50 protein-coding genes and 1 tRNA gene are annotated in these 52295 nt (G+C 65.0%); 14 read left to right on the top strand and 37 right to left on the bottom strand.

Annotated elements, in window-relative coordinates; genetic code table 11:
- The 3 genes from KIT53_RS18820 to KIT53_RS18810 form a co-directional block, all read right to left on the bottom strand.
- A partial coding sequence (locus KIT53_RS18820) for a helix-turn-helix domain-containing protein (protein ID WP_297755903.1) occupies nt 1-224 on the bottom strand: 224 nt, incomplete at its 3' end.
- An 83-nt stretch (nt 225-307) separates the two neighbouring features.
- On the bottom strand, nt 308-1081 hold the full coding sequence (locus tag KIT53_RS18815; RefSeq protein WP_297755901.1) for a DUF2285 domain-containing protein: 774 nt from the start codon (nt 1079-1081) through the stop codon (nt 308-310).
- 310 nt (nt 1082-1391) lie between these two features.
- Nucleotides 1392-1739: a DUF2958 domain-containing protein gene (locus KIT53_RS18810; RefSeq protein WP_297755900.1), complete on the bottom strand. Its 348-nt coding sequence runs from the start codon at nt 1737-1739 to the stop codon at nt 1392-1394.
- 215 nt (nt 1740-1954) lie between these two features.
- Between KIT53_RS18810 and KIT53_RS18805 the strand changes: the two genes are divergently transcribed.
- Nucleotides 1955-2248, top strand: coding sequence for a helix-turn-helix transcriptional regulator (locus KIT53_RS18805; protein WP_054161359.1), 294 nt, complete (start codon nt 1955-1957; stop codon nt 2246-2248).
- A gap of 239 nt (nt 2249-2487) precedes the next feature.
- Here KIT53_RS18805 and KIT53_RS18800 read toward each other — a convergent pair whose 3' ends face one another.
- The 5 genes from KIT53_RS18800 to KIT53_RS18780 form a co-directional block, all read right to left on the bottom strand.
- Nucleotides 2488-3885, bottom strand: coding sequence for a UvrD-helicase domain-containing protein (locus KIT53_RS18800; RefSeq protein ID WP_150359716.1), 1398 nt, complete (start codon nt 3883-3885; stop codon nt 2488-2490).
- Complete coding sequence (locus tag KIT53_RS18795) at nt 3878-5605, bottom strand: AAA family ATPase (protein WP_150359715.1); 1728 nt, start codon at nt 5603-5605, stop codon at nt 3878-3880. The genes KIT53_RS18800 and KIT53_RS18795 overlap by 8 nt, the downstream gene beginning before the upstream one ends.
- Before the next feature lie 264 nt (nt 5606-5869).
- Entirely contained in the window at nt 5870-6079 is a 210-nt protein-coding gene (locus KIT53_RS18790) for a hypothetical protein (protein WP_150359714.1), read from the bottom strand.
- A 62-nt stretch (nt 6080-6141) separates the two neighbouring features.
- On the bottom strand, nt 6142-8211 hold the full coding sequence (locus KIT53_RS18785) for a ParB/RepB/Spo0J family partition protein (RefSeq protein WP_150359713.1): 2070 nt from the start codon (nt 8209-8211) through the stop codon (nt 6142-6144).
- 80 nt (nt 8212-8291) lie between these two features.
- Nucleotides 8292-9119, bottom strand: coding sequence for a DUF932 domain-containing protein (locus KIT53_RS18780; RefSeq protein ID WP_150360004.1), 828 nt, complete (start codon nt 9117-9119; stop codon nt 8292-8294).
- Nucleotides 9120-9640: 521 nt separating this feature from the next.
- Here KIT53_RS18780 and KIT53_RS18775 point away from each other — a divergent pair.
- Complete coding sequence (locus tag KIT53_RS18775; RefSeq protein WP_150359712.1) at nt 9641-10306, top strand: hypothetical protein; 666 nt, start codon at nt 9641-9643, stop codon at nt 10304-10306.
- Nucleotides 10307-10334: 28 nt separating this feature from the next.
- On the opposite strand, the gene KIT53_RS18770 is transcribed toward KIT53_RS18775, so the two are convergent.
- The gene (locus KIT53_RS18770; RefSeq protein WP_150359711.1) at nt 10335-10685 is read right to left on the bottom strand and encodes a DUF2958 domain-containing protein; all 351 of its coding nucleotides are present in this window, start codon (nt 10683-10685) and stop codon (nt 10335-10337) included.
- Nucleotides 10686-10961: 276 nt separating this feature from the next.
- Entirely contained in the window at nt 10962-11471 is a 510-nt protein-coding gene (radC, locus tag KIT53_RS18765; protein ID WP_047289094.1) for a DNA repair protein RadC, read from the bottom strand.
- Nucleotides 11472-11886: 415 nt separating this feature from the next.
- On the opposite strand from radC, the gene KIT53_RS18760 reads away from it, so the two are divergent.
- Nucleotides 11887-12264 carry an AlpA family phage regulatory protein gene (locus KIT53_RS18760; protein ID WP_150359710.1) on the top strand — a complete coding sequence of 126 codons (378 nt, stop codon included), beginning with the start codon at nt 11887-11889 and terminating at the stop codon, nt 12262-12264.
- Nucleotides 12265-12280: 16 nt separating this feature from the next.
- On the opposite strand, the gene KIT53_RS18755 is transcribed toward KIT53_RS18760, so the two are convergent.
- The 5 genes from KIT53_RS18755 to guaB form a co-directional block, all read right to left on the bottom strand.
- Nucleotides 12281-12805 (bottom strand): DNA-binding protein, encoded by a 525-nt coding sequence (locus tag KIT53_RS18755; protein WP_150359709.1) that lies wholly within the window; start codon nt 12803-12805, stop codon nt 12281-12283.
- A gap of 4 nt (nt 12806-12809) precedes the next feature.
- Nucleotides 12810-13085: a hypothetical protein gene (locus tag KIT53_RS18750; protein WP_150359708.1), complete on the bottom strand. Its 276-nt coding sequence runs from the start codon at nt 13083-13085 to the stop codon at nt 12810-12812.
- A gap of 60 nt (nt 13086-13145) precedes the next feature.
- Entirely contained in the window at nt 13146-14402 is a 1257-nt protein-coding gene (locus KIT53_RS18745) for a tyrosine-type recombinase/integrase (protein ID WP_150359707.1), read from the bottom strand.
- Nucleotides 14403-14712: 310 nt separating this feature from the next.
- Nucleotides 14713-16332: a glutamine-hydrolyzing GMP synthase gene (gene guaA / locus KIT53_RS18740; RefSeq protein ID WP_297755890.1), complete on the bottom strand. Its 1620-nt coding sequence runs from the start codon at nt 16330-16332 to the stop codon at nt 14713-14715.
- A gap of 77 nt (nt 16333-16409) precedes the next feature.
- Nucleotides 16410-17879 (bottom strand): IMP dehydrogenase, encoded by a 1470-nt coding sequence (gene guaB, locus KIT53_RS18735; RefSeq protein ID WP_297755888.1) that lies wholly within the window; start codon nt 17877-17879, stop codon nt 16410-16412.
- 175 nt (nt 17880-18054) lie between these two features.
- On the opposite strand from guaB, the gene KIT53_RS18730 reads away from it, so the two are divergent.
- A complete protein-coding gene (locus KIT53_RS18730; protein ID WP_297755886.1) occupies nt 18055-18618 on the top strand; it encodes a DUF4124 domain-containing protein in 564 nt (187 codons plus the stop codon).
- Here KIT53_RS18730 and KIT53_RS18725 read toward each other — a convergent pair.
- Entirely contained in the window at nt 18612-18941 is a 330-nt protein-coding gene (locus KIT53_RS18725) for an RnfH family protein (protein ID WP_297755885.1), read from the bottom strand. The genes KIT53_RS18730 and KIT53_RS18725 overlap by 7 nt on opposite strands.
- 210 nt (nt 18942-19151) lie before the next feature.
- Nucleotides 19152-19592, bottom strand: coding sequence for a type II toxin-antitoxin system RatA family toxin (locus KIT53_RS18720; RefSeq protein ID WP_297755883.1), 441 nt, complete (start codon nt 19590-19592; stop codon nt 19152-19154).
- Nucleotides 19593-19640: 48 nt separating this feature from the next.
- Here KIT53_RS18720 and smpB point away from each other — a divergent pair, with 48 nt between their 5' ends.
- The 4 genes from smpB (at nt 19641) to KIT53_RS18700 (ending at nt 22037) form a co-directional block, all read left to right on the top strand.
- Entirely contained in the window at nt 19641-20138 is a 498-nt protein-coding gene (gene smpB / locus KIT53_RS18715) for an SsrA-binding protein SmpB (RefSeq protein WP_297755881.1), read from the top strand.
- A gap of 100 nt (nt 20139-20238) precedes the next feature.
- Complete coding sequence (locus tag KIT53_RS18710; protein ID WP_297755879.1) at nt 20239-20622, top strand: hypothetical protein; 384 nt, start codon at nt 20239-20241, stop codon at nt 20620-20622.
- Nucleotides 20623-20645: 23 nt separating this feature from the next.
- Nucleotides 20646-21173 (top strand): sigma-70 family RNA polymerase sigma factor, encoded by a 528-nt coding sequence (locus tag KIT53_RS18705; protein ID WP_297755877.1) that lies wholly within the window; start codon nt 20646-20648, stop codon nt 21171-21173.
- Nucleotides 21174-21188: 15 nt separating this feature from the next.
- Nucleotides 21189-22037: an anti-sigma factor gene (locus tag KIT53_RS18700; RefSeq protein WP_297755875.1), complete on the top strand. Its 849-nt coding sequence runs from the start codon at nt 21189-21191 to the stop codon at nt 22035-22037.
- 324 nt (nt 22038-22361) lie between these two features.
- On the opposite strand, the gene KIT53_RS18695 is transcribed toward KIT53_RS18700, so the two are convergent.
- The 19 genes from KIT53_RS18695 to KIT53_RS18605 form a co-directional block, all read right to left on the bottom strand.
- Entirely contained in the window at nt 22362-23372 is a 1011-nt protein-coding gene (locus KIT53_RS18695) for a calcium-binding protein (protein ID WP_297755874.1), read from the bottom strand.
- Nucleotides 23279-25432 (bottom strand): hypothetical protein, encoded by a 2154-nt coding sequence (locus tag KIT53_RS18690; RefSeq protein WP_297755872.1) that lies wholly within the window; start codon nt 25430-25432, stop codon nt 23279-23281. Before KIT53_RS18690 ends, KIT53_RS18695 begins: the two co-directional genes overlap by 94 nt.
- 299 nt (nt 25433-25731) lie before the next feature.
- A complete protein-coding gene (locus KIT53_RS18685; protein ID WP_297755871.1) occupies nt 25732-26667 on the bottom strand; it encodes a hypothetical protein in 936 nt (311 codons plus the stop codon).
- 107 nt (nt 26668-26774) lie between these two features.
- Nucleotides 26775-27035 carry a hypothetical protein gene (locus KIT53_RS18680; RefSeq protein WP_297755870.1) on the bottom strand — a complete coding sequence of 87 codons (261 nt, stop codon included), beginning with the start codon at nt 27033-27035 and terminating at the stop codon, nt 26775-26777.
- 23 nt (nt 27036-27058) lie between these two features.
- Entirely contained in the window at nt 27059-28105 is a 1047-nt protein-coding gene (locus KIT53_RS18675) for a hypothetical protein (protein WP_297755869.1), read from the bottom strand.
- Between the two features lie 252 nt (nt 28106-28357).
- Nucleotides 28358-29458 carry an enoyl-CoA hydratase/isomerase family protein gene (locus KIT53_RS18670; RefSeq protein WP_297755867.1) on the bottom strand — a complete coding sequence of 367 codons (1101 nt, stop codon included), beginning with the start codon at nt 29456-29458 and terminating at the stop codon, nt 28358-28360.
- Between the two features lie 31 nt (nt 29459-29489).
- Nucleotides 29490-30494 (bottom strand): DMT family transporter, encoded by a 1005-nt coding sequence (locus KIT53_RS18665; RefSeq protein ID WP_297755865.1) that lies wholly within the window; start codon nt 30492-30494, stop codon nt 29490-29492.
- An 84-nt stretch (nt 30495-30578) separates the two neighbouring features.
- Entirely contained in the window at nt 30579-32405 is a 1827-nt protein-coding gene (gene typA / locus KIT53_RS18660; protein ID WP_297755863.1) for a translational GTPase TypA, read from the bottom strand.
- Nucleotides 32402-33385 carry a tRNA pseudouridine(55) synthase TruB gene (gene truB / locus KIT53_RS18655; RefSeq protein ID WP_297755861.1) on the bottom strand — a complete coding sequence of 328 codons (984 nt, stop codon included), beginning with the start codon at nt 33383-33385 and terminating at the stop codon, nt 32402-32404. Before truB ends, typA begins: the two co-directional genes overlap by 4 nt.
- 2 nt (nt 33386-33387) lie before the next feature.
- Nucleotides 33388-33762: a 30S ribosome-binding factor RbfA gene (gene rbfA, locus KIT53_RS18650; RefSeq protein WP_297755859.1), complete on the bottom strand. Its 375-nt coding sequence runs from the start codon at nt 33760-33762 to the stop codon at nt 33388-33390.
- A 3-nt stretch (nt 33763-33765) separates the two neighbouring features.
- The gene (gene infB / locus KIT53_RS18645) at nt 33766-36651 is read right to left on the bottom strand and encodes a translation initiation factor IF-2 (RefSeq protein WP_297755857.1); all 2886 of its coding nucleotides are present in this window, start codon (nt 36649-36651) and stop codon (nt 33766-33768) included.
- Between the two features lie 33 nt (nt 36652-36684).
- Nucleotides 36685-38184: a transcription termination factor NusA gene (gene nusA / locus KIT53_RS18640; protein WP_297755855.1), complete on the bottom strand. Its 1500-nt coding sequence runs from the start codon at nt 38182-38184 to the stop codon at nt 36685-36687.
- Nucleotides 38185-38240: 56 nt separating this feature from the next.
- Nucleotides 38241-38837, bottom strand: a complete 597-nt coding sequence (rimP, locus tag KIT53_RS18635) for a ribosome maturation factor RimP (RefSeq protein ID WP_297755853.1) — start codon at nt 38835-38837, stop codon at nt 38241-38243.
- Between the two features lie 125 nt (nt 38838-38962).
- Entirely contained in the window at nt 38963-39184 is a 222-nt protein-coding gene (locus tag KIT53_RS18630; RefSeq protein ID WP_297755851.1) for a DUF2788 domain-containing protein, read from the bottom strand.
- Between the two features lie 3 nt (nt 39185-39187).
- Nucleotides 39188-39946, bottom strand: coding sequence for a DUF2189 domain-containing protein (locus KIT53_RS18625; RefSeq protein WP_297755849.1), 759 nt, complete (start codon nt 39944-39946; stop codon nt 39188-39190).
- Between the two features lie 45 nt (nt 39947-39991).
- Entirely contained in the window at nt 39992-41602 is a 1611-nt protein-coding gene (locus KIT53_RS18620) for a dipeptide ABC transporter ATP-binding protein (protein ID WP_297755847.1), read from the bottom strand.
- Entirely contained in the window at nt 41599-42639 is a 1041-nt protein-coding gene (locus KIT53_RS18615; RefSeq protein ID WP_297755845.1) for an ABC transporter permease, read from the bottom strand. The genes KIT53_RS18620 and KIT53_RS18615 overlap by 4 nt, the downstream gene beginning before the upstream one ends.
- Entirely contained in the window at nt 42639-43670 is a 1032-nt protein-coding gene (locus tag KIT53_RS18610) for an ABC transporter permease subunit (protein ID WP_297755843.1), read from the bottom strand. The genes KIT53_RS18615 and KIT53_RS18610 overlap by 1 nt, the downstream gene beginning before the upstream one ends.
- 5 nt (nt 43671-43675) lie before the next feature.
- Nucleotides 43676-45511, bottom strand: coding sequence for an extracellular solute-binding protein (locus KIT53_RS18605; protein WP_297755841.1), 1836 nt, complete (start codon nt 45509-45511; stop codon nt 43676-43678).
- Between the two features lie 39 nt (nt 45512-45550).
- On the opposite strand from KIT53_RS18605, the gene fabI reads away from it, so the two are divergent.
- Nucleotides 45551-46348: an enoyl-ACP reductase FabI gene (gene fabI / locus KIT53_RS18600; protein ID WP_297755907.1), complete on the top strand. Its 798-nt coding sequence runs from the start codon at nt 45551-45553 to the stop codon at nt 46346-46348.
- A 55-nt stretch (nt 46349-46403) separates the two neighbouring features.
- A complete protein-coding gene (locus tag KIT53_RS18595) occupies nt 46404-47237 on the top strand; it encodes a DNA ligase (protein ID WP_297755905.1) in 834 nt (277 codons plus the stop codon).
- A gap of 28 nt (nt 47238-47265) precedes the next feature.
- Here KIT53_RS18595 and KIT53_RS18590 read toward each other — a convergent pair whose 3' ends face one another.
- On the bottom strand, nt 47266-49539 hold the full coding sequence (locus KIT53_RS18590) for an arginine/lysine/ornithine decarboxylase (protein WP_297755839.1): 2274 nt from the start codon (nt 49537-49539) through the stop codon (nt 47266-47268).
- A 219-nt stretch (nt 49540-49758) separates the two neighbouring features.
- Between KIT53_RS18590 and KIT53_RS18585 the strand changes: the two genes are divergently transcribed.
- From KIT53_RS18585 to KIT53_RS18570, 4 genes are all read left to right on the top strand, one after another.
- Nucleotides 49759-50184, top strand: a complete 426-nt coding sequence (locus KIT53_RS18585) for an NfeD family protein (protein WP_297755837.1) — start codon at nt 49759-49761, stop codon at nt 50182-50184.
- A gap of 51 nt (nt 50185-50235) precedes the next feature.
- Nucleotides 50236-51153 (top strand): stomatin-like protein, encoded by a 918-nt coding sequence (locus KIT53_RS18580; protein ID WP_297755835.1) that lies wholly within the window; start codon nt 50236-50238, stop codon nt 51151-51153.
- A gap of 35 nt (nt 51154-51188) precedes the next feature.
- Nucleotides 51189-51278, top strand: a tRNA-Ser gene (locus tag KIT53_RS18575).
- Nucleotides 51279-51454: 176 nt separating this feature from the next.
- The coding region (locus tag KIT53_RS18570; protein WP_297755833.1) for an integrase arm-type DNA-binding domain-containing protein at nt 51455-52295 on the top strand (841 nt) is incomplete at its 3' end.

Genomic DNA, 52295 nt, shown 5'->3' with positions numbered 1-52295 from the left:
TCGAAGCTGCGGTCGGCCGCCCAGGCGTCGAGGTCGGCCACGGCGTACATGACGCGCCGGCCGAACTTGCGAAAGCGCGGGCCGCCGCCGATCACGCGCTGCTTTTCCAGCGTGCGCGGCGACAGGCGCAGGTACTCGGCGGCTTCGTCGTTGGTGAGATAACGCTGCGGCTGCGCGGCAGCGGTCGAGACAGTGGCGGCAGGCCGCAAGGGAGCGGGACGCATGGTGTGAACCTCCATCGGTTGAAAACGCCCGGCCACACAGCGCGACCGGATGGAGGCAGTCTCAAGAAAGGTCAGGTTTGCAATCAGGGCCGTCTTGCATCGGTTGCAGGACGGCCCTTCTCAAGCGGCGGCAGTTCTGCTAGGCGGCGGTAGCCGCCGCGCATCAGTTCGTCGCCGCGCCGTACCAGGCGGCGAGTCTTGGCGCGCAGCCCGCCGTCGCTGTACCAGTGCGCGGCGACGGCGTCGGCGCCGAACAGCCCTTCGGCCACCTCGCGCAAGGACGCGCCCGCCAGGGTCGCGTCGAGCGCCTGCAAGGTGTGCAGTTCCAGTAGTGCGGCGAGTGTCGGCCGGGGCTTGGCATCGGCCAGGTTGGAGCTGGGCTCACGCTCTCGTGCAGGCGCGGCAGCGCCGCCGCGGTGGGCATAGGCGACAGCCATGCCGTCCTCCAGGCCGGGCGCCAGCGTGAAGCGCGCGCATCGGCCGGGGCTGCGCGCGATCAGCGCCAGCCCTTTGCCGTCATGCAGCAGTTGCTTGTGCCCCGGGATGCGCCAGAAAGCAAAGGCCGTCCCATCGGGCGGTGGATCGGCGTCGGGATGGAGCTGCACCACGGCAGCGTGGCCGGGCAGCCAGGCCGGATGCGCGTCGCGCGCATCCAGCTCGGGGTCTTCCAGCAGGCGCAAGCCCCAGCAATGCGCCGCGTCCTGTGCCGCCTGCGGCCGGCGATGACGGCGCAGCCAGTCGAGCCGGTAGTCGGGGTGCCTGCGCAGGTACTCCCAGGCGAGCGCAAGGTCGTCCAGATGCAGCGCGTACAGGTACGCGGCAGTCGGATACCAAGGCTCGGCGCTGCGATCGACCATGACGCAACCTCCCTGCGAACAGGACGGGCCGCCACGGAAGAACTACGCGCTACATCGGTATCGTCAGAACGTCATGGGTTAAAAAGATGGATGGGGCTGTCAAGACCGATTGGCTCCGATGCGTTGTGGTAGTCGTCTCAATGGCGGGGCAGCAGCGCCCCGGCCGTGGGACGCCGTACAGTCCAGCCTGCCGCAGCCCGCGCGGGGCATCATGTCTATTTGGATCAGACTGGTGCGGCTATGCCGCAAGAATCCCGATTGAGACTTACCCGGTATGGCACCAGACTGAAAAAGTCACAGTGCGCGGGGTTCAGTCCGGGATGGCCCCATCCTGCTCGGCCAAGCGGGTGTATTCCGACAGCGTGCGCGTGGGCCGGAAATAGAGGTCGCGCAGGACGGGCCGATTGCGCGGCCCAACGATACCGGCCAAGTTGGACAGCTTGACGGTGCCTTGCGCCGGCATCCCGATACCCAGGTCGATGAGGCCCCAGGCAGTGTCGCCATCGGCGGGATCGAGCGCGGCCAGCAGCCAAGTCACATGCGCGTCCGGCGTGAACAGCCGAACCACGGGCACCGGGTCGATGGCCCGGCCAGCGGCACGGGCCTCGCCGTTGGCGAGCAGTTGCGCACGGTCGTCCTCGGTGATCAGCAGGTTCATGGCAATGCTCTCCGGCTACACGAATCCGCCAAAGCGTGAAGGCGTACAGCCGTATCGGCGGATTTGTGCATAAGCACGCTTGCGGTTCCGTTACTTCGCGCCTTTGTTGAAACCCGTAAGTGCGGATTTCTGTAGAAGCGTAAAACAGTGGGATTTCTATGAATGAGTTAAAGATAACGTGGTTTTAATTGTGTCGGGAATCGACGCTTCTGTCTATGCAGAAGCGTTCCGTTCAGCCCGGCCGACCGGCCGGCACCGCCACCCATGACGCCGAGTTGGCCCGTGCCTTCGGTGCAGCGGTGCGCGCTCTGCGAAAGGAGCGCGGCATCGCGCAAGAATCACTTGGGCACATGGCTGGCGTGGAGCGTTCCCACATTGGCAAGATCGAGCGCGGCGAGCACATGCCCACGTTGGCGCTTATCTTCAAGATCGCCGGCGCGCTCGAATGCAGCACAGCGGTACTGATGAGCGAGGCTGAAAGCCAGCTCGCAGCAGCGGCCCAGCCGTAGGCGCTGGCCGGGCCGATCCGGCGAAGCCCGGTTCGGCGGCTTCAAGGGGTGCCAAGCATCGCGCGGCGGGGATAGCCCGCAGGGCTTTCCCCTGGAGGCAAGCGAAGCGCGCAGCGCCACAGGCGCGAAGGTGTGAGGGATTGAAGCCGGATGGCCGTGACGGCAAAGACAGCACGGGGCGCAGCCCGAAAGCACGGCGGCGCGAAGCGACGACACGCTCCGCTCGCGAATCTTCGCGACTAGATGCTGGGGACAGGAAGTTGGATGAACCGCTCCGGCGACGAAATCGTCAGTGATCGAGTAGCCCGAGAAATAGCTACATAAAAGAGCTTCGCCTGAGCCTGACGCTCATTGGCGAAGTGGGTAGCGTCAGGAATTACCACATGGTCGAATTCCAGCCCCTTCAATAGCAACGGGGTCGAGAGAGTGCGCTTGGGCAGCCTCCGGCCTGAGTTGCTGACTCGCTGGCGAATGCTGAGGGTCGCCGCTGCCATCGTCTCGGCTCGATCTGCTGCGACTTCGGTCGCTGCTCGTTCGGCATCGCGCCACAGTTCATTGCGGTAGAGCTTCCATCTTGGGCGTTTGCGGGCCAACGTAAACATCTGGGCGACGGCTTCCGCTCCATTGCCAGTGCCCAGGCTAGGCACCAAGTCCCGCATCGCCTGCTGAAGCGCCGCGTCCTCGGGATCAAGCGGCTCACCTTCCACAACCGGTTTTTTGTGGAAGCAGTCCTCAATGAGAGCGGTAAACGCTCGAAGTCTGCCAGCGCCATCAGTCGCCCGATCCCACGCGGATGCGAAATCTCGCAGTCGATTTGCGGCGATTTCCTCGATGGCTTGGTATCCACCATTCGCGGCTTTGGCCAGTCTGTAGCAGATAGTCTTGTTGCAATGGATGGCGGCGAAACTGCCATCCTTGCCATCGATGCCTTCGAACAGCGTTCCCATATCGAAGGCATCATCGGATTCACGATAGCTGATGCGAGGGTCGGCCAAGTCGATGGCTTCGCCACGCATGAGCTTCAATCGGGTCTCGGCGATCCACTGCCCGAGTTCGGGATTCTTGCCGGCCCAGCGGTGCGGTGTTTCAAGTGTCCCAGCAAACGGGAAGCAAGGATGGATCTCGTCGTCCCAGCTCAACGTCGCGCCGGCGAACTCGAAGATTCCCTGCATCGGGTCGCCGAAGATCAAAGTCGGCACGATGTTTGAGAGTTCGACCGCGAGTTGATGCTGCAAGCCGTGGCAGTCTTGATATTCGTCGATCAAGATGCGGTCGTAGGAGGCCGCAATGACTTCACGGACGGCCTTGACCCCGAGGGCGCACGTCGCGCCACGGTAGAGCTGATTCCATTGCTCGCCGGTTTGCGGCATGCCATCAGGCGGTTGAGCCACGCCGGGGAAAGCATGCGCGTAGCGCATGCACCATCCAGCGATGGTATCGACGGCGACGCGCACGTGAGGGATTCCCAAGCGCTTTATGCGCGCTCGAATGGCATGCACGCCCGCGTGCGTGTGGGTCAGGATCAGCGCGCGACCGCCCAAGGCTGCGACATTGGCAATGATCTCCGTTTTGCCATGCCCGGCAGGCGCCACCACTGCTGCGTTGCCCAAGGCGGAAAGTTCGGCGGCGTCAGGCATACAGCCATGCCTCGGCTTGGGTCAGGGTTGTCGCAAGGGGTGAGGCGGGATTTTCCGCAGCAATCCGCCAGACCATAGGCGCCAGGCCCCGACCGATCCTTTGATCTTTGAACCATTTTTTCCGGCCAGCCACCTCGGCAATTGCTTCTCGAAGCCGGGCACCATCCATTTCAGAAAAAAGCTCCCAGGCTGCAAAATTGCCTCTGATCGTTGCTATATCCAGGTCGGGGATTTTGATGTCGAGGTTGTTGTCGATGGCGTCGTCGCCGCGTTCTTCGCGTGCGTAGACCAGCAGCTCTTGAACCAGAGCATCGCTTGCCGCCGAGAAAATGGCCTGCTCGGTGTTGAGTCCACCGCCGTATTCAAAAATGGGAACATCAGCCGCCGCCAGCGCGGCCACAATGGCGGGGGACAAAACCGTATCTGAATCTCGATAGATTGCAGTCGTGTAGCCGAGGCCAGCGAGCGCAAGAGCCATTGATGATGCCTGTTCGCCATTACCGTCGGCGAGCGCAACTCCCAGTTGCTCAATCGGCCGATTGGCATGACGCGCTGGCCAGTTTTCCCGCAGACCAAGAAGAAGGCCAAGCTCCGTGTTTCCTTCAGTCACCAAGATCCGACGGGCGAACATTGCCCTGGGCGTAAAGCGCATCAGCGCACGGATGGAGTCAGGGGAATTCGGGTGAGCGATAGTGGCCGCTCGTCCTGGTCGGGATGTTTGGATCACGCGCAGACTGGTTGCGCCGGCCTCTCCAATTGCGACATCGGAGTGCGTGGTCATCAAGACTTGCCCTGCAGGCTTGCCTCCATCCTTTGCTTTGACTTGATCGGTTTTGAGTTGCGCAATCGCACCGATGATCCGGTGTGGCTCAAGCCCATGCTCGATTTCGTCGATCAGGACGATAGCCCCTTCAGAAATGGCGGATTTCTGGATTGCCAGGGTGGCGAGTCTTCGGGTGCCAAGGCCGGACAATCGAAGCGGCACTCCGCTGTCGTGGAGGGCGATAGAGCCCGAAGAAAGCCCGGATCGCCCAAGCTCCAAGCCGGGCTCATATGCGCCCTCGACATATGCGCCCAATCCTTTGGCAAACCCTTCGGCCAATTCGGCCGTGTCAGCTAACGCTTCGATGTCACCCAGATTGGCACTTGCTCGGGCAGCTCGATACGCGTCTGCGAGACGGGCTGCTGCTTCTTTGTTGTCCCCTGTCAGCCTAGCCAGAACCGATCCTTGGCCCCAAGCCAAATGCCGCGCGTCTTCACCGGCCAACCGAACAAGGCCGAACAGCGCACGGTCACGGTTAGACAACGTGCGGGGTTCCTCGCTCCGATCACATACGAGTTCCCAGACAGGCTCCATCGTGGCGTCAACGGTGAGGCGGACGGTCAACACGGGCTCATCATCATCTTCGGGTTCGTCGCGTAGCTGGCCAGCAGCCGTCCAGCCTCGGATGTAAAGGCCGAGTCGCTCATCCGATTTCAGAGACTTGGAAAGTTCACCGACTGTCGCCTCGATGACGATGGGGCTGGAGGTGTCGCAGGCGAGGAAGTCGGGCTCGGTGAACGAGAACCAGCGAGACGAGAGTGCCGCTTCGGCTGCATCGAGCAAGGTGGACTTGCCCGAGTCACCCGAGCCGATTAAGCAGCAAAAGGAAGAATCAGGCTTCCAGTCCAGCGCGGAGATGCCTCGGAAATTCGATATTTTGAGTTGTCGGATTTGCATGTATCCCCTTTCGATGCACGCCGGGTTGATTTCTATTTTTCAATTTGGAAATAGTATGTCAGGAGGCACATACCCCAGCGCTTTAAACGACAGTTGAGGGTAAACCCGTCATCCCCATTCCTGACTTCAACGTCTCCGCCTGAGTGTCAGCGAAGGCGGAGACGTGGTATTCGGCTTTAACACCGGGCGCGGCCACTGCCGCGCCCGGATTTTGAAGTTCACCGCGCCCAGGACGGAACGACCTGGGCGCGGTGCTGATCGCGGTTATTCCTTCGTCTCGATGAGCCACCACACGGCACGCGGCAAGGCGCAGCCCGTGATGGGATGAATGTCGGTGAGGTCGGCGCAAGCCGACCAGCCCGAGGGCGGGTGGTAGCCGCGCACGTCGCCATCGCCGTGCCAGCGGCGGGCGCGTACCGTGCCGGGGGCGTAGATCGCCGCCATGCGCGGGCTGCTGGTGGTGGTGCGGGTCATGAGGGCTTCTCCTTTCGGCGAAACGCCCCGGTCGAGGCCGGGGCGCTTGCCTTCGACGCGGGTCAAGCGGCCAGTGCCTCGGCGGGTTCATCCGCCATTGCTTCGGCATCGTCCGGGGCGTCCTGCTCCGGGCCTGCCTCCTGCGCGCTTTCCTTCACTGCCTGCTGCGGGCCTTCGGCCTTGAAGATGGCAGGCATCCAGCCCGTGCCATCGGCCAGCCGCTCGGCTTCGCTGGCAATGTCGGCCTTCTTCAACTTCACCAGTAGGGAAACCTGATTGGGCGCGTATTCGCCCACGGCTTGCAGAACTGCCGCCTTCGGAACGTGCTTGAAATAGCCTTCGGCAGTCGGCTGCCACCATGCGGCCATGTCGAGGCCCACGGCCTGCGCCAGTTCCGCGCCGGGCTGGTGCGGCGTGGCGCGGGGCGTCACCACGTCCACCGTGGAAGCCACGCACACGGCCAGCAGCCTCACCAGTTCGTCTTGCGACTTCGCCAGCAGCGCGGCGAACAGTTCGGCGTTGTCCTTCGGCAAGGCTTCGCCCGCCACCTGTTGCAGTTCGCGCAGCGCCACGGCGGCGGGCGATTCCGGCCAGTCCGGGGCCATGCCTTCCAGCCGGTCTTGCACTTTCAGGCTCACGCCCAGCGGCAAAGAATCACGGTTGAGGCCGTAGCGGCGTTCTTGCAAGACGGTCTGCACCATGCCATGCACCACAGCAGCCAGCGCAGCTTGCGGATGCCGTGCGACTTCGATTTGCAGCGCGGCGGTGCGGTGCGCGCTCAGGCGCTGCGCCAGCCGGTCAGACATGGCGGCGCTCTTGGATTGCTCGTCGTCCTCGCCTTCGTCGTCGTTCTCGGCTTCGCCTTCGCTGCCGAATCCTTGGCGCAGCCGTTCCAGCGTGCGCAGCGCCTTGGCCTCGGCCTCGCGCAGCAGGCCGCGATGGATCACGGCCTCGCCGTTGCGGTCGATGGTGACGATGGCACCGGCTGCGGCCTTCACGTTCGCGCCGTAGTCCTGCAAGCCATCTTCCAGCGCCTGCAACTGCTCGCCCAGGGTTTCGCCTTCCTCCTGCAAGGCGTCGGCCTTTTCTTCGTCGTCGGCGTCCATCGCGGCGTCCACGGCTTCACCGATGGCCCGCATTTTCTCTTGCAGCTTTTCGATGCGCTGCGCTTCGCGCTTGTTCGGCTCGCGCCGTTCCCTCGGCGCACGCTGGAAGGCGTGCAGATCGGCATGGGTCACGCCCGGCGTGGCACCCACCCACGCCCAACCCTCGGCGCGGACAGCGGCGGCGATGCGTGCCAGCTTGTCTTGCGCCAGCCGTTCCAGCAGCGCGGCGTCGTTGAGGTACACGCCCGCATCGCCTTCCGCGAACAGGTCGCGGCGGATGCCGCCGCCTGCGGCTTCGTAGCCGTCCAGCCCGACGAAGCGCACCAGCGGATGCCGGTAAGCGTCGATTTCGCGCTCGGTGAGGCGTTCGCGCAGCGCGGACGGTTGGCGCTGCCACTGCGGGGCATCGTAGAACGCAGTTTCCTGCGCGGCGTGGTCGTCGGTAACGGACAAGGCCATCAACTGATCGAGCGTGACGGCATCGGCCCGATAGTCCGCCATCAGGCGCGGCGAGACATTCGCCAGCTTCAAGCGACGCTGCACCACCAGCGGCGTAACGCTGAAATCCGCCGCAATGTCCTCGATGGGTCGGCCTTCGGCCACCAGCGCCGCGAAGGCTTCAAACTGGTCTGCCGGGTGCATGGCTTCGCGCTGCACGTTCTCGGTGAGGCTGGCCGTGCGGGCCGTGCCATCGGCCACCAGCAGGCAAGGCACCTCCCATTCCTTGCTGATGCGGTGCTTCTTCGCCAGCAGCTTGAGCGCTGCAAGGCGACGGCCACCGGCCACCACCTCGTAATGCTCGCCATCACTGGCGGGAATCACGATCAGGTTTTGCAGCAAGCCCACGCGCTGGATGCTCGCGGCCAGCTCGGGGATGGACATGCGCGGGGTCTTGCGCACGTTGCGGCCGGTGGGGCGCAGCACCAGCCGCGACAGCGGAACCAGAATCAGGTTTTTCGTGGGGTCGGCAGCTTCCAGCACAGGGACTTGGATGGCGCGGGCTTCGGTTTGGGTGATGGCGTTCATGGTGATAACTCCTTGCGGTTAGGAAATGCAGCAGCGAAGAAAGCGGCAAGGGCCGCTGCCTGCCCCTGCCGCGTGGGGATTCAGGCTTTCAACTGGCGCAGGCCGTCGGCCAGCATCCAAAGGGCGCGATTGAGGCGCACATCGGAATCAATGCCCTGCACGGGTCGGGTTTGCTGGCGGCGTCCGTTGGCGCTGCGGCCATGCAATCCGCCCTTGGTCAAGTTCTCCTGTGTGCGGTTGAATACGCTCCACAGGTCGGGGCGGCGGTCGTCGAACCGGCGCGGCATCAGGATTTGCGATTCGGTGATGGGCGCGGGCTTGTCCGGGTCGTCGTACTTCAACGCCAGCGCAGCGCGGGCGAACACTTCGGATTCGCCATCGTCCAAAGTGATGCTGCGCATCAGGTCGCGCGATTCCTTCACGCGCTCGAAGCCGCTCAACACCTCGAAAGCACCTTCGATGACGGAACCGGCCACGTCGCCTTTGTGGGGCACGCGCACATCAGCCACTGTGTCACCACACACAAGGCCGTTGCTGCACACGAAGCGGAACATTCCGGCCAGCATCTGATAGCTGCTGGTGCCGTCGTGCGAGTTCAGCAGCACGATTTCGCTAGCCTCCGCGCCGTTGATCTGGCTGGCGTGGCGCAGGCGCAGCATGTGTTTCGTGTGCTCGCGCTTGCCTTCATCGCGCACACTGGTCTGCGTCACCATGAAGGGCTGGAAGCCTTCTTTGCGAAGCTCGGTCAGAACGGCGGCGGTGGGGATGTAGCTGTATCGTTCGGAACGGCTCTCATGCGGGGCGTCCGCGAAAATGGACGGGGCCACCCTGCGAATCTGGTCATCGGACAGCGGGGAGTCGCTGCGCAGCGACGGGGAGCGGGAAGCGAAACGGGATGCGATTTGCATGTCTTTCTCCTGAACAAAAAGGCTGTTGAAGAAAACCGCACACCGGATTCCTAGATTCGGAGCCCAGCCTTTCGGCTGTTCGGTGCGGTCGGCACGAGGAACCCGGTTGGCCCTGTTGCCACCGTCTTTCCTGAGTTCATCGCCCGCGACGGTCAGGAGCGCGCGAACGGGTGCCGTCAAGGAGGCAAGCGCAGGGTTGGTGCGGCCCGCAGGCGCAGCCGAGGACACGGCCCTGCGCGCCTTGACGGCACACGGGCGCGGGCTACAGTCGCGGTGGAGGTGATGAAGTCAGGGGAGACGGCTGGACATGGCAACGGCCTTCCCTGTCTGCCGAATCGCACGGCAAGCGAAGCGCGCAGGCCCGAAGCTGGAAGCCGGGCCGGAGGCGTCAGCCGAGCGGAGCGAGGGAACGATGGAAGCCCGAAGGGGCGAGACACCGCAGGCGGCTCGATGCGCAGCACGACAGCGCGACCGGCCATGTCTGCTTGGCCGGGGACGCACGACTGTCCTACCATCCCCCTATGGAGGAAACCATCATCAACAACGACCCGTTGGAGCACATGCTTCACCGCTCCAATGCCTTGCACGAACGGCTGGATGAATTGCTGGGCAATGCCGAGTTCGATGGATCGCCCCGTGGCGAATCTGCCCTCGGCATGTGCTTGGTGGCTATGGAACATGCGGCGGCAATGCGAGCGTTGATGTCGCTGCGACTGCCCACGTCTGCCGTCGGCCTCATGCGCCTGCAGTTCGAGGCCATGACACGGGCAATGTGGCTGCTCTACGCAGCTAGCGACGCAGCGATCGACAAGTTGCTGGCGCCACTGACGCAGCAGAGCGAACAGGCAGCCAAGAATTTGCCTGGCGCCAGCGAAATGATTGAGCAGATCGGCAAGCGAGTCGGACAAGGCGCGCCGGCAGCCGCGCACCAGATGCTGTTGCACTTCAAGGATGTGACCTGGCACGGCATGAACTCATTCGTGCATGGCGGCATTCATCCGCTTCGGCGCAGTGTCGACGGCTTCCCGGTCGATCTTGCGCTGCAAGTGCTGCGCAGCTCGAACGGTCTGACGACCATGACCGGCATGACGATGGCTGTCCTCACCGGCGATGAAGCCGTGACCAAGCCCGTGAGCAAGATCCAGCCGGCATTCGCCGACTGCCTGCCGGATCTGCTGAAACCTTGAACGGGGCATCTTGCGACGCCCCGCGCAATCACTGAACGATTCGCCCAGCCAGGCGCGCATCGCGCGCATAGGCGCTCAACCGCTTTTCGGCCCGGAAAGACAGGTCACGTTCGATTGGCAGGCCCAGCCCGCCGCGCACGGCCGCCAGTTCGCCCAGGCTGACCCAGCCGATTTCCGGCATCCCCAGGCCCAGGTCGCAAAGACCAAAGGCGTGGTCGTGGTCGTCGGGATCAATCTCGGTCAGCAGCCAGGTCGCGCCGGCATCCGGCGTGAACAGCTTGACCACGGGCGCCGGATCGAAGTCCGGGTTCTCCAGTGATTTGCAGCCATTGGCCAGCAGCACGACGCGCTGCTCGTCAGTGATGAGTGCGTTGTTCATGGTGAACTCCTGAAAGGTTGCCGGGCGGAGTTGCCCGACCCTTCCGGGGCACGGCGCAGCGCAAGCAGTCAGGGGTCAACGACGGCCGCCAGGACGCAAGCGCCATCGGCGCGCAGCCCTTGACGGCGAGCACGCCGTGGCACGATGAAGGGAACAGCAAGACCGCCTCCCTTGCACCTTCACGTTCCCCGGTTCTCGGCAAGCGAAGCGCGCAGGCCCGCGCGGGCCGGAGTTGCGCCACCGGACGCAGCAAAAAGGGGGCCGAAGCCCCCTTGGTCAGATCAGGCCGCGTTCGGCGAATGATGTGGTGTTGCCGCCCGCGACGATGATGTGATCCAGAATGCGAACGTCCACAAGTGCCAGCGCCTCCTTGAGCCGCTGGGTCAGTGCCCTGTCGGCCGCGCTCGGCTCAGGATTCCCGCTCGGGTGGTTGTGCGAAACGATGACCGCCGCCGCATTGAGCCGCAGCGCCTGCTTGACCACTTCGCGCGGATACACCGATGCGCTATCGATGGTGCCTCGAAACATCTCGGCATATTCGATCAAGCAATGGTGCGTATCCAGGAACAGCACGGCGAACACCTCGTGCTCGAACCCAGCCAGCTTGGCGCGCAGGTACTCCTTGACCGCCACCGGCGAACTGAATGACGCACCGCGCTGCATCTTGTGCTCGATAGCCTGGCGCGCGGCCTCCAGAATCTGGTCAGTCGTCGCCAGCAGGTAGCGGCCCTGCGCATCACGCACCATCAGTGAGGTATCGAACGAGGAAAAAGACAGTTGCGACATGATCGTGCTCCGGTTGCTTGGGCGGAATTGCCCGGAACCGTCGCCAGCACGGCGCAGCGCAAGCAGTCAGGGGTCGCAGACGGCCGCCAGGACGCAAGCGCGCACAAGCGCGCGCCGCCCTTGACGGCGAGAACGCCGTGATATGGTGAAGGGAACAGCAAGACCGCCCACACCCCGCCCACTGCACACACCCGCCGTTGAGCAAGCGCAGCGCGCAGGCCCAACAGGGCCGAAGGCGTCAGGGATCAAAGCCGGATGGCCGCGATTCGGCACGAAGCGCGGGGCGCAGCCCGCGAACCCGACGGCGGTACGCCGGGACGCAACATCCAAGTACCACATCGAACCCGCTCCACTACGCCGCAGCAAGTTGTCCCGATAGGTATTGAACTTCACCATGTCTCCATGCAGCAGAACCATGGAGTCCGAGGTGGAACAGCTATCGCAAGCCCCCAATACCGCCGGCACCGATGTCGGCCTCCCCTTGCCAGGAACGGATGCCTACGAGGCTTTGCCGCAATTTCCAACGCGCAGTGTCCTTCCCTTCCGTCGCACCATTCGCCGGCAGGAACTGCGGCAGATCGTTCCCCTCGCCGAAACGACGATCTACGAAATGGAGCGTCGCGGTGAGTTCCCACGTCGCTTCAACCTGACACCACGCTGCGTGGTATGGGACTTGGCAGAAGTGGAAGCCTGGGTCGAAGAACGAAAGCAGGCTCCGCGCGCCGGCGTATCGAAACCGGATGTCCACTTACGAAAAACCCGCCCTGTCCGGGCGGGTTCGAGCGAGGCATAAGGCCAAGCAGCGGCGCTCATCCAATCAAAACCTCCAGTGCCTTGGATGTCGAGCGCGGCAATCGCTGCCCCTCCTTTGCCACGTTGACCTGCAAGGCCACCCGCGCCACCTCCAGCACGTCTTTGGCCAACGAGTAGCTGCCCTTGGCCTGCAACCACGCCAATACGTCCGCCAAATGCCAGATCGACGCGCTGCCTTCATGCACCGGCGCCGGAAAGCTGCCCGGATGCGCCAGCATCAGCTTGCGCATGTTCTGCCGCGACACGCCAACAATGTCGGCCACGTCAGTCAGACCCACCAGATCCGGCGCTACTTCGATCAATCGCGCGGTCGGTGCGGCGCCGCGCACATCGGCCAGCGCGCTACGCACGGCCTCGTCCGCATCCGCTGCCTCGCGGGTGAACTCTAGCGCCAACCGACCCGGCTGCCCAATGCCGATCAAGGCATCGTCGCAGCCGGCTTCGCCCAGGCGCTCCACCAGTGCATCCGTATCGCGGTCGTCGTCGGCGAGCTGGTATTTCAGAATGAAGGTGTATTCCATCGCGCTACTCCTTGGCACCATCATCAGCGTCGCGCTGCGGCCGGTGCGTGATGCAGTTGTCCACGACGCGCCGCAAGGCGCGCGCGTGGTTGCCGGGATTTTTCGGCGTGCTCCATACGCTGGTGATGCAGAACTCGCCGCAGCGACATTCTTCATCGTTGTAAGGGCAATACATCCGCCCCCAAGCGTGGCTGCCGCCGACTTCGACGCGCCAGCCCTGCCCTTCGGCATGCCTGAGAGCTTCCTCGACATCTTTCTTCGGATGAGGGGAACGAGCCATCAATGATCTCCAGTATGGGGATGAGTTGCTTGGTTGTCAAGTGACAACCAAGCAACTGTTTCAGGCTATCGCGCTCAACGCCGGCACCACCACGTTCGCCGGTAACAGCTTCGGCACGTACGTCTGCCCACCGCCCCAGGCATCGACGAGGTTGGCCCACTCTTGCAGCATGTGGCGCCGCTGCTCGGCGTACTCGGCCTTGTTGTAAACCGAGCGCGAGGAACGCCCGTCCTCGTGCGCCAGGCACTTCTCGATCCAGTCTCGGTTGAAGCCGATTTCGTTCAACAGCGTCGAGCCGGTCCGGCGCAGGTCATGGACGGTGAAGGGTTGCAGCGGCAGTCCCTTGGTCTTTGCCGCCTCCACCACGAGCCCCGTGACGCGATTCAAAGTGGCGTTGGACATGCACCGCTCTGCGTCATAGCGAGACGGAAAAACGAACCTTGATCCCGCCGCGCAGGCGTGCAACGTCACGAAGATGTCGAGCGTCTGGCGCGATAGATAGACCATGTGCGGGTTGCGCCCCTTCATCCGCTGCTTAGGAATCGTCCAGGTCTTGCTCTCGAAATCGACCTCATCCCAGGTGGCGTGGATCAGTTCGCTCTTGCGTACCAGCGTCAGCAGGATCAAGCGCAGCGCCAGCTTGATGGTCGGATAGGTCGCCACCGATTCCATCTGCTGCATGAACAGCCGGATCTCCAGCGGAGACAAGGCACGATCTTTCGGCACAAAGGTGGCGATCGAGGCCGCGCCCACGCTGTCGGCGGGGTTATCCACCTTCTCACCGTGGGCGATGGCGTAGATGTAGACCTGCTTCACGATGTCCCGAATCTGTACCGCCGTCGCCGGCGCCCCACGCTCCTTGACCTTGTTGCACAAGGCCCGCAGGTCTTCGGCCTGGATTTCGGTCAGCAGGCGATTCTGGAAGACCGGCAGGATGTCCCGGTCGATGATGTGCTTGCGCATGGCGCGGGTGCTGTCGGCCAGCCTTGCGTTGGCCAGCCACGTCTCCATCGCCGCGCCGAAGGTCTTGATGGCGACCACCCGGCGTTTCTCACGCTGCTTTTCCAGCGCGGGCGAGACACCCTTGAGAACGGCTTTGCGCGCGTCCAGCAGCAGTTCGCGCGCCATTGCCAGCGAGATGCCACCAGGGCCATAGCGTCCGAGGGTCAGTGTCTCGCGGCGGCCGTGGAGCCGGTAGTCGTAGCGGAACGTGATCGTTCCGCCAGGCGATACCGTCACGTACATCCCGTCTCGGTCAGAAGTCTTATAAATCTTGGACTTAGGCTTGAAATTACGTAGTGCGGCGTCGGTCAGCATCGAGGTTTCCTCCGGCATGTGACGGATTTACCGTCAGGTTTTACCGTCAGGGACCTGGAGACCTGCTGATGCCCGGAAAGCCCCATGAAACAAGCTTTCCCGAGAAGGCTTTTACCGTCAAAGACGGTAAAAGTCTGAATAGTGAACGAGAGTGTCTTAATCCGGCCTCGATTTTTACCGTCAGCTCTACCGTCAACTTTTTCTGCTGGCCGGCGATAGCTACCGATAGCTGTTGCGACGTATTTTCTTCTAAATCAACACGTTACGTCAGTTTTTCGATAGCTGGCGATAGTCCTCGAAGGACGTCAATTCACTCCCACTCGATCGTCGCCGGCGGCTTGGAGCTCACGTCGTAGGTCACGCGGTTGATGCCGCGCACCTCGTTGATGATGCGGCTGCTGACCTTCTTGAGCAGGCTGTAGGGCAGTTCGGCCCAGTCGGCGGTCATGAAGTCGCTGGTCTGCACGGCGCGCAGGGCCACCACGTAGTCGTAGGTGCGGCCGTCGCCCATCACCCCCACGCTCTTGACGGGCAGGAAGACGGTGAAGGCCTGGCTGGTCAGGTCGTACCAGCTCTTGCCGCTGCCGGGCTCGATGGTGGCGCGCAGTTCTTCGATGAAGATGGCGTCGGCCCGGCGCAGCAGGTCGGCGTATTCCTTCTTGACTTCGCCCAGGATGCGCACACCCAGACCCGGTCCCGGGAACGGATGGCGGTAGACCATGTCGTGCGGCAGGCCCAGGGCCACGCCGAGCTCGCGCACCTCGTCCTTGAACAAGTCGCGCAGCGGTTCGAGCAGTTTCAGGCCCAGCTGCTCGGGCAGGCCGCCCACGTTGTGGTGGCTCTTGATGGTGACGGCCTTCTTGCTCTTGGCACCACCGGATTCGATCACATCGGGGTAAATAGTGCCTTGCGCCAACCACTTAGCGCCTTTTCTTGATGTATCACTCGAAGTCAATTTGGCGGCCTCGGCCTTGAAGACTTCGACGAATTCGCGGCCAATGATCTTGCGCTTGGCCTCGGGGTCGCTGACGCCGGCGAGGTGGCCGAGGAACTGCGCCGAGGCGTCGACGCGCACCACCTTGGCGTGCAGCTTGCCGGCGAACATGTCCATCACCATGTCGCCTTCGTTCAGGCGCAGCAGGCCGTGGTCGACGAAGACACAGGTCAGTTGGTCGCCTATGGCCCGGTGGATCAGGGCGGCCGCAACGGAAGAGTCGACACCGCCGGACAGGCCCAGGATGACCTCCTCGTCGCCCACCTGCTCGCGGATTTTCTGCACCGCCTCTTCGATGTGGTCGCGCATGATCCAGTCGGCCCGCGTACCGCAGATCTCCAGCACAAAACGCTCCAGCAACGCCCGCCCCTGCACCGTGTGCGTCACTTCGGGGTGGAACTGCACCGCGTAGTAGCCGCGCGACTCGTCGGCCATGCCGGCGATGGGGCAGCTCGGCGTGCTGGCCATGAGCTTGAAGCCCGGGGGCAGTTCGGTGACTTTGTCACCGTGGCTCATCCAGACCTTGAGCATGCCGTGGCCTTCGGGTGTCGTGAAGTCGGCGATGTCCTTGAGAAGGCGGGTGTGGCCATGGGCCCGCACCTCGGCGTAGCCGAACTCGCGGTGCGTGCTGGCCTCGACCTGGCCGCCCTGCTGCACCGCCATCGTGAACATGCCGTAGCAGATGCCCAGCACCGGTACGCCCAGATCCCACACCGCCTGGGGCGCACGCAGGTCGTGCTCTTCGTAGGTGCTGGCGTGGCTGCCGGAGAGGATCACGCCTTTGAGCTGACCGTCGGCGGCGAATTCGCGCACCCACTCGTCGCTCACGTCGCAGGGATGCACCTCGCAGTAGACGTGCGCTTCGCGCACGCGCCGCGCGATGAGCTGGGTGACCTGGGAACCGAAGTCGAGGATGAGGATTTTCTGGTGCTGCATGGCGGGTGCGTTGTTCGTGGAGGGCGGCGGAAAATGAAAAAGGCCGTCTCGTTGGACGGCCTGAGGGGCGGATGGGCTCAGTCCGCGCGGTAGTTGGGGGCCTCTTTCGTGATCTGCACGTCGTGCACATGGCTTTCGCGGATGCCGGCGGAGGTGATTTCCACGAACTCGGCCTTGTGCCGCATGTGCTCGATGCTCGGGCAGCCGCAATATCCCATGGCTGCCCGCAGGCCCCCAGCCATCTGGAAGATGATGGAGATGACCGACCCCTTGTAGGGCACACGGCCTTCGATGCCCTCGGGCACCAGCTTGTCGGCGTTGGGGTTGCCGGTGCTGCTTTCCTGGAAGTAGCGATCGGCACTGCCCTGCTGCATGGCGCCGATGGACCCCATGCCCCGGTAGCTCTTGTAGCTGCGGCCCTGGTAGAGCACGATCTCGCCAGGCGCTTCCTCGGTACCGGCGAACATGCCGCCCATCATCACCGTGTTGGCGCCAGCCGCGATGGCTTTGGCGATGTCCCCGCTGTAGCGGATGCCACCGTCGGCGATCATGGGCACGCCGGTGCCCTGCAGGGCGCTGGCCACGTTGTCGATGGCCATGATCTGCGGCACGCCCACGCCAGCCACGATGCGGGTGGTACAGATGGAACCCGGACCGATGCCGACCTTGACCGCGTCGGCACCGGCCTCCACCAGCGCGGTGGCGGCGCCACCGGTGGCGATGTTGCCGCCGATCACGTCGATCTGCGGGTAGTTCTGCTTGACCCAGCGCACGCGGTCCAGCACGCCTTTGCTGTGGCCATGCGCGGTGTCCACCACGATGGCGTCCACCCCGGCTTTCACCAGGGCTTCCACGCGCTCCTCGGTACCCTCGCCCACGCCCACCGCGGCACCCACGCGCAGGCGGCCCGCCGCGTCGCGCGCGGCGTTGGGGAAATTGAGCTGTTTGGTGATGTCCTTGACGGTGATCAGGCCCTTGAGTTCGAAGGCGTCGTTCACCACCAGCAGGCGTTCGAGCTTGTGCTTGTGCAGCAGCGCCTTGGCGTCCGCGGGCGTGGTGCCATCGGGCACGGTGATCAGGCGCTCGCGCGGCGTCATGATCTCGCTCACGGGGATGTCGTAGCGGGTTTCGAAGCGCAGGTCGCGCCCGGTGACGATACCCACCACCTTGCCGCCCTCGACCACCGGAAAACCGGAGACGCCCAGCTCGTCCGAGAGCTTCATGACCTGGCGCACGGTGGTGCCCGGGGTGATGACCACCGGGTCGCGCAACACGCCGGACTCGTAGCGCTTGACCTTGGCCACATGGGCCGCCTGCTCCTGCGCGGAGAGGTTCTTGTGAATGATGCCGATGCCGCCCTCCTGGGCCAGGGCGATCGCCAGGCGGGCCTCGGTCACGGTGTCCATGGCGGCCGAGACCAGCGGCAGATTGAGCTTGATGTTGCGGGAGAACTGGGTGGCGAGCGATGTGTCCTTGGGCAGGACCTGGGAGTACGCTGGCACCAGCAACACGTCGTCGAAGGTGAGCGCTTTGCCAAGAAGGCGCATGGGTAAAGCTCCAAAAGACGGGATTGTACCCGTCCGTCCCGTGTGCAAAGGCGCACGGGGTTGTGCATGGCGCCTACCGTTCAAGCCCGAAATCCGACCGCTCCGGCGGCTTGCACGCCGCGCGCCCGGCATGGCTCATCGAACGGCCATGGCCCAGGGCTACACTGGCACGACCATGTCATTTCCCCGCTCACTCACCCCCCTTTGGCGCCACGCTGGCGTGGCCACGCTGCTGCTCGCCGCCAGCCCCTGGGTGCTCGCGCAATGGCAATGGGTCGACGGGACCGGCCGCAAGGTGTTCAGCGACACACCGCCGCCGGCCAGCGTGCCCGAGAAAAACATCCTCAAAAGCCCGGGCGGCTTGCGTCAGGCGCCCGCTCCGGCCCTGGTGGCGCCTGCCGCCGAGAACGCTGCGGCACCGGCTTCTGCACCCGCGGCAGCCCCCCAGATTTCCGGGCGCGACGAAGAACTGGAAACCCGCAAGAAGCAGGCCGAAGACGCCGAACAGGCGCGCCGCAAGGCCGAGGAGCAGCGCGTGGCCAAAGGCCGTGCCGAGAGCTGCGAGCGTGCGCGCAAGGCCAAGAGCGTGATGGAATCCGGCACCCGCCTGGCCACGACCAACGCCAAGGGCGAACGGGAAATCATGGACGACAAGACCAAGGCCGCCGAAACCCGGCGCATGGACGACATCATCCGCGCCGACTGCGGGCCCTTGCCCAAGACCGCTGCCACTCAGTAACCGGCCTTGGAGCCCGGCCGACGCCGGGCAAACAAGCCCGTGCCTCGGGCGCCCTGCCCGACGAAACGCTCGCGCCGGGCCACCTTGGGGTCGACCCGCAGAGGCCGCACCACCTCCACCCGGTCATCCTCGCGCAGGACACGCCCGGCATCCACCCCGCGGTTCCAGATGCACAGCGTGAGCCCTTCCGCCAATATCTCCGGAAACCGCTCCAGCCACCCCGCCAGCGCCAACGCCTGACCCACCGTGCAACCCGGCGGCACATCGAGCGCCAACTCATGCACCGTGCGAGGTCCGGCCGCGTAGATCAAGGACACGCGCATGGTCAGGACACCCCGGGACACAGCCACGCCACCCGGCCAGACGAGCCTCCCCCACCCAAAAGTACGCCACCAGCCCAAGCGAGCGAAGCGAGGCGCCCCTCACCCAGAGATGCCGAGGGTCCGGCTCCGCCGGCCCAAGGCATCGTCCCCCCTCCCAGCGCCGAAGGCGCGCCAGAGAGGGGGGAAGCCGCGCAGCGGCGCAGGGGGGTGTTACCCATACACCTCGTCCGCCCGTTTGACGAACGCGTCCACCAGATTGCCGGCGATCTTGTCGAACACCGGCCCGACGAGCGTGGCGAGCGCGCCATTGGAGAAACCGTAGCTCAACTGGAACTCGACCTTGCAGGCGCGCTGGCTGCCATCGCCCAGTGGCGTGAATTCCCACAGCCCGTCAAGCTGTGAGAACGGCCCATCCAGAAGCTCCATGCGTACCCGGCGGTCGGCTTCGTGGATGTTGCGGGTGGTGAAACTCTGACGCAGACCGCTGATGGCCATGCCGACCCGCGCCACCATGCCGTCCTCGGTGCGCTCCAGTACCTCGCCCTGGTCGCACCAGGGCAGGAAGCGCGGATAGTGCTCGATATCGGTGACCAGGGCGAACATCTCGTGTGCGCTGTGCCACAGCAAAACGGACTTCTGGATGGTTTTCATACAATCCGGGGCATTGTAGGGGGCCCAAACGGCCCCATTTTTCCCTTCATGGCCACCAAAAACAGCAAAGACTCCGCCGCCAAGGGCAGCACCGACAGCCGCATTGCCGACAACAAGAAGGCGCTCTTCAACTACGCCATCGAGGAACGCTTCGAGGCCGGCATGGTGCTGGAGGGCTGGGAAGTCAAGGCCGTGCGCGAGGGTAAGGTTCAGCTGACCGATGGCTATGTGGTCATCCGCAATGGGGAAATGTTCCTCATCGGTTGCCAGATCAACCCCTTGCTGAGCGCCTCCACCCACGTGCGTCCGGATGCCGTGCGCACCAAGAAGCTGCTGCTGCACAAGGACCAGATCCGTCGGCTGATCGGCAAGGTCGAGCAAAAGGGCTACGCCCTGGTACCCCTCAACCTGCATTGGAAGAGCGGTCGCGTGAAGTGCGAAATTGCCTTGGGCAAGGGCAAGGCCGAACACGACAAGCGCGACACCATCAAGGACCGTGAAGGCAAGCGCGAGGTCGAGCGCGCCCTGAAGTCCCGCAGCCGCTGAGTTTTTTTCGGCGACCGGGAATAAAACCCGCGCCGCTGGCGTTCGTTCCAAGGCAGAAGGTGCTTGCCTCTGCCCTGTCCACCCACCCGGAGAACGCGCCATGAAGAAAACCCTGATCACCCTTGCCCTGGCTGCAGCCGCACTCGGCGGCTGCGCCTCCTCGATGTACGCTTCCGCAACACCCGCCCAGTCCGCCGGCGGCGTGCTCGTGGGCCCCAACAAGATGACGCTCTACACCTTCGACCGTGATGCCGCCGGCAGCGGCAAATCGGTCTGCAACGGCCCTTGCGCCACCAACTGGCCCCCGCTGATGGCCAGCGCCAACGACAGTGCCAGCGGCGACTACACCGTCATCACACGCGACGACGGCCAGAAACAGTGGGCCTTCAAGGGCAAACCGCTCTACTACTGGGTGCGCGACACCAAGCCCGGCGACATGACGGGCGAGGGCTTCAACGGGGTCTGGCGCACCGCCCGGCCCTGAGGCGGTCCCGGCCCCTCCCCGCGATGAACACCGGCGAGCTCATAGGCCACATCCCCAGCCTGCGCCGCTACGCGCGCGCGCTCACCGGCGACAGTTGGGCCGCCGACGACCTGGTTCAGGACACCCTGGAGCGCGCCTGCAGCAAATGGCGGCTCTGGGCGGTGGGCTCGGACCTCCGCGCCTGGCTGTTCACCTTGATGCACAACCTTCATGCCAGCGGCGTGCGCCAGGCCCTGCGGCGCGCCAGCGGCCTCACCCGGGTTGACCTGGAAGACGTTGGTGCCGAACTGGCGGCGCCAGACCCCGCTCAGGACCTCGCCCTGGACCTGCAACGCTGCCTCCTGCTGCTGCCCGAAGACCAGCGTGCCGTGCTGCTGCTCGTCAGCCTGGAAGACATGAGCTACCAGCAGGTAGCGCAGATCACCGGAGCACCGATCGGCACCGTGATGTCACGCCTTTCTCGCGCCAGGACCCGCCTCCAGGCGCTGATGGAGACCACCGCCCACACGACACCCACGCCCCGATCCGCACACCTCAAGCGGCTCAAGTAGCCCTCGCTGCCCGCCATGGACACATCTTCCTCCCCCCACGCGCCACTGACCGACGCCGAGATTCATGCCCTGGTCGACGGTCAGGTGCCCGCCGCCGAACGTGCGGCCCTGGAAAGCCGGCTGGCACACGACACCGCCGGCCGCGAACGTTTCACAGCCTGGGAGGCACAGCGCCAGGCCCTGCGCGGCCTGTACCGCGACCTGCACGATGACCACGACGTGCCGGAGCCCATGCGCGATGCCGTTCTGCGCATGGCAGACACCCGCCAGCGAGCCGCGCAATGGCAGCGCTGGGGCGGTCTTGCGGCCGGTGTGCTGCTCGCCTTCGCCGCAGGCTGGCTGGCGCGCGCCCAATGGTCCAACACCGCCACGGAGCGCCTGGCCCGCCACACCCAGCCCGCATCCCCCCTGCCTGTGTTTGCCCGCGACGCCGCGCTGGCCCATGCCGTGTTCAGCGCCGAAAAACGCCATCCCGTGGAAGTCAGCGCAGCCGACCAGACCCACCTGGTGCAATGGCTCTCGCGGCGCACCGGCCGCGAACTCAAGGTCCCCAACCTCTCCACCCTGGGCTACGAACTCGTCGGCGGGCGCCTGCTGCCTGGCGATGCCGGTGCACGCGCCCAGTTCATGTTCCAGGACACCCAGGGCGTGCGCATCACGCTCTACCTGGGCGCCCTGTCCGAGCCGCCTGGTGGCCAACCGGCCTCCCCCCTCACATCCAAAGAGACCGCCTTCCGCTTCACAGACGAGGGCCCTGTCCCCGGCTTCTACTGGGTGGACCAGGGTTTTGGCTACGCCCTGAGCGGCCCGCTGTCGCGCGCGGCCCTCATGACGCTGGCAGAGGCTGTGTACCGGCAGTTGTAAAGAGGCAAGACGCCGACCGGATTTTTTCGCCACCTCTATCCCGACGGGGTGCGGCCCATGCGGGACTTGTGGATGAGCCGAAAGCCCCACGCCTGCGGTTCGCAAGCCCTTCGACAGGCTCAGGGCGAACGGGATGGGGAGATCCGTCGGGCTGAACGCCACGCTCCCGTTCGGGCTGAGCGCCACCCTTCCGTTCGGATTGAGTCCCTCCTCCGTTCGGACTGAGTCCCTCCTCCGTTCGGACCGAGTCCCTCCACCGTTCGGGCTGAGCCTGTCGAAGCCCTTACCCACACCTCACGCAACACACCTCGCACGCCCACCCCCTCATATCAACACCCACCCCACCCCCTTCTGCACCTGCACCAGGTAGTCCGTCAGGCTGCTGTGGCCGTAGTTGTTGAACTCGATCCCATCAATCACCTGCGTGCCCTTGAGGCTCCAGCTCCCCGTGCTGCCCCTGAGCGCCTGCACCACGTCCCCCGCGTTGCCCAGCACCTGCAAGGCCTTGGTCCCCGCGTCGGGCAGCGCCTTCACTTGGTCCACCCCCAGGCGCAGCGTGTTGTTGCCCCCGCCGGTGAGGTCGATCTGCTCGATCTGGCGCAGCACCGTGTTGGCCAGGGCCGTGAGGTTCAGGCTCACCCCTTTCTGGTCGCCCGCCAGGGCCAGCACGTCCCGCCCTGCACCGCCTTCAAAGCGGGAGCTGGCCAGCCCGGTCAGTTCGGCCGTGCCCAGGAGGAAGCGGTCGTTGCCGTCGCCACCCAGCAGGGTGTTGTTGCCGGTCCCACCGATCAGGGTGACCTCGGTCTTGGCGGTCGTGAAACCCGCGCCCGGGCGCAAGGTGTCGTTGTTGCCTGCCGTTGCATCCACGTCGGTGATGCTGTCCGCACCGTCACCGGCATTGAAGACGTAGATGTCGTTGCCCGCTCCACCGTTGAGGGCGTCGTTGCCTTTGCCACCCAACAAGGTGTCGTTCCCTTCGCCGCCATTGAGCGTGTCGTTGCCGTCACCACCGTCCAGTGTGTCGGCCAGGGTGTTGCCCGTGAGGGTGTCGTTGCCCGCCAGGCCCAGGAGTGTGTTGGCGTAGCCACCCAGGCCAGTCATGGTGTCATTGCCTGTGGTGCCGCTTTGCACCAGCCGGGCCATCAGGTCCGCGAATGACAGACTCCCGCCCTCGACAAAGGCCACGGTTTCCACGGCGTTGGCGGTCACCACCGTGTTGCCGTTGAACACACCCTTGACCGTCACCGAGTCTGCCGTGTTGCCGGTCCACTTGAGCACCATGTCGTTGCCCGAGCGGCTGACCTCGGTCTTGGCGGTCGTGAAACCCGCGCCCAAGCGCAGGGTGTTCGCACCGCCATCGCCCAAGAACACTGTGCGAGCCTGTCCACATCGAACGTCAGCAACAGGCTTGATTCGTCCAGCTTGCCATCGCCAAGCACGACGTTGCGCACTGCCACGTCCGCAAAGGACTGCCCCATGACTCGGACCGCATCTTTCGAGTTCATGGTCACCACATCATGACCACCGCCATCCAGATGCAGCGTGTTGTCGTCGCCCGCGCCGCCATAGAAGCGGTCGTCTGCCATGCCGCCCTGCAGCATCTCTGCCCCCTGCGTGCCAAAGACCACCTGGCGCGTGGACGCCGTCGAGGTCCCGACCATGACGGTGGTTCCAGTGGTCATGTCCAGGTACTGGCCTGCCTGCAACCCGAACGACGGATTCGGCGCCGTAGGGCTCGTCTCGCCCACGTTGTGCTGATTCCGAAAGGCCAGCGCCTGCAACATCGCCGCCCTGTCCGCCAGCCACTCATCCGTGAAACCCAGCCCCTGGTAAGCCGTCCCGTACAGCACCGCGCCTCGGTCCGACTGCCAGGCCAGAAAGTCGCTGCCATGCGCCTCGCGCCAGATGGCGTTGAGCGCGGTCTGGCCGGCGTGGTCCTTGGCGTCCAGGTAGAACGGGCTCAGGGTCTTGAGCGCCAGCAGCGCGCCAAAGTCCAGACGGGCGTCGGCGGCAATGTGGCTGTCCACGTGCTTGACGATCAACCGCCCCTCCAACCCGGATGCCGTGACCTTCTCGTCAATGGCCTTCAAGGTCTTGTGCAACTCCTCCCTGCCGGTGTAGCTGCCACTGTTCTCCACGCGCGCCCAGGTGCCGCCATGGGGGTCGCCATTGAGCGGCGTGCCCGCCACGCCCAGCATGCGTGAGAGTGCATTGAGCACGTTCTCCAGCGTGTCACCCTCGGCCTCCCCCTGCTGCAGGAATTCGCTGTTACCACGCAGATTGCCTGCGGTCTGCAGGATGCGCTCCATCACGAGGTCGGCGTCCGCAGGGTCTGTGCCCGGGCTTGCAGCGAGTTTGCGCGTGTTCAACGACGGGTCCAGCCGCGCCAGCAGGGCCTGTACGGCAAGCGAGTCCACCAGCAACACCAGACTGTGGCTGTCGCCGAAATCGTTCTTGCTGAAGTCATTCACCAGGAGCTTGGCTTCCACGTTCAGCACACTCTCCACGGTGGCACTGATCACGATGTTGCCGCGCGCCAGGGGCTGGTCCTCGATGTAGACCGGCACAGGCTTGCCATAGTGGTGCTGGGAATTCGCCACGGCCGAAGGCTTGTTGGCGCCAAAGATGTCGTAGACCCCGGGCCTGAGCAGCGCGGGGTCTTCCTCCCGGTCGGTGAGGGCCTGCCAGCCCCCCAGGACCACGCCGCTGCGGTAGGCCTCGGTGGATTTCTGGGCCATGAGCACGGCAAGCTGGTAGTCCAGCTTGAGGGCTTCGATGGCGTTGAGGTTGACCTTCGCCGGACCGGTGCCGCCCGCGTTGGTGACGTCCTGGTTCACCCGCACGGCTTCCTTGGCAATGCTGTCGATGCGCTTGAGCGCCTCGTACAGTACGCCGAACTGCTCGCCAATGGCCGTAGGGAATGCCGCGAGGCCCTTGAGGGCCTCCAGATCGGTGGCCTCGACGGTCCTCCCCCCATGGCCGTACTTCTCGCGCAGGGTTTCATACTGGGCGCGCACGGTCTGGTACGTGAAGCTGGCCGTCACCAGCGTGGTGTCGCCGCCGCGCATGGCGTTGAAGGTGTTGATGACGTCCATGAGCCGGGCGCCGTCCTTCATCTCCCCCACCCCGGCACCGTTGAAGGTGTAGACGGCAGCCGCACGCTCTGGCCAGAGTTCGGCAAACGCCGTGGCCAGGTGCCCGCCCAGGCTGTAGCCGGTCACCGTGGGCGCCGCCCCGCCCGCCATCTTGCCGCTGGCGTACAGGCTCTCCACCCAGGCCTTCATGTCCGCTATCTGCCCAAACGCCCAGCCAAACGACTGGATCTCCAGCACATTGGTCGCCTGGTTGTCCCGCGCCGCGTCGTCGGCGAACTCGGTGCTGCGAAAGCTCAGCACCAGCTCTCCGGTGGCGTTGTTCTTGAACAGCGTCCCGCTGAAGCCGGTGCTGGTGTTGCTTTTGTGTTCGACTACGCTCCAGCCGGCACTCGGATCAGCAAACTGAGAAGCCTGATCGGATGTGAATTTGCTGCTACGCCCATTCCCGAACACGAGGTCCGCTGTAGATATCAATCCGTATGAGCGCTCCACCCCTGGGACGCTGGCGGCGTCAGGTTGGCCAGGTCTGAAGGAAAACAAGGATTCAGCGGCCATTTGAACACCAGCGTACTTGAGTATTGCCGCAAAATTGTTGGTTGTCATGGATTTTCCTTCGTGGATGGATTAAGTACGCGTTCGACAAAATAGGAGGTCTTCCTTTGCTGCGGCGCATAATTTCCGCACGGAAGAGAAAACCCCCACGGCGAACGAAAACCGGCCGTATTTCCCAACTTCGGATCCATGACGAAACCGGTACGTTGGGCAATAACCTGATTCGACTCCAGATCGACCACGCGAACCGAACTACCTGCAATCCAAAATTCGCGATCCCCTGGTCGAGTCTCATCCTCCCATGAGATTCCGTAGCGCGCAGTTCTCTTCTGAATTGGCACTCGATCAAGGCGAATATCCCGCACCCAGGGCTGAGTTTTTGGCGTGATCCTATTTACAGAAAAATAACTTGCGGTATATCGATAGATTTGGCCATCAGCAGGATCCTCCAACTCGACAAATAGATATTTTCCAGCGGAGAAAGGGTCGGGGGAGTCCTTAATAGGAGGATCCACGATTACAGGGCGAAGAAGTGACAGAATGTATGTATCTGGAGGCGGTTTATGCTTACTGTAGTTTTCAGTGCGGCTACCTGTCGAACCACTACCACCATCGTCTCCTGCAAAAATATCGTAGGCAGTGTATTGATCGTTGAACCAGCCGGCCTCAGACGCAACGCGTAGCCGCATCAGGAAAATCCCCTCGACCCCCTCCACAGTCCGGTAAATCTTCTCCCCCGCCGTCTTGCAACGCTCGTCAAACAGCGCCTTCGCCTTGGCGTAACGCTGCTTGTATTCATACTGCTGCACAAAACTCGGCACATAGATGGCCCCGATTCCGCCCAACACCCCCACCGTCGCAATGGCCTTGCCGAGCCTGCTCTTGGGAATCCACAGTGCCGCTGCAATCGCCGCAACCATCAGCCCGATGAACAGCCAGCCAATTCCCCGGACAATGTCCGCGCCTACACCAAGTTCAAGCATGTGATGTCTCCAGGGAGTGGTTCACCGAACGGGGGATCAATAGGGAGATTGCAAACAGCCAGCGCTGTCCGGATCGAGATGCCGTGGGTCCCGCATGGCGCCATGGCCTATCTCAACCTCACCGCCCAGAGCACGAACCACACCCATGCCCCATAGAGGTTCACCAGGCTGGCCATGACGCCTACCCAGCGCACCAGGCTTGACGACCGTACGAGGAGCACGGCGGCTGCGGCGCTCAGATTGGTCAGGCCAATGGCGGTCAGGAGGTTCAGAGAAACGCCACCCCTCCAGAGGAAGGCGGCGCCTGCGGCGAGCAGCAGCAGGATCAGCAGCCGACGCTGCCACCGCTGGACGAACGAGTAACCCATCGGGAGTTCCTTGAAAGAGACGGTCAGTCCAGTGCGATCGCGCCGTTCTCAGGATCGCGTTGTTCGCTCAGGTCGGGGGTGTCGCGGTCGCTCGTTGGCGCCATCAGGCCGGTCACGAAGCGCTGGAGAGCGCTGTCCCTTTCCAGACCGACAGAAAGCTGGTCGGCCAGCAGGGAGTCGATGAGGCCGCTGTCTTCCCTGTCGATCAGCAGCGGCAGCAGGTCGGGCGAGGTTTGGCAGAGCGTGGGCAGGCGGGGGTCGTACAGCAAAGCGGCAAGAAGCCGAACGTCGTGCAGGGCAATGGCTTCGTCGATGGAGCCTGCCTGCATGCCTGCGTCGATCACGTGCTCGGTACCGAGGATGGCCGTGGCCCCGGACCTCAGGGGGTACAGCACTTCGCCTTGCACATGCCAATGCGCCACCCGCCGGGCGGCACGCTCTCGCAGCCGTTCCTTGGGAGCGCGGATGAACGTGGCCAGTGCCTGGACGGCGGGGTCCATGCTGCCCAGTGGTGGCACGGCCGACGCCACTTCGTGCTGCACGGCCGCAAAGTCACCGGGTGTGAGCGCCACCGCCCGCAGCGGCGCCTGCGCGAAGACGATGGCGGGTTGGTCGAACCAGACGGCCATGACCGCGGCCAGCCCGCCACCTACGCCGTGCCCTGTGAAGGTGATGCGGGCCGGGTCAAGGCCTTGGCTCTGCGCCCAACGCCGTGCCTGCAGGTACACGCGGGTGATGTCGAGCAGGGGTTCGGCGAAAGCCGTCAGGCCGATGTCCAGCGCGAGGTTGCTGAGGAACTCCTCGCCATTCGTCGAGATGTGAATCGCGTGCTGAAACTGCAGGCTGGCGTGAACGGCAATGAGGCAATCACCACGGGGATGAACAAACGGGTGAGCCGTGCAGCCGGCCGTTGGGGTGTCGGCGTTGTTCGCGTCCTGCGCGCCGGGCAAGGGAGTCCACCCCGTGGGGGGTATGTAGGTCTGGGTCTGGGTGGGGCCCTGGTGCCGCGGTGGCCTGTGGCGGCTGTCCAGCAGCGCCGCGATGGCGGCGCATTCCTTCTCGGTGGCCATGGTGTGCTCCCTCTGGGTGTGATTCCGCCTTGTGAGCGGGGGTCAAGGAGCACGATTTGTAATGCAAAAGTTATGGGGTGTCCATGCACATTTGTGGTAAACGGCCGTCATCACATACCCATTTGCCGTCAACTTTCATGAATTGCAGCATGGGAGAACAAAGCGCATGAATTTGAGAACGAACAGCAGGCGCTGCGTACGGTGCGCCTTTCGATGCCAGGCCTGCCGCCAGGGCAGGAGGTCATCGCACGGTCAACCGAGCTGGCTCAGGGGGTGGGTCTGGGGTGTCCAGGGGCTGTCGAAGAACGCGGCCACCTGAGCGGGCTTGACGTCTTCGATGCGCGCAGGATTCCAGCGTGGCTGGTGGTCCTTGTCCACGGCCAGTGCGCGTATGCCCTCGACCGTTTCACTGGCCGTGCCGGGGCGCAGGTGGAAGCAGCGGTGCACCATGTCGCGCTCCATGCGCAAGTCGTCGGCCAGGCCCATGCCGCGCGCGCGCCGTATCTGTTCCAGCACCACATGCAGCATCAGCGGCGAGCGTTGGCGCAGCGTGGCCGCGGTGCTGCGGGCCCAGTCGCTGTCGGTCTGCTCCAGCGCCAGGATGATCTGTGGCACATCCGGCAGGCTGAAGATGCGCTGGATCTCGGCCATGGGCCAGTTGCCGGGAACGGGAGCGGTGTCCAGGTGGCGGCGGCACCAGCGTTCCACGGCCTCGCTGTTCTCGAACGGGGTCTGCGCGAGCGAGGCCCACAGCCCGGCCTGGCGGCCGGAATCCAGGTAACCATCGGCCAGCCCGGCGGCCATGGCCTCGCGGCCGTTGAGAACATGGCCGGTCAGCGCAAGGTACTCGCCCAGAAGCCCGGGGCAGCGGCTGAGAAAGTAGCCGCCGCCCACATCGGGAAACAGGCCGATGTGGGTTTCGGGCATGGCGAGCTTGCTGCGTTCGGTGACGATGCGCAGGCTGGCCCCCTGGCTGATGCCCATGCCGCCGCCCATCACGATGCCGTCCATGAAGGCGATGTAGGGCTTGGGATAGGTGTGGATGAGGTGGTTGAGCGCGTATTCCTCGGTAAAGAAGTCCTCCAGCGCGCTGTCGCCAGCCAGGGCGGCCTGGTGGAAGAAGCGGATGTCGCCTCCGGCGCAGAACGCGCCAAAGGGTCCTTCCTTGCTGGTGCCGCGCACGGCGACGGCCATCACCGCCGGGTCATCGCGCCAGGCCTGCAGGGCCTGCGTGATGGCCCGGATCATCTCCAGCGACAACGCGTTGAGGGCGCGCGGGCGGTTGAGCGTGATGAAGCCGACGCGGCCTTGCACGTCCGCAAGAACGAGGCTTTCGGATGTTGTCGCGGTCATGGTGGTGTCTCCGGTTGAGAGAGTGTCGGCGTCAGGAGGGGCTGTCCAGGGTCTGGATGCGGGGGGTGCCGGCGCGCGAACGCCAGCCAAGCAGTTCATTGAGCACCAGTGCGCCGATGACGAGAGAGCCACCGGCCAGCACTTCGGGCCCGGGCGCTTCGCCTGCGCCCAGCCAGGCCAGCAGGATGCCGAAGATCACTTCCAGCAAGGCCAGCAGGGACACCTCTGGCGCCTTGAGGGAGCGGGCGCAGACCACCGCCAGTGCGCAGGGTATGGCCAGTTGCACCAGGCCGAGCAGTGCCAGCCAGGCGACGTCTGCGCCGGTGGCCTGGAACGGCAGCGCCAGCGGCAGTGTGTAGAGAGACGACAGCAGGCCGCCCAGCAGCACGGAGGGCACCAGGTCGATCTTCTCGCCATGGGTCTGGCTGCGCTGCACCACGGTCCAGTTGATGGCGCTGGCCACGGGCACGCACAGCGCCACCAGCGATCCCACCACGAGCCCGCCGGTCTGCAGCGCGGGGTCGCCGAAGGCATGCAGGAACTGGCTGCCGTACATGTAGACAATGCCCGCCCCGGCAGCCAAGATCGCCAGCCAGGTGCGCAACGCCAGACGCTGGCCAATCGCCACGCGGGCCACCAGCGCGGTGAACAAGGGCCCCACCGACATGATGACCAGCACGTTGGCCACGGTGGTGAAGGTCAGCGCCAGCATGAAGGCGGTGAACATCACGCTCCAGCACACGCCCGACACCCAGAACGCGCGGGAGCGCCACAGCACGCCCCAGTGCCGCTGCATCGCACCCTGAGCGGGATCGTCCGGAATGAAGCCGGCGGCGCGGTCGGCGGCGCGCCACCAGGGCAGGATCACCAGCAGCGCCAGCGCCGTGAAGGCGCTGCGCCAGAAAGTGACTTCGAAGCGTGCCGCCGATTCGAGCTGCCGCGACACCACCCCGGCGATGGACCACATCAGGGTCACCGCAACCATCAGGAAGACCGCCTGTGTGTGCGTCAGGCGGCTGAGCAGGCGAAAAGGCATGTATCGTCCAACGGGTTCGAAGGGCCCAGGCCAAAGGTTGCCGGTTGCGCAGCCCTTCGACTGGCTCAGGGCGAGCGCAAGTTGTCAGGCATCGCGCGAGGCGCGCTTGCGCTCGTGCTCCTTGAGGAAACGCTTGCGCAGGCGGATGCTCTTGGGCGTGATCTCCACCAGCTCATCGTCCTCGATGAATTCCACGCCGTACTCCAGCGTGAGATCGATCGGAGGCGTGATCTTGATCGCGTCCTCCTTGCCGCTGACGCGGAAGTTGGTGAGCTGCTTGGTGCGCGTGGCGTTGACGACGAGGTCGTTGTCGCGGCTGTGGATGCCCACGATCATCCCCTCGTACACCGGGTCGCCCGCCCGCACGAACATGCGGCCGCGGTCGTCCAGCTTGCCCAGCGCGTAGGTGAAGATCTCGCCGTCGTCCATGGAGATCAGCACGCCGTTCTTGCGTCCGCCGATGTCACCCTTGTGCGGCTCGTAACCGTCAAAGATGTTGGAGATCAGGCCAGAGCCGCGGGTCAGGTTGAGGAACTCGTTGGTGAAACCGATCAGCCCGCGTGCGGGAATGCGGTACTCCAGGCGTACACGGCCCCGGCCATCGGGTTCCATGTTCACCAGTTCGCCTTTTCGTTCGCCCAGCGCCTGCATCACGCCACCCTGGTGCTGTTCCTCGATGTCGGCGGTCACGAGTTCAATGGGTTCGTGGCGTTCGCCGTTGACGTCGCGGAACACCACGCGCGGTTTGGAGACCGCGAGCTCATAGCCTTCCCGGCGCATGTTTTCCAGCAGGATGGTCAGGTGCAGTTCGCCACGGCCGGAGGCCTCGAACACGCCGTCCTCGTCGGTTTCCTTGACCCGCAAGGCCACGTTGCTCTGCAGCTCTTTCTGCAGCCGGTCCCAGATCTGGCGGCTGGTGACGAACTTGCCTTCGCGCCCCGCCAAGGGGCTGGTGTTGACGCAGAAGTTCATGGTCAGCGTGGGCTCATCCACCTTCAGCATGGGCAGCGGCGCGGGGTTGGCCGGGTCGGTCACGGTCACGCCGATGCCGATGTCGGCAATGCCGTTGATGAGCACGATGTCTCCGGGGCCCGCCTCGGCGGCCTGCACGCGGTCCAGGCCCTGGAAGGTCAGCACCTGGTTGACGCGGCCCTTGTAAGACGGGCCGTCCGCCCCCTCCATCACCTGCACGTCCATGCCCGGCTTGAGAGTGCCGGCATTGATGCGGCCCACGCCGATGCGACCCACGAAGGAGGAGAAGTCCAGTGCCGAGATCTGCAACTGCAGCGGGGCATTGGGGTCGCCCTGGTGCGCCGGCACGTGCTGGAGGATGGTGTCGAACAGGGCCGACATGTCAGGACCCCACTGTTCGCCGGGCGCGCCCTCCTCCATCGAGGTCCAGCCGTTGATGCCGGAGGCATAGACCACGGGAAAGTCCAGTTGCTCGTCGGTGGCGCCGAGCTTGTCGAACAGGTCGAAGGCGGCGTTGATCACCTTGTCGGGGTTGGCGCCGGGCTTGTCCACTTTGTTGACAACCACGATGGGCCGCAGGCCCAGGGCCAGCGCCTTCTTGGTCACGAAGCGGGTCTGCGGCATGGGGCCTTCCTGCGCATCGATCAGCAGCACCACACCGTCCACCATGGACAGGGCGCGCTCCACTTCGCCGCCGAAGTCCGCGTGGCCCGGGGTGTCCACGATGTTGATGTGCGTGTCCTTCCAGCGCACCGCACAGTTCTTGGCCAGGATGGTGATGCCGCGCTCACGCTCGATGGCGTTGCTGTCCATCACGGTGTCGATCATTTTCTCGTGCTCGGCGAAGGTGCCGGACTGGCGCAGGAGCTGGTCGACCATGGTGGTCTTGCCATGGTCCACGTGGGCGATGATGGCGATATTGCGAATTGGTTTGCTCATGATGTAGCGGTTTCCCGTGAGGTTTCCTGGATCTGTCGGATATCGGTGGGGCTCAGGAGTCGCCCCGGAATGAGTTCGCCCGCCTGCACGTGGGCGGTGCCCAGCAGCACAGGCTCCTGCGCTGACTCGTCAGTGGGTGGGCCATAGACGGCCACGCGCGCGCTGTCGGCCCAGGGGCCGCGGCGGCGCAGACCGCTGAGGAAACGGGCGGCATCTTCGGCGCCCAGCGTGACACGCTCGTGTCCCTCCAGCAGGGTTTGCACCGGCAGCAGCGCCGCCAGCCGCGAAGGCTCTTCCAGCGCTTCGAGCGCGGACAGCGAGATGCAGCGCGACGCATCGAAACCGCCGGTGGCAACGCGCCGCAGCGCGGTGAGGTGTCCGCCACAACCCAAGGCGAGCGCGATGTCCTCGCCCAGCGTCCGGATATAGGTCCCCTTGCTGCAGCAGACACGCAGGCGGATGTGCGGAGCCTCGCCATCCAGCTGCATGTCCAGAAGCTCCAGGTCGTGGATGACCACGGCGCGCGGCGCACGCTCCACCTCCTCACCGTCGCGGGCGTAGGCGTACAGCGGTTTGCCGTCCTTCTTGAGCGCGCTGTGCATGGGAGGCACCTGAGTGATGGGCCCGGTAAAACGGTCCAGCACCTCCACCACCTGGCCCACCGTGCACGTGACCGGCTGCGTCTGCACCACATCGCCTTCGGCATCGCCGGTGCTGGTGCGCACACCCAGGCGCACCGTGGTCTCGTAGGTCTTGTCGGCCTCCAGGTGCAACTGGCTGAACTTGGTGGCCGCGCCAAAGCACAGCGGCAGCACGCCGCTGGCCAGCGGATCCAGCGTTCCGGTGTGACCGGCCTTCTCGGCGCGCAACAACCACTTGGCCTTTTGCAAGGCCTGGTTGCTGGAGAGACCCAGCGGCTTGTCGAGCAGCAACACCCCATGCACAGGGCGCCGTTGCACCCGTGTGCGTGGCGCGTGCATCCTCAGCCCTCGTCTTTGGAACGCGAGGCGACCGCCTTGGAAATCAAGGCGTTCATGTCCGCCGCACGCTCGGTGGTGCGGTCGAACACGAAATGCAGCGTCGGCACGGTGTGGATGTGCAATCGCTTGAACAGGCCGTTGCGCAGGAATCCGGCGGCCGCGTTGAGACCCTGTTGGGTCTCTTCCGGGTCACCGGTGAGCAGGCTGAAGAACACCTTGGCATGCGCATAGTCTGGCGTGACCTCGACCGCGTTGATCGTGACCATGCCTACCCGCGGGTCCTTGAGCTCGCGCGCGATCAACTCCGCCAGATCCCGCTGGATCTGGTCGGCCACGCGGAAACCGCGGTTGGGAGTCGATGAGGCTTTGCGAGGCATGGCTTACAGCGTCCGAGCCACTTCCTTGACTTCGAAGAACTCCAACTGATCACCTTCCTTGATGTCGTTGTAGTTCTTGAGCTTGATACCGCACTCGAAGCCTTCCTTGACCTCGCGCACATCGTCCTTGAGGCGCTTGAGCGAGTCGATCTCGCCGGTGTAGATGACCACGTTGTCGCGCAGCAGGCGGAAGTGCGCGTTGCGCGTGACCATGCCAGAGGTGACCATGCAGCCCGCCACCGTGCCGATCTTGGAGGCCACGAACACCGTGCGGATTTCCGCGCCACCAATGACTTCCTCGCGCTTCTCGGGGGCCAGCAGGCCGGACATGGCGGCCTTCAGGTCGTCCACCGCGTCGTAGATGATGTTGTAGTAGCGCAGCTCGACGTCGTTGCCTTCGGCCAGCTTGCGCGCGCCGACGTCGGCGCGCACGTTGAAGCCGATGATGATGGCCTTGGACGCGATCGCCAGGTTGACGTCGGATTCGCTGATGCCACCCACGCCCGCGAACACCAGCTGCACCTTGACCTCTTCGGTCGACAGCTTGAGCAGCGAGGCCGAGAGCGCTTCCTGCGAACCCTGCACATCGGCCTTGACGATGATGGGCAGCACCTTGACCTCGCCAGCAGCCATGTCGGAGAACATGTTCTCCAGCTTGGCTGCCTGCTGCTTGGCCAGCTTGGTGTTGCGGAACTTGCCCGCCCGGTACGTGGCGATCTCGCGCGCGCGGCGCTCGTCGGTCAGCACCATGAAGTCGTCACCCGCGTGCGGCACCTCGGACAGGCCCTGGATCTCGACCGGGATCGACGGTCCGGCGGTCTTCACCGGCTTGCCATTCTCGTCGAGCATGGCGCGCACGCGGCCGGAGGTCTGGCCCACCAGGACCACGTCACCCACCTTGAGCGTGCCGCTCTGCACCAGCACCGTGGCGACGGCGCCGCGGCCCTTGTCCAGGCGTGCTTCGATCACCAGGCCCTTGGCCATGGCATCCACCGCCGCCTTGAGCTCCAGCACCTCGGCCTGCAGCAGCACCTGCTCCAGCAGGGAGTCGATGCCTTCGCCGGTCTTGGCGGAAACGCCCACGAACGGCGTATCGCCACCGAACTCCTCGGGCACCACCTCTTCGGCGATGAGTTCCGAACGGACCTTCTCGACGTTGATGCCCGGCTTGTCGATCTTGGTCAGAGCCACCACCATCGGCACACCCGCCGCCTTCGCGTGCTTGATGGCTTCCTTGGTCTGCGGCATGACGCCGTCGTCGGCCGCGCACACCAGGATCACGATGTCCGTGGCCTGGGCACCGCGCGCGCGCATGGCGGTGAACGCCTCGTGGCCCGGGGTGTCCAGGAAGGAGATCATGCCGCGCGGCGTCTCCACATGGTAGGCCCCGATGTGCTGCGTGATGCCACCGGCCTCGCCCGCGGCCACCTTGGCGCGGCGGATGTAATCCAGCAGCGAGGTCTTGCCGTGGTCCACGTGGCCCATGACCGTCACCACCGGTGCTCGCGGCAGCAGTTCGGCAACGTGCTGGGACGCTTCTTCATCGGTGAACGCTTCCGGATCATCCAACGCGGCTACCACAGCCTTGTGGCCCAGTTCTTCCACCACGATCATGGCGGTGTCCTGGTCCAGCGGCTGGTTGATGGTGACCATCTGGCCCAGCTTCATGAGCTGCTTGATGACCTCCGAGGACTTCAGGCTCATCTTGTGCGCGAGCTCGGCCACCGTGATGGTCTCGGGCACGTGCACTTCGATCACCTTGAACTCGGTCGGCGCCACGAAGCCGCTCTGGCCACCGTCGCGCGCATCGCGGTCGTTGCGACGGCCCTTGGGGCCGCTGCGCCAGTTGCTGCGCCCGGCGCTGGTGTCGCCACGGGTCTTGATTTCCTTCTTCTTGGCCGCGTCGTCCTTCCAGGTGGAGGACAGGTTCTCGGACTTGACCTCTTTCTTGCCCGCGACACCGGCCGCCGCAGGTGCCGCGGTGGACGGCGCCTTGGCGGCCGTACCGGCGGGCTTGTGCAGCGTACCCTTGATGCCCGCCTTGGCATCGGCCGCCGGCTCGGGCTTCTTGGCCACCAGCGTGCGCGCAGGCGCGTTCATCATCGCGCGGATGTTGGCGGCCTCGGCTTCGGCCTTGCGGCGGCGCTCTTCCAGGTCCAGGGCGCGTTGCTGTTCCTCGGCGCGCTTGGCATCGGCGGCGGCCTTGTCGCCAGGCACGCGCGTGGCCGTGGTGGCCGCCGCAGGCTTGGCCGCGTCCTTGACCACACGGGTGGCGGCAGCTGGTGCCGCGGCGGGCGCAGGCGCCGCGGGAGCCGGCGCTGCCGCGCTGGCTTCCGCCGCCTTCGCTTGCGCGGCGGCACGCGCAGCCTCTTCAGCGGCTGCGCGTTCCTGTGCCTCGCGTGCTTCCTGTGCCTCGCGAGCCTGCCGCCTCTGAGTCAGTTCCTCTTCCTGGCGGCGCAGCAGTTCGGCCTGGCGCTGGGCCTCGGCTTCGCGGCGCGCCAGTTCTTCGTGGTCCACCACAGGTGCGGGCGCGGGTGCCGGCGCAGGTGCGGGAGCGGCAGCGACGGGTTCCGGCACGGCCACCTCGTCATCGCGCTTGATGAAGGTGCGCTTCTTGCGAACCTCCACCTGGATGGTGCGGGCGCGCCCGGTCGAGTCGGCCTGCTTGATCTCGGAGGTCGACTTCTTGACGAGGGTGATCTTCTTGCGCTCGCCGCCAGCGGTCCCATGGCTGGCCTTGAGATGGCCCAGCAGGGACTGCTTGTCGGATTCGGTGACCGCATCGGTCCCGGCAGACTTGGGCACCCCGGCTGCAGCCAATTGCTCCAGCAGGGTGGACGTGGGTTTGTTCAGCTCGGCAGCCAGTTCGGCGACGGTGGTACTGGTCATGGGTTCGTGTCTTTCTCCGCGGGCCTCCGCTGGTCAGGTCGTGGACTGCGCTTCGTCACCGGTGAACCAGTGCGCGCGGGCCTGCATGATCAGCGCCGTGGCCTCTTCAGGCGTCTGTGCGGTGATTTCGGTCAATTCGTCGGTGGCCAGATCGGCCAGGTCGTCGCGGGTGTGGATGCCGGCTTCGGCCAGCTTGGCGATCAGCTCCGGCGTCAGGCCATCCAGGTCGCGCAGGTCCTGCGACACCTCTTCCACGCTTTCCTCGCGAGCGATTTCCATGGTCAGCAAGGCGTCCTTGGCACGGGTGCGCAGCTCGTTGACGGTGTCCTCGTCGAAGGATTCGATCTCCAGCATTTCCTGCAGCGGCACGTAGGCCACTTCCTCAAGGCTGGTGAAGCCTTCCTCGATCAGGATGTCGGCGATCTCCTGGTCCACGTCCAGCTTGGCCATGAAGAGCTTGCGGATGCCGTCGGCCTCCTCGGCCTGCTTCTGGGCGGATTCGTCGGCGGTCATGATGTTGATGCGCCAGCCCGTCAGCTCGGACGCCAGGCGAACGTTCTGCCCGCCACGGCCGATGGCGATGGCCAGGTTCTCCTCGTCCACCACCACGTCCATTGCATGGCGTTCTTCGTCCACCACGATGGAGACCACATTGGCCGGCGCCAGCGCGCCAATGACAAACTGCGCCGGGTCTTCGGACCACAGCACGATGTCCACGCGCTCGCCAGCGAGCTCGTTGGTCACGCCATTGACGCGCGAGCCACGCACGCCCACGCAGGTGCCGATGGGGTCGATGCGCCGGTCGTTGGTGTGCACGGCGATCTTGGCGCGGGAGCCGGGGTCGCGGGCGCAGTTCTTGATCTCCAGCAGGCCCTGTTCGATCTCGGGCACTTCCTGGCGGAACAGCTCGATCATGAAAGCCGGCGCAGAGCGCGACAGCAGGATGGGCGCGCCGCGCAGGGTGAGATCGACCTCCATGATCATGGCGCGCACGCGATCGCCCGTACGGAAGTTCTCCTTGGGGATCATCTCGCTGCGCTTGAGCCGGCCTTCGACACGACCGCTCTCGACAATCAGGTCGCCCTTGTCCATGCGTTTGACGGTGCCAACGAAGATCTTGTCGCCACGCGACATGAAGTCGTTGAGCAGCATCTCGCGTTCGGCATCTCGGATCTTCTGCAGGATGACCTGCTTGGCGGCCATGGCGCCGATACGGCCGATCGGCACGCTTTCCACCGGCTTCTCGATGTAGTCGCCCTCCTCGATGTCGGCGATCTCGTCGCGCGCGTCAGAGAGCAGCTCTTCGGCGTCCGGGTTCTGCAGTCCGGCCTCATCGGGCACGACCAACCAGCGGCGGAAGGTCTCGTAGGCGCCGGTGTCGGGGTCCATGGCGACGCGGATGTCCACTTCGCCCTTGTAGAGTTTCTTGGTGGCCGAAGCCAACGCCTGCTCCACGGCGCCCAGCACCACGTCGCGCTCGACGTTCTTTTCGCGCGAGATGGCATCGATCAGCATCAACATTTCGCGGTTCATTTCACTCGCCCACCTTTCCGAATACGAATAGCGTGCCCCTGTCCGGGGCGTTTTTTTCAATCATCTGTCCGCGGCCCGGCCGCGCCTGGGGACTTGCGCCCCTTGAAATCCACGATCGGTGCCAGTCGCGCCTGCTGCACGTCGCCCGGCACGAACTGCATGGCCTGCAGCGGCGCCGGCACGCGCTTCTTGCTGACGCGCTGACCTGGCTTGGGTGCCGGCTCGTCGCTCCAGACCAGTTGCCACTGCCCACCATCGGCACGCTCCAGCGTGCCGCGAAACTTCTTGCGGTTGGCCGCCACGTCTGTGCCGGTCACACCAATGGGCGCTTTCAGGGTGATGTCCACCACCTGCCCTTCGAAACGCGCATAGTCGGCTTCGCTGCGCAGCGGGCGGTCAATGCCCGGTGAACCAACCTCCAGCCGACGGTACTCCACGCCTTCCACTTCCAGCAGGTACTGGAGTTGCCGCGTGACCTTTTCGCAATCTTCGACCGTGACGAAACGCTCTTCGGCGGCAGGCGCACCCGGCGTGGGCAGGGCCCAGGGCCAGTCGATGGTCACGCGCAGCAGGCCGCCGGCGGAGCGCTCCAGCTCCACCAGGTCGAAACCCAGTCCGGTAACGGTTTGCGCGACGGTGTCCTGCCAAGCCATCTTTGCGATGAATGCCCCAAAAGCGTTCGGCCAAAAAAAAAGGGCCGGTAGTTACCCGCCCAACTGGTCGTGAAGCAGGGATTGTAGCGTCTATACCCCCCGTCTTGCAACCCGCCCACCGCGCTTCAGATGCCAAGCACCCATTGAATGAGCGTCTTGGCCAGGAAACCCAGCATGCCGAACGAGAGCACCAGGAACAGCACGAAGGTGCCAAAACGCCCTGCCTTGGACTCCCGGGCCAGGTTGAACACGATGAACAGCATGTACAGGATGAAGGCCCCGACCCCGAAGGTCAGGCCGAATTGGGCGATCTGCCCCTCGGTGAACCCGAAAACGGTCGCTTCCATGGTTCAGGCCCGTTGCGAGGCGGCGCTCAGGTCGCGGTAGGCGTGCCAGCTGGCATGGCCGATGAGCGGTATGACCACCACCAACCCCAGCAGGGCCGCCAGCATGCCCACCCCCACCAGCACGGCAATCAGCACCGCCCACAGCACCGTTGGCCCAGGGTGGGTAGCAACGGCCCGCCAGCTCTGCGCGACCGCCTCCCCGACACCGGCACGGGTGTCCACCAGCATGGGCAGCGCCACCACGGTCGAGGCGTAGACCGGCGCCGCCAGCAGCGCACCCAGCAGCAGCCAGACCTCGAACAGGCCGACCGGTGGCGCCAGCACCACATGGCGAAGGAAATCGAGCGGCTTCTGGATCGGCACCGGCGACCACAGCGTGATCAACCCGGCCGAGGTCAGGACCCAGCCGGTGCCAGCCAGGGCCAGCAACAGGCCAAAGCGCATGAGCCGGCCATCGCCCGAGCGCCAGAGCGCCAGTACCTCGCGCAGGCCGACGCAGCGCCCGCTTTCGCACCCCCGGCTCACCGCATAGAGGCCAGTGGCCAGAATGGGCGCAACGATCAGGAAGCCGGAAAAGGCACCTGCCAAGAGCCAGAAGCGGTCACGCGCGGCCCAGAGCAGCAGAGCGCCAAAGGCCGCAATCAGCAGCCCATGGACCAAACCCGGCACGGGGTTGCGCCGCAGGTCAGCCCAGCCCAGGGCGAGCCAGCGCCAGGGCGAATGCAGGGTCACGGCCACGGGGGCACGGGCGGAGGAAGGCATGACGGGCGTTATACCCTGGCCGTGCCGGCATCCGCCTGATGCAGATCAAGCCGCAGCCTGCACCAGCATGCGGGTGTACGGGTGCTGCGGCGAAGCCAGCAGGTCCTGCGCATCGCCGCTCTCGACCAATGCGCCGTCCTTCATCACCACCACCTGATGGGCCATGGCGCGGATCACATCGACGTCGTGGGTGATCAGCAGGTAGCTCAGGCCGCGTTCGCGTTGCAGCCGCTGCAGCAGCGCCAGCACCTGTTTCTGCACCGTCACGTCCAGGGCGCTGGTGGGCTCGTCGAGCACCAGCAACTGGGGCTCGACGATGAGTGCCCTGGCAATGGCCAGGCGCTGGCGCTGTCCGCCAGAGAACTCGTGCGGGTAGCGCTGCAGCCAGCCAAAGCCACTGGCTGGATCGCTCACCAGGCCGACCTCCGCGAGCAACGTGACCACGCGCTCGCGCCGTTGGGCGGCATCGAGCTGCGGCTGGTGCACGGTCAGTCCCTCGCCCACGATCTGCTCGATGGTCAGGCGCGGAGACAGGGAGGAGAACGGGTCCTGGAACACGACCTGAACCCGTTGGCGCAAGGCGCGCGTGGCGCCACCACGGCGCGCCTGCGCCCAGTCGGAGCCGGCCACGCTGAGGTGGCCCTGGTAAGGCAGCAGGCCCAGCACCGCCAACGCCAATGTGGACTTGCCCGAACCCGACTCGCCGATCACGCCCAGGGTTTGCCCAGGCAACAGGCTCAGGTCAGCGCCCTGTACCGCCACGAATTCGCCCGAGCGAAACCAACCGCGCAGGCCGGGCAGGCGCACGGGATACCCGACGCGCAGCTTCTGCGCCCGCAAGACAGGCTCGGCCGCTTCGCCCCGCTTGGCCTCGACCACGTCGCGTTCGGGCCTGCTGGCCAGGAGCTTGCGCGTATAGGCGTGCCGGGGTGAAGAGAACACATCGTGCACCGCGCCCTGCTCCACCAGGTGCCCGCGCTCCATCACCGCCACACGGTCGGCAAAGCGCCGCACCAGGTTCAGGTCGTGCGTGATCAGCAGCACCGCCATGCCATGCTGGCGCTGGAGGTCGGACAGCAGTTCGAGAATCTGCCCGCGCAGGCTCACGTCCAGCGCGGTGGTGGGCTCGTCGGCCAGCAGCAGCCTCGGCGCGCTGGCCAGCGCCATGGCGATCATGGCGCGCTGGCGCTGGCCGCCGCTGAGCTGGTGCGGAAAAGCGCCGGCACGGCGGGCAGGCTCGGGAATACCGGTGGAAGCCAGCAGTTCGATGGCCGAGGCCCGCGCCTGGCGCAACGTGAGTCCCTTCTTGAGCTGCAGCACTTCGCCGATCTGGTCGCCCACGGTGTAGAGCGGGTTGAGCGCACTCATGGGCTCCTGGAACACGATGGCGACCTCGTCGCCGCGCACCCCACGCAACTCGCGTTCGCCCATGGCCAGCAGGTCACGCCCCTGCAGCAGAGCCGAACCGCCGACCTCGGCGTTCTGCACCAACCGCAGCAGCGAAAGCGCCGACACCGTCTTGCCAGAGCCGGATTCACCGACCAGAGCGAGCTTTTCTCCGGCACGCAGCGTGAAGTCGATGCCGTGCACCACCTCATGACCACCGAAGGCCACGCGAAGGCCACGCACATCCAGCAGCATCGGCGCCTCGCTCATCGATCGGCCTTTCGCGGATCCAGGGCATCGCGCAGGGCGTCGCCCATGAAGGTAAGCAGCAGCAGCGTGAGCACCAGCACGCCAAAGGTGGACAGCGAAATCCACCAGGCGTCGATGCTGTTCTTGCCCTGGCTGAGCAATTCGCCGAGCGACGGAGTCCCGGGCGGCACGCCCAGGCCGAGAAAGTCCAGCGAGGTCAGCGCCAGGATGGCCGCGCTCATGCGAAAAGGCAGGAAGGTCACCACCGGCGTGAGGCTGTTGGGCAGCACGTGGCGCCAGATGATCTGGGCGTTTGACAGTCCCATCGCGCGTGCCGCGCGCACATAGTCCAACTGGCGGTTGCGCAGGAACTCCGCGCGCACGTAGTCGGACAAGCCCATCCAGCCGAACAGGCTGAGCAGCACCAGCAGCAGGCCGACGCTGGGCGCGAACACGGCCGAAAAAATGATCAACAGGTAGAGCTCGGGCATGGAGCCCCAGATTTCGATGAAGCGTTGGAAGGCCAGGTCCGTCTTGCCGCCGAAGAAGCCCTGGATGGCGCCGGTGATCACACCCAGCACCACGCCCATGGCCGTCAGCGCCAGCGCGAACAGCACGCTGACACGAAACCCATAGATCAACTGGGCCAGCAGATCGCGGCCACGGTCGTCGGTGCCCAGCCAGTTGGCCCGCGTCGGCGCGGAGGGATTGGGGTTTTCTGCAAAGTAGTTGATGGTCTGCGCGCCATAGGGGTTGGGCGCGTACACCGCCCAGTTGCCACCGCGGGTGATCTGCTCGCGGATGAACGGATCGAGGTAATCGGTCGGGGTTTCGAAGTCGCCGCCGAACATCGTCTCCGGGTAGTCCCGGACGATGGGGAAATACGTATGCCCCTCGTACCGGACCAGCAGCGGCCGGTCGTTGGACAGCACCTCGGCGAACAGGCTCGCCACCACCAGCACGCTGAAGACGACCAGGCTCCAATAACCCAGGCGATTGCGCTTGAAGCGCTGCCAGGCACGCCGGCCCGGACTGAGCGAGACCTGTGGCGCTCCCATCAGTCGAACCTTACGCGCGGATCCACCCACACGTAGCAAAGATCGGAGATCAACTTGGTCACCAGGCCGATCAGGGTGAACAGGAACAGCGTCCCCATGACCACGGGGTAGTCGCGGCGGATCACGCTTTCATAGCTGAGCAAGCCCAGTCCATCCAGCGAGAACAGGGTTTCGATCAACAGGGCGCCGGTGAAGAACGCCCCGATGAACGCCGCCGGGAAGCCGGTGACGATAGGAATGAGCGCGTTGCGAAACACGTGCTTCCACAGCACCTGCCGCTCCTGCAGGCCCTTGGCCCGCGCGGTCATGACGTACTGCTTGCGGATCTCTTCCAGGAAAGCGTTCTTGGTCAGCATGGCCGTGACGGCGAAGCTGCCCAGTACCATGGCGGTGACCGGCAGGGTGATGTGCCAGAGGTAGTCGACAATCCGCGCGCCCCAGCTGAGTTCGTCCCAGTTGGACGAGGTCAGGCCGCGCAACGGGAACCACTGCAGTTGACCACCGAAGACCACCAGCAGCGCCACGCCGAGCACGAAACCAGGGATGGCGTAGCCGATGAGCACCAGCAAGGTGGTGATGAGGTCGAACTTCGAGCCTGCGCGCACCGCCTTGGCTACGCCCAGCGGCACCGCCACGCCATAGCTGATGAAGAATGTCCAGAGGCCGAGGGTGATGGACACCGGTAGCTTTTCCATGATGAGCTGGCTCACCGGCTTGTTCTGGAAGAAACTGTTGCCCAGGTCGAAGCGCGCGAAGCGGCCCAGCATCTCCACGAAGCGCACGTGCGCGGGCTTGTCGAAGCCATACAGGGCCTTGATCTGCTCCAACCGCTGCGCATCGACGCCCTGCGCACCGCGGTAGGTCATGCCACTGCCTTCGGTACCGCCCGGCCCCGCCCCCGCACGCGCGTCGGACAGGTACTGCTCCACCGGACCTCCGGGCACGAACTGGATCACCACGAAGGTGAGCAGCAGAACGCCCAACAGCGTGGGCAACATGAGCAAGAGGCGCTTGAGGATGTAGACCCACATGTTCGTCACCTCCTCGCCCACCAGGTGCTGATGGCCCAGGTTTCGGCCTGTGTGTAGGGCGGCATCTGCCGAGGCTTGTCCAGCCGTGCCGCGTTGTAGGCCATGCGGTGCTCGCTCACCGTCCACTGCGGAATCAGGTAATGGCTGTGCGCGATCACGCGTTCCAGTGCATGGCAGGCAGGCAGCAGCTCGGCCTTGCTGCGCGCGCTGGTCATGCGGCGCACCAGCGCATCGACCGCCGGGCTCCTGACGCCCGCGAAGTTGCCGGAGCCCTCCACGTCGGCCGCCTTGCTGCCAAACATGTCAAGGTACTCCTGCCCCGGGTTGTTGGTGCCGGGGAAGGCGATGGAGATGATCTCGTAGTCAAAGCGGTCCAGGCGCTGTTGGTAGAGCGCGAAATCCACCGAACGGAAGTTCAGGCGGATGCCCAGCTTCTGCAGGTTGCGGATCCAGGGGGCGACCGTGCGCACGCCGCCCTCGCGGCTGTCCAGGTACTCCAGCTCCATGGCCTGGCCCTGGGCATTGCGCAGCGCGCCGTCGCGCACGCGCCACCCGGCCTCCTCCAGCAAGGTGCGGGCCCGCCGCAGGTTCGCGCGCAATGACGAGTCGCCATCGGTGCGTGGCGGCACCGCCATGGGGCCGAACACCGCATCGGGCACCTTGCCGCGCCAAGGATCGAGCAGCGCCAGCTCTTCGGCCGAGGGCGTGCCCCGGGTTTCACAGTCGGTATTGCCGAACAGGCCGCTCACGCGTTGGTAGGAGTTGTAGAACATCTGCCGGTTCATCCACTCGTAGTCCAGCGCCAGCCCCAGGGCCTCGCGCACGCGCGCGTCGGCCAGCTTGGGGTTGCGCGTGTTGAGCACATAGCTCTGGAATCCCGACGGCAGCCGGTGCGGGAACACACCCTTGACCAGCTCACCGCTGTCAAAGCGCTTGCCGTTCACCCGACGCGCCCAGTCTCCGGCGGAAAACACCTGCATCAGGTCGTATTCACCGGCCTTGAAGCCTTCCAGGCGGGCCGTGTTGTCCTTGTAGATCTTGACCGTGATGCGGTCGAAGTTGTCGGTGCCCCGCTTGACGTTGAGATCACGCCCCCAGTAGTTGGGATCTCGCAGGTAAGTGATGTCGCGGCCAAAGGACACCGGCCCGATCCTGTACCGCCCGCTGCCAATGGGAATGTCCATCACCACCTGGTCGAACGGCTTGGGCTTGCCATTCTCCATGCCCCATTGGCGGCTGAAGATGGGGATCGCACCCACCGTGAGAGGCAGCTCGCGATTGGGCCGCTTGAAGCGAAAGCGCACGGTCCGCTCGTCGATCACGTCCAGCCCGGCGACATCCTCCAGCAGCGTTTTGTAGGCCGGCATGGTGTGCGGCCCGATCAGGGTTTCGTAGCTGTGGCGCACGTCGGCCGCCAGCACCGGATCCCCATTGTGAAAGCGTGCCTCCGGGCGAAGCTTGAAGGTCACGGACAAACCGTCGGGCGCCACGGCGACGTCACCGGCCAGCAGCCCGTAGGCCGAGGCAGTCTCGTCCAGCGACGACGTCAACAGGGTGTCGAACATCAGGCCGGCCAGATAGGCCGGCGCCGAACCGCGGATGGTGAACGGGTTGTACTTGTCGAACGTAGAGACACGCTGGTTGCTCACCAGCCTCAGCTCGCCTCCCTGGGGAGCCTGAGGGTTCACGTAGTCGAAATGCGCGAAGCCCTGCGGGTACTTGAGGTCACCCCAGAGGGCGTAGCCATGGGCCGCCCAAAGCGGCTGGCTGCCCACCGCCAGCAGAGCGGCCACGCAGAACGCGGCAAGACGACTGCGTGAACGAGGGGCGGTGACATGCATGCGACAATTCTGGCGGATTTTTCACCGGAGACTTCAAAAATGGGTTTTCTCGCTGGCAAGAAACTGCTGATCACGGGCGTGCTGTCCAACCGCTCCATCGCCTACGGCATTGCCAAAGCCTGCCATGAACAAGGTGCCGAACTCGCCTTCAGCTACGTGGGCGAACGCTTCAAGGACCGCATCACCGAGTTCGCGGCCGATTTCAACTCCAGCCTGATCTTTGATTGCGACGTCGCCGATGATGCGCAGATCGAAAAGCTGTTCAGTGACCTCTCGCAGACCTGGCCCAAGTTCGACGGCTTCGTGCACAGCATCGGCTTCGCCCCGCGCGAGGCCATCACAGGCGACTTCCTCGAAGGCCTCTCGCGCGAGGCGTTCCGCATCGCGCACGACATCAGCGCCTACAGCTTCCCGGGCATGGCGAAGGCGGCGCTGCCCTACCTCAATGACAAGGCCTCCCTGCTCACCTTGAGCTACATGGGTGCGATCCGCGTGGTGCCCAACTACAACACCATGGGCCTGGCCAAGGCGAGCCTGGAGGCTTCGGTGCGCTACCTGGCCGAATCGCTCGGCCCCAAGGGCATCCGCGCCAACGGCATCAGCGCCGGCCCGATCAAGACGCTGGCCGCCAGCGGCATCAAGGACTTAGGCAAGCTGCTCAATCTGGTGGCCAGCGCGGCACCGATCCGCCGCAACGTCACCATCGAGGAAGTGGGCAACGTGGCCGCCTTCCTGCTGTCCGACCTGGCCTCTGGCGTGACCGCGGAAATCACCTATGTGGACGGCGGCTATGCCCAGACCACGGGCGTGAGCCGCGACAGCCAGCCCATGCTCTGAGTCCGGCCCACCCTTGAAGCCGACGCGCCTTCCGCGCCGTGCATTCCTGGGCGGCCTGCTGGCCCTGGCCTGCGCCGCCGCCCTGCCCCGGGCCGCGCGCGCGGCGAGCGCGCCAGCCCTCATGCTGGCCGAGGTCTACCGTCCTGGCGTTCCGCTGGACGCCTACTGGGTGAGCGAGAAGTACGACGGTGTGCGCGCCTACTGGAATGGGCGGCAACTGATCACCCGCGGCGGCGAGGTCGTCGCCGCGCCGGCCTGGTTTACCGCCCGCTGGCCGGCCACGCCCATGGATGGAGAGTTGTGGGCGGGACGGGGCCGCTTCGAGATGGCCCTGTCCACCGTACGCCGGCAGGCGCCGGATGAAGAGGCCTGGCGCCGCGTCCGCTACATGGTGTTCGACCTGCCGTCGCACGCCGGACCGTTCACCGAGCGCATCGCTGCTTACCACGGCCTGGTCCAGCAGATCGACGAGCCCTGGGTGCAGGCCGTGCCCCAGGAACGGGTGATCAGCCATGCCGCGCTGATGGCGCGCCTGGATCGCGTGGTGCGGGATGGTGGCGAAGGTCTGATGCTGCACCGGGCCGACGCGCCCTACCGGGCCTTGCGCAGCGACGATCTGCTGAAGGTGAAAACCCACGACGACGCCGAGGCCCGCGTGATCGCCCACCTGCCCGGCAAGGGGCGTCATGAGGGCCGACTGGGCGCCCTGCTGGTGGAAACCCCGCAGGGCGTGCGTTTTCGGCTCGGCACCGGCCTGAGCGATGCGCAGCGCGACAACCCACCCCCCATCGGCACCTGGGTGACCTACCGCTACCGCGGCGTCAATGCCAGCGGCGTGCCACGCTTCGCCAGCTTCCTGCGCCAGCAGCCAGACGGCCCGGCGCGCTGAAAGCGACCGGCAGCCGGCCTGCCCGCCATCAGGCTTTCACGCAGTCGGCGAAATAGCTCTTGCGGCCGTCGATGTCCACCACCTCGACCAGGCCGTGGATGTCGGTCTCGAAGCCCGGGCATTGCACATTGAACTCGCGCGCGAACTTGAGGTAGTCCACGATTTTCCGGTTGAACACCTCGCCGGGGATGAGCAGCGGAATACCCGGCGGGTAGGGTGTGACCAGGCTGGTCGTGATGCGACCCTCCAACGCGTCGATCGGCACGCGCTCGGTGGTGCGCTGCGCGATGTGCGCGAACGCATCGCTGGGCTTCATGGCCGGCGTGAGGTCGCTCAGGTACATCTCGGTGGTCAGGCGGGCGATGTCGTAGCGCGCGTACATCTCGTGCACATGCTGGCACAGGTCGCGCAGGCCCATCTGCTCGTAGCGCGGGTGCTTCTGGCAGAACTCGGGCAGGATGCGCCACATGGGCTGGTTCTTGGCGTAGTCGTCCTTGAACTGCTGCAGCGCGGTGAGCAGGGTGTTCCAGCGGCCCTTGGTGATGCCGATGGTGAACATGATGAAGAAGCTGTAGAGGCCGGTCTTCTCCACCACCACCCCATGCTCGGCAAGGAACTTGGTGACGATGGACGCGGGGATGCCCTCGGGCTCGAAACGGCCATCCAGGTTCAGACCCGGGGTGACGATGGTGGCCTTGATCGGATCGAGCATGTTGAAGCCAGGTGCCATGTCGCCAAAGCCATGCCAGTCCTTGCCGCCCGGGCCATCGGGCGGGTTGAGCATCCAGTCCCGGGTGGCGCCCATCCCCTCCTCGGCCAGGTCATCCGGACCCCAGACCTTGAACCACCAGTCGTTGTCGCCAAACTCGCCTTCGATCTTGCGCATGGCACGGCGGAAGTCCAGCGCTTCGAAGATGCTCTCTTCCACCAGCGCGCGGCCGCCAGGCGGCTCCATCATCGCGGCGGCCACGTCGCAACTGGCGATGATCGCGTACTGCGGGCTGGTGCTGGTGTGCATCAGATAGGCCTCGTTGAAGAGGTGGCGGTCAAGCTTGACGTTCTGCGAGTCCTGTACCAGCACATGGCTGGCCTGGCTGATACCCGCGAGCAGCTTGTGGATGGATTGGGTGGAGTACACCACCGACTCCTTGGGCCGTGCGCGCTTCTTGCCCATGGCGTGGAAGTTGCCATAGAACGGATGGAACGCCGCGTGCGGCAGCCAGGCTTCATCAAAGTGCAGATTGGCCACGTAGCCATCCAGCATCTGCTTGATGGCCTCCGTGTTGTAGAGCACGCCGTCGTAGGTGGACTGCGTGAGCGTGAGCACGCGCGGCTTGACCGTGTCGGCATCCACCCCTGACAGCAGTGGGTTGGCGCGGATCTTGGCCTGGATGGCCTCGATGCCGAACTCGCTTTGCGGGATCGGACCGATGATGCCGTAGTGGTTGCGCGTGGGCTTGAGGAAGACAGGGATCGCGCCCGTCATGATGATGCTGTGCAGCACCGACTTGTGGCAGTTTCGGTCCACCACCACCACGTCGCCCGGCGCCACCGTGTGGTGCCACACCATCTTGTTGCTGGTGCTGGTGCCGTTGGTCACGAAGAAACAGTGGTCGGCATTGAAGATGCGCGCGGCGTTGCGCTCGCTCGCACCGATGGCACCGTTGTGGTCCAGCAATTGGCCCAGTTCCTCGACCGCGTTGCACACGTCGGCGCGCAGCATGTTTTCACCGAAGAACTGGTGGAACATCTGGCCCACGGGGCTCTTGAGGAACGCCACGCCACCCGAATGCCCGGGGCAGTGCCAGGAATAGGAACCGTCCTCCGCGTAGTCCAGCAGCGCCTTGAAGAACGGCGGCTGGATGCCCTCGAGGTAGCTCTTGGCCTCGCGGATGATGTGGCGCGCCACGAACTCCGGCGTGTCCTCGAACATGTGGATGAAGCCGTGCAACTCGCGCAGGATGTCGTTGGGCAGGTGGCGGCTGGTCTTGGTTTCGCCGTAGATGTAGATCGGCACATCGGCGTTCTTGCGGCGGACCTCGTCGATGAAGTTGCGCAGATTGAGCACCACGGGATCCGTGTCCTCGCTCAGGCCGAACTCCTCGTCGTCGATGGACAGGATGAACGCGCTGGCGCGGCTCTGCTGTTGCGCGAACTGGCTCATGTCGCCGTAGCTGGTGACACCCACCACCTCGAAGCCTTCGGTCTCGATGGCCTGTGCCAGCGCACGGATGCCCAGCCCGGAGGTGTTCTCCGAACGGAAATCCTCATCGATGATCACAATGGGAAAGCGAAATTTCATCTGAATCTCCAGCCGCGTGATCGCGGGCACAGGAAAAGGGGCACAGGGAACCGGGCGCTCCACAGCGGCAAAACAGGCGCGAAGTGTACGGAAATCGCGTGGCACCCAGCGGAATGCGGCGCACTTTTGCCGCAGAATGTGGCGCCGGCCGCACACTGAAGCCTCCACACCCAGGAGCAGATTCGACCGGCCTTCGTTCGTTCAAACAGAGGAGCGCATATGTCCGATACAACCCTGTGGTGGCTGCTGGCCGGTTCCGCCGTCGCACTGGAGCTCTTCACAGGCACCTTCTACCTGCTCATGCTGGCCATTGGCCTGGTGGCGGGCGCGCTCGCGGCACACGCGGGCCTGGGGATGGTGGCCGAGATGGTGATTGCAGCCCTGGTTGGAGCCGCCGCGGTGGTCGGCTGCTATGTGGCCAAGAAGCGCCGCGCGGGCGACCCTTCCGTGCGGTCCCTGCGCAGCGTCAACCTCGACGTCGGCGAAATTCTTCACATCGAGGAATGGAACCCCGATGGCACCGCGAGCGTCAAGTACCGGGGAGCTCAGTGGACCGTGATCCAACGCCCGGGCAACGCCCCCACCCCGGGCAGCTACCGCGTCGCCGAACTGGTGGGCAACCGCCTGCTGGTGGACAAGGTCTGAACGCAACCCCCACGCACCTTCATTCAACAACCTTCCCAGGGAAACACCGACATGGAACTCGCTCTCGTCCTGCTCATCATCGCCGCCATCTTCGTCGTCCGCGCCGTCAAAGTGGTCCCACAGCAGAATGCCTGGGTGGTCGAGCGGCTGGGCAAGTACCACGCCTCCCTTGCACCCGGCCTGAACTTCCTCGTGCCTTTCATCGACAAGGTCGCCTACAAGCACAGCCTCAAGGAGATCCCGCTCGACGTGCCCAGCCAGGTCTGCATCACGCGCGACAACACCCAGCTCCAGGTCGACGGCATCCTGTACTTCCAGGTCACCGACCCCATGCGCGCCAGCTACGGCTCGTCCAACTACATCATCGCCGTCACACAACTCGCCCAGACCTCGCTGCGCTCCGTCATCGGCAAGCTGGAACTGGACAAGACCTTCGAGGAACGCGACATGATCAACGCGCAAGTGGTCTCCGCCATCGACGAAGCGGCGCTGAACTGGGGCGTGAAAGTGCTGCGCTACGAAATCAAGGACCTGACCCCACCGGCCGAGATCCTGCGAGCCATGCAAGCCCAGATCACGGCCGAGCGCGAGAAGCGCGCCCTCATTGCCGCCTCCGAAGGCCGCCGCCAGGAGCAGATCAACATCGCCACCGGCGAGCGCGAGGCCTTCATCGCGCGCTCAGAGGGCGAGAAGCAGGCCGAGATCAACAAGGCCCAAGGCGAAGCCGCCGCCATCCTCGCGGTCGCCGAAGCCACCGCGGGCGCCATCCGCCAGGTGGCCGAAGCGATCCGCCAGCCCGGCGGCCAGGACGCCGTGCAACTCAAGGTGGCCGAAAAAGCCGTGGACGCCTACGGCAAGGTCGCGGCCGACGCCACCACCACACTCATCGTGCCCAGCAACATGACCGAAGTCTCCTCCCTCATCGGCTCGGCCATGAAGATGATCGGCACCACCAAGACCCCAGGCTGACCCCCGCCACGGCCTGCTACAATCGCAGGCTTCGCGGAGAGGTGGATGAGCGGTTTAAGTCGCACGCCTGGAAAGCGTGTGTGGGCTAATCCCCACCGCGGGTTCGAATCCCGCCCTCTCCGCCAGATATGAGTCCCGGTAACTCCAAACCGGTCCAAAAAGCCCGCGCAAGCGGGCTTTTTCATTTGGGGGAATAGCCCTGTAGGGTCCAGAGTGGTCCTTTGACATCGAGTCATCAACGGGGGCAAGCTTGGGGGCACCGATGGAGAAATTCCCCCGTCGGCCAGGAGATTCCCCCACCATGGCCCTCACCGACACCACCTGCAAGAACGCGAAATGCCCCCCGGACAAGGTCCGCCTGCGCCTGGCCGACAGTGGGGGCCTCTATCTGGAGGTCGTGCCCACCGGTGGCAAGCTCTGGCGCTGGAAGTACCGCTACGGCGGCAAGGAGAAACGCCTGGCGCTGGGCAGCTATCCGGCTGTCTCGCTGGCCATGGCTCGCCGGGCTCGCGATACCGCACGCGACGAGTTGAAGACAGGCCTGGATCCGGTGGCCGCCAAGAAGATCGCCAAGGCCGCCCACGAGGCCGCGCTGGCCAACAACTTCGAGGTGGTGGCGCGCGCCTGGTTCACCCACTGGAAGGACACCAAGACCGCGCGGCATTCCGAGTACGTGATGCGCCGTCTCGAGGCCGATGTGTTCCCCACCCTGGGCCCGCGGCCCATCGCCGCGATCACGGCACCCGAGCTGCTGACCGTGGTGAAGAGGATCGAGGCGCGCGGCGCCGGCGACATCGCCAAGCGTGCCTGGCAGACCTGCGGCCAGATATTCCGGTACGCGATCGCCCATGGCCGTGCACAGCGCAACCCCGCCGCGGATGTGAGGCCTGCGGATGCTCTCAAGTCGCGGACGAAGACCCACTATGCCCGGGTGGAAGCCAAGGAGCTGCCCGAGCTGCTGCGCAAGATCGAAGGCTACCGCGGCACGCCGGCAACCCGCCTGGCCATGAAGCTGATGGCGTTCACGTTCGTGCGCACCGGTGAGCTGATCGAGGCGCGCTGGGAAGAGTTCGACCTGGAGGCCGCCGAGTGGCGCATCCCGGCCGAGCGCATGAAGATGCGCACCCCCCACATTGTTCCCC

The organism is Hydrogenophaga sp., assembly GCF_026125785.1.
Lineage (GTDB): Bacteria > Pseudomonadota > Gammaproteobacteria > Burkholderiales > Burkholderiaceae_C > Hydrogenophaga.
Note: the sequence above shows the minus strand (reverse complement) of the source record. Positions and strands in the feature narration are given on the sequence as shown.

Excerpts from the sequence above, each read along its gene's own strand:
- KIT53_RS18675 (WP_297755869.1), bottom strand. The coding sequence starts at position 28,105 with ATGGCCACCGAGAAGGAATGCGCCGCCATCGCGGCGCTGCTGGACAGC.
- KIT53_RS18665 (WP_297755865.1), bottom strand. The coding sequence starts at position 30,494 with ATGCCTTTTCGCCTGCTCAGCCGCCTGACGCACACACAGGCGGTCTTC.
- KIT53_RS18805 (WP_054161359.1), top strand. The coding sequence starts at position 1,955 with ATGCAGAAGCGTTCCGTTCAGCCCGGCCGACCGGCCGGCACCGCCACC.
- KIT53_RS18720 (WP_297755883.1), bottom strand. The coding sequence starts at position 19,592 with ATGAAAACCATCCAGAAGTCCGTTTTGCTGTGGCACAGCGCACACGAG.
- fabI (WP_297755907.1), top strand. The coding sequence starts at position 45,551 with ATGGGTTTTCTCGCTGGCAAGAAACTGCTGATCACGGGCGTGCTGTCC.
- KIT53_RS18810 (WP_297755900.1), bottom strand. The coding sequence starts at position 1,739 with ATGAACCTGCTGATCACCGAGGACGACCGTGCGCAACTGCTCGCCAAC.
- KIT53_RS18610 (WP_297755843.1), bottom strand. The coding sequence starts at position 43,670 with ATGTGGGTCTACATCCTCAAGCGCCTCTTGCTCATGTTGCCCACGCTG.
- KIT53_RS18630 (WP_297755851.1), bottom strand. The coding sequence starts at position 39,184 with ATGGAAGCGACCGTTTTCGGGTTCACCGAGGGGCAGATCGCCCAATTC.
- nusA (WP_297755855.1), bottom strand. The coding sequence starts at position 38,184 with ATGAACCGCGAAATGTTGATGCTGATCGATGCCATCTCGCGCGAAAAG.
- KIT53_RS18685 (WP_297755871.1), bottom strand. The coding sequence starts at position 26,667 with ATGCTTGAACTTGGTGTAGGCGCGGACATTGTCCGGGGAATTGGCTGG.
- KIT53_RS18620 (WP_297755847.1), bottom strand. The coding sequence starts at position 41,602 with ATGAGCGAGGCGCCGATGCTGCTGGATGTGCGTGGCCTTCGCGTGGCC.
- KIT53_RS18705 (WP_297755877.1), top strand. The coding sequence starts at position 20,646 with ATGAACACCGGCGAGCTCATAGGCCACATCCCCAGCCTGCGCCGCTAC.
- guaA (WP_297755890.1), bottom strand. The coding sequence starts at position 16,332 with ATGCAGCACCAGAAAATCCTCATCCTCGACTTCGGTTCCCAGGTCACC.
- KIT53_RS18730 (WP_297755886.1), top strand. The coding sequence starts at position 18,055 with ATGTCATTTCCCCGCTCACTCACCCCCCTTTGGCGCCACGCTGGCGTG.
- guaB (WP_297755888.1), bottom strand. The coding sequence starts at position 17,879 with ATGCGCCTTCTTGGCAAAGCGCTCACCTTCGACGACGTGTTGCTGGTG.
- KIT53_RS18780 (WP_150360004.1), bottom strand. The coding sequence starts at position 9,119 with ATGCAAATCGCATCCCGTTTCGCTTCCCGCTCCCCGTCGCTGCGCAGC.
- KIT53_RS18755 (WP_150359709.1), bottom strand. The coding sequence starts at position 12,805 with ATGGAATACACCTTCATTCTGAAATACCAGCTCGCCGACGACGACCGC.
- KIT53_RS18605 (WP_297755841.1), bottom strand. The coding sequence starts at position 45,511 with ATGCATGTCACCGCCCCTCGTTCACGCAGTCGTCTTGCCGCGTTCTGC.
- KIT53_RS18795 (WP_150359715.1), bottom strand. The coding sequence starts at position 5,605 with ATGCAAATCCGACAACTCAAAATATCGAATTTCCGAGGCATCTCCGCG.
- KIT53_RS18775 (WP_150359712.1), top strand. The coding sequence starts at position 9,641 with ATGGAGGAAACCATCATCAACAACGACCCGTTGGAGCACATGCTTCAC.
- KIT53_RS18785 (WP_150359713.1), bottom strand. The coding sequence starts at position 8,211 with ATGAACGCCATCACCCAAACCGAAGCCCGCGCCATCCAAGTCCCTGTG.
- KIT53_RS18800 (WP_150359716.1), bottom strand. The coding sequence starts at position 3,885 with ATGCCTGACGCCGCCGAACTTTCCGCCTTGGGCAACGCAGCAGTGGTG.
- radC (WP_047289094.1), bottom strand. The coding sequence starts at position 11,471 with ATGTCGCAACTGTCTTTTTCCTCGTTCGATACCTCACTGATGGTGCGT.
- KIT53_RS18680 (WP_297755870.1), bottom strand. The coding sequence starts at position 27,035 with ATGGGTTACTCGTTCGTCCAGCGGTGGCAGCGTCGGCTGCTGATCCTG.
- KIT53_RS18760 (WP_150359710.1), top strand. The coding sequence starts at position 11,887 with ATGGAGTCCGAGGTGGAACAGCTATCGCAAGCCCCCAATACCGCCGGC.
- KIT53_RS18590 (WP_297755839.1), bottom strand. The coding sequence starts at position 49,539 with ATGAAATTTCGCTTTCCCATTGTGATCATCGATGAGGATTTCCGTTCG.
- rimP (WP_297755853.1), bottom strand. The coding sequence starts at position 38,837 with ATGGCTTGGCAGGACACCGTCGCGCAAACCGTTACCGGACTGGGTTTC.
- KIT53_RS18710 (WP_297755879.1), top strand. The coding sequence starts at position 20,239 with ATGAAGAAAACCCTGATCACCCTTGCCCTGGCTGCAGCCGCACTCGGC.
- truB (WP_297755861.1), bottom strand. The coding sequence starts at position 33,385 with ATGCACGCGCCACGCACACGGGTGCAACGGCGCCCTGTGCATGGGGTG.
- typA (WP_297755863.1), bottom strand. The coding sequence starts at position 32,405 with ATGAGCAAACCAATTCGCAATATCGCCATCATCGCCCACGTGGACCAT.
- KIT53_RS18585 (WP_297755837.1), top strand. The coding sequence starts at position 49,759 with ATGTCCGATACAACCCTGTGGTGGCTGCTGGCCGGTTCCGCCGTCGCA.
- KIT53_RS18770 (WP_150359711.1), bottom strand. The coding sequence starts at position 10,685 with ATGAACAACGCACTCATCACTGACGAGCAGCGCGTCGTGCTGCTGGCC.
- KIT53_RS18750 (WP_150359708.1), bottom strand. The coding sequence starts at position 13,085 with ATGGCTCGTTCCCCTCATCCGAAGAAAGATGTCGAGGAAGCTCTCAGG.
- KIT53_RS18670 (WP_297755867.1), bottom strand. The coding sequence starts at position 29,458 with ATGACCGCGACAACATCCGAAAGCCTCGTTCTTGCGGACGTGCAAGGC.
- KIT53_RS18725 (WP_297755885.1), bottom strand. The coding sequence starts at position 18,941 with ATGCGCGTGTCCTTGATCTACGCGGCCGGACCTCGCACGGTGCATGAG.
- KIT53_RS18815 (WP_297755901.1), bottom strand. The coding sequence starts at position 1,081 with ATGGTCGATCGCAGCGCCGAGCCTTGGTATCCGACTGCCGCGTACCTG.
- KIT53_RS18790 (WP_150359714.1), bottom strand. The coding sequence starts at position 6,079 with ATGACCCGCACCACCACCAGCAGCCCGCGCATGGCGGCGATCTACGCC.
- smpB (WP_297755881.1), top strand. The coding sequence starts at position 19,641 with ATGGCCACCAAAAACAGCAAAGACTCCGCCGCCAAGGGCAGCACCGAC.
- KIT53_RS18745 (WP_150359707.1), bottom strand. The coding sequence starts at position 14,402 with ATGCTGACCGACGCCGCACTACGTAATTTCAAGCCTAAGTCCAAGATT.
- KIT53_RS18580 (WP_297755835.1), top strand. The coding sequence starts at position 50,236 with ATGGAACTCGCTCTCGTCCTGCTCATCATCGCCGCCATCTTCGTCGTC.
- rbfA (WP_297755859.1), bottom strand. The coding sequence starts at position 33,762 with ATGCCTCGCAAAGCCTCATCGACTCCCAACCGCGGTTTCCGCGTGGCC.
- KIT53_RS18615 (WP_297755845.1), bottom strand. The coding sequence starts at position 42,639 with ATGGGAGCGCCACAGGTCTCGCTCAGTCCGGGCCGGCGTGCCTGGCAG.
- infB (WP_297755857.1), bottom strand. The coding sequence starts at position 36,651 with ATGACCAGTACCACCGTCGCCGAACTGGCTGCCGAGCTGAACAAACCC.
- KIT53_RS18625 (WP_297755849.1), bottom strand. The coding sequence starts at position 39,946 with ATGCCTTCCTCCGCCCGTGCCCCCGTGGCCGTGACCCTGCATTCGCCC.
- KIT53_RS18700 (WP_297755875.1), top strand. The coding sequence starts at position 21,189 with ATGGACACATCTTCCTCCCCCCACGCGCCACTGACCGACGCCGAGATT.